The sequence below is a fragment of the Francisella sp. 19S2-4 genome (assembly GCF_036281795.1).
Classification (GTDB): Bacteria; Pseudomonadota; Gammaproteobacteria; order Francisellales; family Francisellaceae; genus Francisella.
Genome location: NZ_JAWUZH010000015.1, coordinates 1 through 47484, shown reverse-complemented (window position 1 = coordinate 47484; position 47484 = coordinate 1). Strand labels below are relative to the sequence as shown.

The window sequence follows — 47484 nt, the reverse complement described above, 5'->3', positions numbered from 1 at the left end:
CAAATTTATTATCACTACCAAGCGACTCTTCTAAGCCTAAAAAGAAAAAATCCATAAAAATTAAAATACTAATATCTATAACATCTGTATTTTACAAAATATATCTAACAATTTGGGATATTAATTCAACAGTCTTTTAAATATAGATAATTTAATAAAAAAATATTAAAAAAATTACCTAATTATATCTTACAGTAAGATTTTAGATCTCTTAAAGTGATTATAAAAAAGCAAAAAAATAGCTGTATAAAGCTATTTATCTAGCAAATATTATTGATAGACTGAACTCTGGTAGATTTATTTAAATCAAATTAAAAGAGGTAAGATAATTATGAAACAAACGAAAGGGTATGTATATATTATAATGATTCTTGGTGCTTTAGGAGGTATCTTGTATGGTTATGATATAGGTGTAATGAATGCAGCAGTAATTTTTATAAATAAAGAGATAATAATGTCTCATGCTCAAGAGTCTCTACTTCTAGGTTCTGTTCTTGGTGGAGGAGCTTTAGCTACTTTATTTGCAGGTAAGGTATCTGACTTTATTGGTAGAAAGGTCTCTATTTTAATATCGTGTGTGATCTTTATACTAAGTACATTTATTATTATGAATGCACATGGTTATGATAGTTTATTAATTGGAAGATTAGTGCAAGGAATAGCAGTAGGTATTGTTACTATAGTTATTCCTTTATATATTGTAGAAGTTATACCAGAAAACCTTAGAGGTAAGGGAATTGCCTTATTTCAGCTAATGCTTACACTTGGCATAGTTGGTGCTGGGTATGTAGGATATGAATTTACTAAATGGTTTCCTAGTAATGGCCATTGGAGAGATATGTTTGGGACATCTATGGTGCCTGCAATTATTCTTTTAATCGGCGGAGTAATATTTTTACCAACATCATCTAGATGGTTATTTATGAAAGGAAAAGCTGAAAAAGCAAAAATTAATCTTTGTAAAATATATAGTGAAAGTGTAGCTGAGCAAGAGTATGAGAAAATAAAGAAAAGTATCGGTGATGGAGCTACATTCCAAGATTTCTTAGCAAGTTTTAAGGATAAGAAAGTTGTAATACTTTTTGTATCAGTAGCGTTAATTGCTATGTTACAGCAGCTAACAGGAATTAATACATTTTTACAATATAGTGCAAGTCTACTAGTCCAATCTGGTTTGACAGCTTCAACAACCGCAGTATTTAGCTCTACAGCAATAATGTTAATTAACTTTATTGTAACTATTATTGCTTTATTTTTAATTGATTATGCTGGAAGAAGACCGTTAGTTTTATTTGGAACTTTTGTAGTATTTTTAGCATTAGCTTTAATGGCAATATGCTATTATGCTTTAGGTGCTAGTTCTTTAAAAGGCTATTGTATGTTAATACTTCTATGTCTATTTATAATAGGCTATGCTGTAGGTCCTGGTGTGTGTATTTGGGCTTTATTATCAGAGCCACTTCCAAATAAAATGAGAAGTGTGGGGATGTCGATTGCTCTTTTCTTGAATTCTGGAATGTCATTCTTATATGGTTCTTTATTTTTACCATTATCAGCACATATTGGTTTTGCAGGTTTATTTGTTATAAGTGCTATTTCTGCATTGATATACCATATTCTTGTTAGAAAAAATATTCCAGAAACTGGTAATTTATCTCTAGAAGATATTGAGAGTAACTTATATAAAGCATAAGAGGATAGTATAATGTTCATAACTGATGAAGATGTAATCAAATTTAAAGAAGAAGGTGTAGTAATAAAGAAGCTTTTTTCTGAAGAGCAAGTAGAGAAGCTTAAAAAAGCTGTTTATGATTCTTTTATTCCTGAGTATGTTAAGAAAGAAAAAAAAATGGCAAATATTCAATTTTTGCAACCAAGAAATAGAGTAGATGCTTTACAAGAAGTTGCTGCAAATAAAGATATTCTAGAGGCTTGCTCAAAATTACTAGAGGGTGGCGAGCCCGTGATTGGAGGAGCTTCACTTTTTTATGGAGAAAAAGGAATAGAATATATTCAGGGTTGGCATAGAGATTTACTCCATGTTCCTGAGGATGAAATAGATGATTTTTGGTTTACAAAAGATTATCATCATAATAATGTACAAATAAATATAGCTTTAAATCATGATGAAAATCTTTGGTTTATTAGAGGCTCTCATAATCGCAAATTTACTGAAGAAGAAAAGAAAATCTTTGGTGATTCAAAAGTAATGGCGGATGTTAAATATAAAGATTTACCAAATGCAGAAAAAGTAGTTTTAAAACCTGGAGAAGCAGCATTTTATAATAACAATGCTCTACATAAAGGTTATGCAGGAACTTTAAAATCTGATAGGATGGTTGTTCATTTAGGTTATCATTCGAATAAATATGATCCGACATTTAACTTTTGTGTGATAAATCATCATGAGTTTACACCAGAATATTTAAATAGTTTGTCAAAAGGTGTTGAAAAATTATTACAAAATCATATCCTTGATAAGGAGCAACATCCTGAAGTAGAAAGGTTTTACCAATTACATCAGCAATTTATAAATAGTGCATTTGAGACAAAGGAGAAATAGAGTAATGAAGGAAGTGCGGTGGGGAATTATCGGTTGCGGTAAAGTCACTGAGGTTAAAAGTGGACCAGCTTTTTATAAAGTAGAAGACTCTAAATTAGTCGCTGTGATGAGAAGAGATATTGAATTAGCTAAAGATTATGCTAAAAGACATAATGTACCTAAATATTATGATAATGCCGATGATTTAATCAACGATGATGAAATTAATGCTGTTTATATAGCAACACCACCTTCCTCTCACAAAGAGTATACTATAAAGGCAGCAAAAGCTGGCAAAGCAGTATATGTCGAAAAACCAATGGCAATGAACTATCAAGAATGCTTGGAAATGATAGCTGTTTGTAAAGAAAATAATGTACCATTATACGTGGCGTATTATAAAAGATCATTACCGAGGTACCAAAAAATAAAATCATTAATACATGATGAAAAAGTTATAGGTAATCCACGCTTTGTGAATTGTGTGCTTTATGATCCTTTTGAAAAAAGATACCAAGATCCAGAAAATTTACCATGGCATGTGATTAAAGAAATCTCAGGAGGAGGACTCTTTATGGATGTTGGTTGTCATACTTTAGATATTTTAGATTATCTCTTAGGTAAGATAGTTGGTATAGAATCACAAGTGACAAATCAAATTAATAAATATCCAGTTGAAGATAGCGTAGCTATTAGTTTTTCTTTTGAAAATGGTGTCGTAGGAACAGGTATTTGGAATTTTAGTAGTTATACCAGATACGATAATATAGAAATAATTGGAGATAAAGGTAAGATAAGTTTCTCAATGTTTGGAGAAGGACCTATAAAAATTGAGACAGAATCTCAAACACAAAGCGTTTCTTTAAAGCATCCAGAAAATGTTTCTATCGATATGATTGAAGATGTTGTTAATTCAATATTAGATAATAAAAACCATACACCATCTTCAGCAAAAATCTCTGCAAGAACAAATAAGTTAATTGATAAAGTTTATAGTTGTTAGTTTTTATATAAAAATATTCTAAAGAATTTTTATTTCTCCACACCAGCAACATAATATATCACAACCATCTGGGCCAGAGGTTACAGAGTGCTCTGATTTAATAGGATTAATAAAAAAATCTCCAGTATTGAAACTACCTCTTTCATCATTCATGGAGCCTTTTATAACATATACCCACTCTACATCTGGATGAAGATGTTTTGCTAATTTTGCATTAGGATCTAAGCGAATAAAATCTATTTGAAAATTTCTATTTTCATCTCTAGCTAAGAGCTTTTTTGAAACCCCTTCTTTAAAAGCCTCAACTGTTATATCTTTTACATTTATTTTCATGTTATTAACTTATTTCAAAATCATATTTAGATTATATGGAAATTATAAAATAGTATCTATAAAGTTTATCAGTGTTATGTTAATTAAGTTTTAGAGATAAAAAAGAATTAAAAAGTTACAAGAAATTTAAAAAATACTCATTGATTCACACATCATTACAAAGCAACAAATACAAATTATTAGAGTAATTATATTAAACTGATATTTTTTTGTCGCTAGAGAAATGACTAACCAACTTAACATTCCCCAAATAATACCTTGAGATATTGATAGAGTTAAAGGCATTAATGCAATAGTTAAAAATGCTGGAACTGTTTGTGAAATATCATCCCATTCTATAAATCTAACAGAGCAAAGCATATGACTACCAATAACAACTAATGCAGGAGCAACAACAAACATAGGTACCATCTCTACAAGAGGTGACAAAAATAGAAATGGAATGAATAGTATTCCAACAGTTATTGCCACTAAACCACTTCTTCCCCCTATAGAAATACCAACAGCAGATTCAACATAAACTGAGGATGGAGATGTTCCAAACAATCCTGAAAATAATGATGAGAATGAGTCAATAAGTAAAGATTCTCTCATTCTAATAGGGTTGCCATTTTTATCTAAAGTGTTAGCTGTACTAGCTAGTCCAACTAAAGTTCCAGTACTATCAAAAATATTTATAAATAAAAAAGAAAATATTGCAGGAATAGCAGCTAATTTTAAACTGCCAAGCCAATCTATTGAGAAAAATAAAGAAAAATCAGGCATAGAAAAGATATGGTTAGGAATTTCCATAACAGTAGCTGTATCTAATAATCTACCAAAAGGTAGAGATAGTAAGCATCCAACAAAAATCATAATTAGCATGGCAGTTTTAACTTTTCTGGCTGTTAGAATAATTAATAAAAATAGACAAATTATAAAAATTCCAGTTTGAATAGAAATAGGAGCAATGTCTAATAGTGATGATGGAGATTTTTCAATAAATCCTGCGTTATAAAAACCAACTAAAGCAATAAAAATGCCAATTCCTGCACCGATACCATTTTTTACTCCTGCTGGGATAGCATCTAATATTTTTGCGCGAATATTAAATACTGCAAGTAACACAAAAATTACTCCTGACCAAAATACAGTTCCTAAGGCTGTTTGCCAAGGTATATGCCAAATGTCCACGATTGTGTAAGTGAAAAAGACATTCATCCCCATTGCAGGAGCGACAGCATATGGATTTTTTGCATATAAACCCATAGCTATTGATGATAAAGCTGAGATAGCAACAGTACTTGTTACAATTGCACTAGCAGGCATGCCAGTTTGACTTAATATTTTTGTATTAACAATGATAATGTAAATCATCGTTAAGAAGGTTGATAAACCTGCTATGATTTCTGTTTTAAGAGAGATATATTCATTGCCAAATAGTTTTTTCATTAGGAGTTCCACGTTAAAATAATTGATAGCAAACGTAAGTTAGTATTTTGGTTATATATTACTCATTAAAATCTGGTGTAAGAGCAGATCTTCTTTTATGATGACTACGGTTATGCCAAAAGCTTATTCTTTCTAAAGCTTTTTCAGAGACCTTTTTACCATCTAAGAAGTCATCAATCTCTTTATATGTAACTCCCATTTCATCTTCATCTGTTTGACCTTGCCATAGTCCAGCTGATGGAGCTTTATTTAAAATGTTCTCAGGAACTTCTAAATATTTACCAAACTCGAAAACTTGAGATTTTTTTAAATTAACAAGTGGAAGAATATCTGCAGCACCATCTCCAAATTTTGTAAAATATCCCATATACCATTCACAAGCATTATCAGTACCTATAACTATACGATTATTTTGTTGTGCATATGCATATAAATACATCATTCTAAAACGTGCCTGAGCATTGCCTTTTATTACATGTTGACGATTGTTGTCAGAATTTGTGAAAGTTCCTGTGGATTCTAGAAATGTTTCATATACAGGCTGGATAGGGACTATGAAATAGGGGATATTTAGCTTGTCTATAAGCTCTATAGCATCATGCATATCTTGATCTTGATTATTCTTTGAAGGCATTATTAGAGCCGTTACAGGAAGATTTGTTCTGACAGCTAGTGAAGCAGCTACAGCTGAGTCTATTCCTCCACTGATTCCAATTACAAAACCCTCTGCAGGATAATCTAAACAGCTTTTTTTAAGCCAAGCTATCATTTTTTTTGAATAATTTTCTATATCAAAATTTTTTACAATGTTCATTTTATATCCTTTAATTAATTTACTAAAACTAGCCTATCAGAATTAATTTTTTTTCTACCTACTTTAGCTTGAGGAGTATTATTTAATTCAACGCAGTCACCAGTGAAACCAATATTTACTTTTAATAAAGAACTTCCAATACCATATATATCTACAGGAATATTTTCATCATTAAATTTTTTTACTTTATTATAATCAAAATTTCCAGATGCTATAATTTTTACGTGTTCAAAGCCTTGTTGATCAAAAGATTTTCTTAGAGCTTTTATTAGTTTTGGACTTACTCCTTTATTATTAGGATCATCTATTTGATCTTTATTTTTTAAAAAGTATTTATCAGTTATATTTGGAGATGTATCTACTCGTACTGCAAAAAGCTTATTACCAAATTTCTCAGCTACTGCAAGTGAGTCTGCGATCACATCATTATTATAATCGACTAAAGCAATCAGAGGCTCATCAGGAAAAGCATTTACATATGCTTGACAAGCATTTATTAGGTTACCATTGAAGCTTTGTATTAATGCATGAGGCATAGTTCCTACACCTGCTTGACCAGTCCATAGACCCATCGCATCAGTTGCAACTTTGGTAATTCCTCCTATATTTACAGCATATCCATCACCTGGTTGAGTCAGAAATATATCTTCTCGATCACCCATAAATATTATTTCTTGGTTTTGTTTAAGTAATTTTGTATATCTATATGCATTTGTAGCTAAGCTTGTTCTTCTCGCTAAAATACCATCAATTATTCCTTCGAGAAGTCCAAAATCTTTGTATTTTCCTTTTATTGTTAGTACAGGTTCAAAGGCAGAAATTTTATCACCATCATTTAAAGCTTTAATTTCTAGAGTATGATAGTTTGACGCGAATTTCTTAATTAAAGCTAAAGATTCATCAATACCACAAAGTATTACTTGATCATGACGTTGAAAAAATTGTATTAAAACAATATCAGATGAGTTTTGTAGGATCTTTTGAGTTTTAATAAAATATTTTGCCGAATAAATACCGGTTGATATCTTAGGGTCTAATTGAAATGTTTTATCAGTAAGTCTAGCTATTTTACCTGATTTTTTTAGTATAAATTCATGCTCTGTCATGATAAGTATTAAATATATTCTAGATATGAAATAATTATATCACTCTTTATATAGCCTGTTGATAAGATAAGTTTTTATTTAGAGAACGCAGGGTTATCCATATGAGGTTTATCATAATTATCAACATTGTATCCAGCTCCTAGAGACTGGTATAGGTTTGAGACACTAATCAAAGATTTTAATTTAGCTTGATTAGCTTGCATTTGTTGATTAAGAACATTGATGTAAATTCCTAAGTATTGAGCTTTACTAATTGCTCCTAATTGGTACTTTCTTAGAAGTATTTGTTCTTGTTTTCTTGTTGAATCTAAAGAGTTCATTTGCTTCTCATAATTTTTCTTATCAGCTACTCTTTGTGATAAATCATTATCAACATCTTCAAATGCTTTTTGTAAGGTATTAATATAATCATAATATGCTTGATAGAATTGCGATTTAGCTTTATCACTGTCTGCCATGATACTTAGGTTAAATATCGGTACTGCTGCAACAGCTTCAGCTGCCCAAGCCCAAGCATTCATTGTTGCAAGCTGTCCAATAGCTAGAGTAGCATTACCAAACGTACCAGTTAAATCAATACTTGGGAAGAATTGCGATCTTGCTAAACCAATATTTGCATTTGCTATTTTTAGTTTATATTCTGCAATAGCAATATCAGGTCTATTTTCTAATACTTGTGATGGCAGGTTTACAGGGTTTTCAACATTAGCATTTATCTGATCAAGAGTTCTCACTGTAGATATTTGGCCAGGGTTTCTACCAGTTAAAATCTTAAGGGTATTATTAAAGTGAGTAATATCATTCTTAATAGTAGCAACTTTACCTTTTTGAGCTTCTAATTGTTGTTTAATAAGCTCAGGAACTAAAGGTGAACTTGCTCCTAGTTGATGTTGGCGCTCAGCATAGTAATATAATATTTGCATCTTATCGACAAGTTGAGATTGAAGCTCTAGCTGTTCTTTAGCTGTTATTAGAGAGAAATAAGCTCCTGTAACTTGAGTAATTATTGCTAAGCGAGTAGCATTAAGAGCGATCTTTTGCGTTTTCTCAGTAAATCTTGATATTTTTCCTAATTGGAATTCTCTAACAATGTTAATAGTATAACTAGGAATAATCCCTGCTACAGATCCACCAAATAGATTCGAGCTTGGAGGATTTACATTTGGAATACTTACATTAGAGCTAGTATCAAATGTCTGAGCAATAAAACCTCCACCACCAACACTTGCTGTAGGTAACCAGCCATAGTCAGCTTTATTTACTTCAGCTTGAGCTTGTAAAACATTACCAATAGCAACTTGAACTTTATTATTATCTTTTAATGCTGTGGTTATTAGGTTATTTAATGATGGATCATTAAACTCACGCCACCATGCGATTTTTGTTAAATCCCAATCTTTATTAACTTCTCCAGCAGCTTTGCTTTGACTATTCCAAAGAGCAGGAGTTTTTACTTTAGGTTTCTCATACTTAGGATCAAAGAAGCTACAGCTAGAAGTTATCAATACAGTAGCAATTAAAGCTGTACGAAAAAAATTTTTTTTAATCATATTTTATTGTTGCCTATAGTGTATTTATTTTAACTGTTGCACTTGCACCGACTCTAAGTGGATAATTAGGATCATCTTTAATCGCTATTTTTACAGGGAAACGTTGTGTAACTTTCACCCAGTTTCCAGTAGCATTTTCTGGAGGAAGTAATGAAAATACCGAGCCTGTTGCATAGCTTAGGCTCTCAACTTTACCTTCATAAGTATGGTTATACATATCTAATTCAATTTTAACTTCTTGACCAGCTTTAATTCTATCAAGATCTGTTTCTTTAAAGTTAGCATCTATCCACCATTTTTTACTATCAATAAAACCAAACAGCGGTACACCTGGAGAAATTAGTTGTCCTTTGTAAGTTTTAAAATTAGAAATATAACCATCAGAAGGAGCTGTTAAAGTTGTATATCCAAGGTTTAAGTTAGCATTCTCATAGTTCATTTTTGCAGCGCCAACTTGGGCTTTTGCTATTTCTACTTGAATCAATGCTTGCTTTAAAGATGATGAGGCTTGATCTTGAGCTTTTTCTGCTTGGATCTTCTGATCTATGTATTTTTGAGCATCTTGTAATGAACCAGCATCAGCTTTATATAGTTTTATATATCTATCTGCCATTTTAATAGCTGTATCTAAAGAAGCTTGAGATTTTACTAAGTTAGATTTTGCAGAACTCACTTGTTCTTGAGCTACAAAAAGTTGTCCTTTTGCTTGTATTACTTTAGAGTTAGCTTCAGAAACTTGAAGTTTATAGTTTTCAGGATCTATTTGAATTAACTTGTCTCCTTTATGGACATATTGGTTATTTTTAATATATACTTTTTCAACATATCCACCTACTTTTGCTGAGATATTAATTAATTTTGCATTTACATATGCATCATCAGTATTAGGGAATATTTTATTATATTTATAATATCCATATATACCTAAACCTGTTGCAATAATTATGCCTAAGCCTATAGCTATCTTTTTAGGTGATACTTTTGAACCTTTTTTATTTTCTAAGTTTTCAGGTTGTTGTTTATTATCCGACATTCTTAATTCCTATTTCTTGTAAAATAATTTAATGCATCACAGCTGCGGGAGCATTTTTTGGAGGCTCTTTTAATAAAAATGGTACGACAGCTAATATTAAACTAAGCACACCTACAACATAAAATGAACCAATATAACTTAATAAACTCCCTTGATGTGTTACTTGTTGTTGAGCCATAGCAATAGCAGCTGTATCTGAGATTGGTAAACTATGAACCCAAGTTTGGAAATTCTGGTTTAAGTAGGAAACATTTTGCCCTAGTTCTTGGAAAGAAATTTGTTGATTTCTGGAAATAAAAGTTGCAACAAATGCTGTACCAACAGAACTGCCAAAATTTCTAAAAAAGTTAAATGATCCAGACATATCGCCCATATCTTCATCTGCTACACCTATAACAAGTACACTCATGAATGGTATGAAGAACATCATCATTCCTAAACCTTGAATAGCTGTTGTTGTTATAATGGCGAACTCATTAACTGAAGCCGCGAATTTAGCTTGCATTATGCATGAAATACCAAAAATAATCATTCCTAAGCTAATAGTTTTTCTAACACCTAACTTTTTCATTAAGACTGCTTGTGCTAGACCAGCACCAATAACCGCTGCTACGCCACGAGGAGCTGTGATATAACCTGCTAAATCAACAGGGTATCCATATACTTGTTGTAACATTGTTGGCAAATAAGCCATAGCAGCAGAGAATAAGAGTACAAACATAAAGCATAAAAAGCAGGCTATAACAAAATTCATATTTTTAAAGATTCTAAATTTAACAACAGATGAATAGATCAATCCTCGCCAAATAAAGAAACCTAATGAAACCATAGATATAGCAAATATGATAATTAATTTAATTGAACTAAACCAGCCGTCTGTATTACCGTTATCTATGAAGAACTCTAGGCAGCCCACCCCGATAGCTAGAAATCCAAAGCTAACGTAGTCTATTTTAATTTTTTTAATTTTTGTGGCTTCCATCATAAAGAAGATTATGATAAAAGATATGATACATAATGGTACATTTACATAAAAGATCCATTCCCAAGACATATTTTCACAGATAGCTCCTCCTAATACAGGACCAACAATAGGACCCATAACGATAACCATACTATAGACAGTCATCATCTTATTATATTCTTCATTTTTAAAATTAGTTGAGATATATGTCTGTGCAACTGATGGTAAAAAAGCACCACCTATACCTTGAAAAGCTCTAAATATAATCATTTCTGTAAGAGATGTTGATAAGCCACACATTATAGAAGATACACCAAATATTACAGATGAAACTAAAGCAACTCTTTTTATACCATATTTTTCAATTACTAAGCCTGATAATAATATAAAAATTGCTGCCATTACTATATACATAGTAGTAACATCAGCTATCGTTTGAACATTTGCACCAATAGCTCCCATGATTTGAGGTATTGCAACTGCTACAATAGTTAAATCAACAATTTCAGCTAGAGCAAGCAAGCTTATTGCTATTGCAACTATAGATCTTTTTTGACTCCAGAATCCTGTAGTATTATTTGTATTTGTTTGCATAGCTTTGGGAATATTACTTTTATTTTGTTACAAAAAACTTAGTTTTACTATTACCCTATTTAAATAGGGTATTAAAAAAATATTTAAGGTATTTAAATTAACTTAAAATTATTGCACAATTTATACTAGGTATTATAACATTATGGGGACAAAAAATATTGAAAAATGGCCAAAATTGTTCTGGTGTGGAAATTTCTTCTTTTGGTGACTGGTTAGATGGCCCATCAATTTTAGCAGTAAAGGGTGGAAATTCTCCAGAAAGTGAGAACCAAATAAACTCCAAAGAAAGCAATTGGCATCAACATTTACGTGGGAAAATATTTTGTGTGGAATCTGGACTTGTACACGTTAGTACTCCTAATGGTTCGTGGGTTTTACCTTCAAATAGAGCTGGTTGGGTGCCACCAAATATATCACATAAAATACGTGTAAGCGGTACGGTTAGTGGTTGGGTAATTTTTATATTGCCAAATATTTGTGAGACTTTACCAAGTACATCACGTGTAATAGCTATGAGCCAAGTACTTAGAGCATTGGCTTTAAGAGCTACAGAGTGGGATAAAAAAGATAAATTAACAGAAGAGCAAGAACATATAGCAACAATTATCTGTAATGAAATTAGAAGAGCTCCAGAAGAGGCATTACATTTACCAATGCCAAAATCACAACGCTTATTAAAAGTTGCAAATGCGATAATTGATAATCCTACTATTAATAAAAGCTTAGATGAGTGGGCATCTTTTGGAGCTATGTCATCTAGGACTTTGCGAAGAGTTTTTTTGACAGAAACTGGCTTAAGTTTTTCACGTTGGCGCCAACAAGCTCAGTTAGCTCATGGTTTAGATATGTTGGCGCAAGATATACCAGTAACAGAAGTGTCAGATTCATTAGGATATGCATCACCTAGTAACTTTATAGCAATGTTTCGCAGAGCATTTGGTAAAACACCTAAGCAGTATTTTTTAGGAGAGGGTAATTAGATTATAAAAAGTCGTTTTTAAGTTTTTTAATATCAATTTTACCGGTGTTGTTCTTAGGTAAAGCTTTGACAAAGATACAAGTTTTTGGAACCTTATAACTTGCTAGCTTTTCTTTACAATGATTGATTATATCTTTTTCAGTTAATTTAGAGCCTTCTTCTAGAGAAATAAATGCGATTGCTCTTTCTCCTGATGTTTTAGATTCTATTCCTGTTACAGCAACTTCTTTAATATCTTCTAGTTTGAGGATACATATTTCTATTTCGCGAGGATATACATTAAATCCAGATACAATAATTATATTCTTAAGTCTATCAGATATTGTTAAACGGCCTTTTCTATCAATATACCCTATATCTCCAGTTTTTAACCAACCATCTTCAGAAAAATATAGTTTATTATTATTTTCATCATTCCAGAATCCTTGGCATTTTTGAGGACCTTTAAGCCAGATCTCTCCTTCCTTGAAGCATTCATCTATTTCTTCTGAGGTTTCTATATCTCTAATACTTAGTTCAGTTCCTGGAATAGGGTAACCACATGTACCAAAGTAGTCATCTTCAGATATGCTAAACTTATTTAAAGATATAGCTGGAGACATTTCTGTCATACCATATCCTTCTTTTAGTTCCACTCCTGTTCTATCTAGCCATTGTAGATATACTTTACGTGAAATAGGCATTCCGCCACTTAAGGAATGTTTATATTTTGTTTTATTAATTTTTTCAAAGTCAGGATGCTCTAGCATAGCCATGTAGAGAGTATTTAATCCATTAAATATAGTAAACTCATTTTTTGACATTGTTTTTATTAAATCTTTAATATCGCGAGCATTTGGGATTAGAACATTTTTAGCCCCAGCAAAAAAGAAACAGAATAAGTTAGCACTTAGTGAAAATATATGATACAGAGGTAGTGCTGTAATAAGAACTTGCTCAAATATATTTACATCATGTTTGATCCAAGCCCAAACTTGCTGTACATTAGATGCAACATTATCATGTGTAAGAATAGCGCCCTTAGGTTTACCTGTTGTACCACTAGAGTATTGTAAACATAGGATGTTATCTTTACTAATATTTGGTTTTTTATATAGTTTTTTATCTGCTTTTAGAGCTCTTGTAAATTGTATAAAGGTGTTTTTATTATACTTAGGTTTATCTTTAATTATATGCTTAGAAACGAATCCTATAATTTGTCTTTTTGGAAAAGGATATAAGTCAGCAATATTTGTAACTATTATATTTTCTAAAGAGTTAATATTTATTCTTGCTTTTTCAATATGGTGAGCAAACATATCCATTACAATAGCAACTCTTACATTACAGTTGTTAAAAATATCCTCTAACTCATCTGACTTATAAAGTGGGTTAATATTAACGAATATGGCACCTATTTTTATACAGGCAAATAAGCAAGCAGTAAACTGTAAACAGTTTGGTAAAACTATTGCAACTCTATCGCCTTTTTCTATACCTAGATCATTTTGGAGAAAGCTAGCTATTTTTGTTGCTAAGTCATCTATTTGTGAAAAAGATAAATTAACATCATGACAAGATACTGCCTCTCGATAAGGATATTGAAGTATTGCCTTTTCATATAAATCTAAAAGAGTATAAGTATTTGGTTCTACATCTTTCGGGGTATGCTCTGGATAGTTAGATAGCCAGGTCTTCTTAGAAAATTTACTCATGATAAAAAATAAAATTAGTTATTAAGAGTTATTTTAGCAAAAAAATATGTTATTGAAATAAGTTTGAATTATATATCTTGAGAAATAGGTCTTAATAGACTAGTTATTAAAATTTAATTAATAACAAATTATTTTTATTTTTTTTCAGTAGTATATAGCTAATAGATGAAACATATTGGCCACTATTTCTAGAATAGAAATAGTATATTTAATCTTTAAGAAAATTAATTATGGAAATTATATTTATAGGTGCTGTCTCCGCTTTAAGTATTCTTTTGCCTAAATTTATCATAGAGAAGTTATTTTTTTCAAAATATTCCATTTCATTTTCACTAAAACCTCCTTCAGGTCCAATAAAAATATTAAATTCATGTGAATTTTTTATTTTGATTTCAAAATTATTTATAGTTTTAGAGTATGGACAAAGTGTTAAATTCAAAGATTCTGGATTTAGGTTTATATCTTGTAAATTTAAAGGAGCATGTATTTTAGGAACAAATACACGTCCACATTGTTCTGTTGCTGAGATCGCTATCTTATTCCATCTTTCTAATTTTTTATCAAATCCTTTTTTATCAAACTTATGGTTTGTATATTCTGTTATAATAGGGTAAATATTATTTACTCCTAGTTCAGTAGCTTTTTGAATTACAAGTTCAAAGTTTTCATTTTTAATTAGTGATTGATATAAGTTTATAGAATAAGAATTTTCATTTTTTATTTCTTTCGAAGATATTACTTCAAGGTCAATATTCTTATTATTTATATTTGATATTTTTGTTTTATATTGATTTCCATCTAAACTATTAAATAGTTCAACTAGATCATTTTTTTTAAGTCTAAGGACATTCTTAAAGTAATTATAATATTCTCCAGATATTGAGAGATTTTTTGTATCATTTGAAATTTCAGTAAAAAAGCCCCTAATAGTTCTCATATAATTAAAATTTGTTAAAATATTTATCCTTTATTATAAATTTTAAAATAATTTAAAAATAGGAAAATTATGAAAATATTTAATAAAAGTTTTATGACTAATTTAATTGCTTTACTTGTAGCATTAGTAGGGTGGTATTTAGCTGATAAACATATAGAAAATATAGGATTTTATGCTTTATCTGGAGCATTAACTAATTGGATTGCTATATATATGTTATTTGAGAAAATTCCATTTTTATATGGTTCTGGGATTATTCCAAATAAATTTGAAAGCTTTAAAAAAGCTATAAAAAAAATGATAATGGAACAATTTTTTTCTTCAGAGAATTTGAATAAATTTTTAGCTGGAGATGAAGTTAAGAAGTATATTAGCAATGTAATAACTTCAAAGATTAATTATGATAGACTTTTTGACAGCTTTGTAGAAATGCTTATGAGCAGTAAGTATGGCTCGATGATAGAAATGTTTCTAGGAGGTAAAGAAGCTTTAGAAGGTTTAAGAGAGCCTTTTATTAAAAAAATAGATACTAAGATTTTAGAGCTTGTTAGTGGGTTAAAGATAGATAATCATGAGGTTTCTAAAAAAGCTAGTGAGAAAATAGAGAAGCTTATAGATATTCGCTTGAATGAGCTTACTCCTCAAATGATCAAGGAAATAGTTCAAAAAATTATACGTGAACATTTGGGTTGGCTTGTTGTTTGGGGTGGAGTGTTTGGAGGGTTAATAGGCTTAGTAGCGAGTTTTATTGCTTAGTAGCTATATTAAATAGAGTAGGAGGATTAGATTTTAGTGCTTTGCTATTGCTTTCTTTTTGCTCTTTAAGATTTTTAATCAGCCAAGGTTTTAGCTCAGAAAAAATATGAGCTAGAGCATTGTTAGTTAACTCAGCATATTTATAAGCATTTACATCATTACTAGTAATTGCATGATTATATTTTATTGTTTTAATTACAGCTTTACCAGTTTTCTCATTTTTTAGATAAAAAGTTATATAAAAGAAGAATTGGTTATGATCTAAATCTAGTACTGGACCATATGGCGTAGTGCCAGATAATGTAAAGTCTTGACGGATATTAATATTTTGAAAAGCTAGACTACTTACAATATTATTGTCTAATATATACTCAAAAGCAGCTACAGTTAACATTTTAGATACTGGCATTGACCATGTACTGTTTTTGAAATCATGAAGCTGATCATCTTTGACATAAAACATCTGAGTCGATTTTGAGACCAGAGTTTGTATATTGTAGACAAGTAAGGTTGTATCAACGCTAGCATTCTCAGCATCAGGTAGAGAGCTTTGCTCAAGTTGCTTACTGTAAATTATATATTCTTTTTCATTAGGAACTTTTACAGGATCTCCAACTAATGAAAAAGCAAATATTTTCAAAGGTAAAATTATTACTAAGCTTGTTAGTAATAGGTTTCTAATATTTTTATTAATTATCATGTTCTACACCTCTAACAATAATTGAAGGATCATATTGAAGCAGTCTCATAACATCGTTTAATCGAGTAATGGTCTCTTGGCTTTCAGTCATTGTGTCATTAAAGTTCATAAGAGTTCTATTGAAATAGATAGATGAGTTACTTAAGTTGTAAAGTAGTATGTTTATACTATCTGTAAACTCATTGAATTTATCTAAGTTTTGTGGTGACATCATTTTATTAAACTTTGCAGATATCTGGTCTAAAGAATCTGCTATTGCACCAACTTTATTCATAATACTAGTAAGTTGAGAAGGCTTAGATTTAATAACGGTTACTTTATTCTTTTTATTATCCACTAGATCTAGACCTACATCATTTTTGCCGATATCTAATGAAAGTTCTATGACTGATTGACCTGTGATTCCGACTGTTTGTAATGTAGCAACAGTTTGTTTGTATATAGGGATATCGCTATTTATTTGCATGTATACACTAACGAGTTTAGGATTTTTCTTATTAATAGAGATATCACTAACCTTACCAACATTAAAACCTTTATATGAAACTGTTGAGCCAACATTTAAGCCAGAGATGCTAGAAAAATTTGTCATATATGTAGTTGTTGATTGATTCTTAAATCCTCCTGATAAGAAGAAACCTATAAATATCATTACAAATACCATGAAAATCACAAATAATCCTGCGATAAGGTTCTTTATACTATTTTCATTCATTATATAAGCTCCTAATATTTTCCATCATTATGTGGATCAAAAAATTTTCTTATACTTTCGTATTGGGTTTGTTGAGAAACAAACTTAACTGTATCGTGTAACATTATTCTTTTCTCATCCATATATATTATATCATCGACAATACGCCAAATAGTGTTTAGATCGTGAGTAATCATAACTACTGATATTTTAAGCTCTTCTTTTAAATATAAAATAAGTTCATCTATTGCCTTTATTGAAAATGGATCTAGTCCAGCATGAGGCTCATCTAAGAAAACAACTTTAGGATCTAGAGCTATAGTTCTCGCTAAAGCAACTCTTTTTAACATTCCTCCGCTTATTTCAGAAGGATATTTATTAAAAGCTTCTTCTTTGAGGCCTACCATTTTTAGTTTTATAATAGCTATGTCTGTAAGTATATCTGTGGGAAGTTTTGTATGCTGTTTTAAAGGGAATATAACATTTTGTAAGTTTGTTAAAGATGAGAAAAGAGCGCAATGCTGAAACATCATGCTCATATTGCTTGATATTTGTTTGCGTTTAATAGGGTTATCAATTAGTTTAGATATCTCTTGACCAAGTAGGAAAATTTTACCAGAGTAAATAGGTTGTAGCATGAGGATTTCTCTCATTAATGTAGTTTTACCACATCCACTAGCGCCAATGATACAACTTATTCTATCAGGAGGGATATCAAGGTTTAGATCTTTATGGATCCATTCTTTACCAAACTTTGTACAAAGGTTTCTTACTTGAATAAGATTTTCATTCATCATAATACTCCCTTATCCTACACCATTTAATGCTACTGCAAAGATAGCATCAACAAGAATTATTAAAAAAATTGAGTGAACAACACTTGTTGTTGTAGCTCTACCAACACTTTGAGAATCTCTTTTTACACTAATACCTTGATGACAGCCAATTCCTGCAATCACTAGTGCAAAAAAAGGTGTTTTAAGTAGTCCTATATAAAAGTGATCAACATTAACATGAGTAAATAGTCTTTCAATAAATTGTAAAGGAGCTATTCCTGCAATTACATCCATAATAATAATTCCACCAATTATATTAGCAATCATCGCTATAGTTGTAAGTACTGGTAGACTTATAATCAAGGCTGTAATTCTTGGTAAAACTAAACGTTGTATAGGATCTTCTCCGATTGTTTGAAGAGCATCTATTTCTTCATTAACTTTCATAATTCCTATTTCAGATGTAAAGGAAGAACCGCTTCTACCAGCAATAATAATAGCTGTAAATAAAGGAGCAAACTCTCTAAAAGATGAAACACCTAGCATATCAACAACAAATATTTGTGTTCCATACTGTTCCATTAAGCCGAGAGGTAAGTAGGTTAGAACTAATCCGACAATCAATGATAAAAGTATAACTATAGTTAAAGCTTTAATTGTAGAGTCATAAGCAATGTCTAGAACAATACTAAAAAAAGATTTATAAGGTTTGCGAATTAGATTAAGATAGCCAATAAATACAGCACCAAGAAATACTATACTGGCTTTAATTTCAGATAAAAGATTATTTGTATTTTTGCCTAGAGTATAGATACTATTAAAAACTACATTATTAGATTTGCCCACAAGCTCTTCATCAGACTTGGATGGAAAGTTTCTAAAAACGATGTTAATTAAGTTTTTATTCTTATCATTATTAGTTATTATTTGTTCTTTATTTAAACTTAGATTTTTAGCTATTTTAATTATAAAATAAGCCCCTGCAGTATCTAAACTTTTAACTTTTGAAATATCTAAATATTTTATATGATTTCCTATCTTCTTATAAATAGCTTTTGGTTTAACTTTTTTAAGTGTTAGGTCTCCTTCAAAATAAATAGTATCTTGATCTATTTTAAAATCCATTCGCTATATGAAGAGTAAAGTTTAATACTTTAAATATACTAAAAAAGGTAGATAATACCAATAGTTATAATGTTGTTTTAACAATATTTAATGGAATTATATTGTGTTAAATTATTTAGTTCAATTATGTTAAGAAGTCGCTCTCTATACTCTTTAGAACCTATTTCTGAATAATTTTCAAGAGTATCAAATAATGCTGTGTGAGGTAATAAATTATTATTTACCTTATATCTTATTATTCTAAAATCTTTAAAATTAGAGCCTGTATTTAATCTGTGATAATAACCAAGAACACTATCGCTAGCATTATTAAAAACCTCTAAGTATACATTTGCATCTAAAGCTTTTGCGCCACAGCCTGTAGAGTAGCAATGTAATCCAAAATAGTTATTATAATCTTTAGCAAATCTAGATGTTCCCCAGCCACTTTCTAATATTGCTTGAGCAAGAATAAAACTTGTTGGAACATTATCAACTTTTAGTTCTAAAGATTTAAGTTGATCTGAAATATTAGAATCTTTTTCTACCTTATAATATCTAAGATATTCATCTAATACATGTAGCTCTTTTTTATTTAAATTATGCTTTTTCTCATTAGCTTTTTTAAGATTTTCTATTTGTTTTTTTTCTAAACATATTTCTTTGTTTGCAATTTCTATGGCAGCTAACATATATTTTATAAAATTAGCTTTTCTTTCTTCAGAATCTTTAATATCAGAAAAGTTTGGTTTTTCTAATATTTTATGATGCTTTGATGCTATGAAAAAGTTTTCTGTAGGATATTTTATTTTTTGTTCAAAAGATAATACCAAAGCAAGTAGTATTAGACATAAAGAGACGCAAAAATATTTTAAAAAACATTTTCTATTAATCATATTCGTATTCATAGTCATCTTCCTCAAAATATTCTATAGTTTCTCTTAGCTGATCTCTCAAAATTAGCATATCTTCAGGTAGCTTACTTTTAAAGTTGACAACTTTTTCTGTAATAGGGTGAATAAAAGATAACTTATAAGCATGTAAAGCTTGTCTTTGTAAATCTTCAATACCTATTTTGTTTAATTTTACAGATGATTTATTATACGTTTGGTCGCCAACTAAAGGGTGTTTGATGCTTTTCATATGAACTCTTATCTGATGAGTTCTTCCAGTTTCAAGCTTACATTCAACTAACGTAAACCCATCATAGATTTCGATAGGTGTATAATGTGTAATAGCTTCTTTACCTTTATAGTTAATAGCCATTTTTGTACGATTGTTTGGATCTCTTCCTATTGGCTCATTGACCGTACCTTCGTAGTATATCTCACCTTCAACTATAGCTAGGTATCTACGCGATACTTTTCTACTAGATAGTTGTTGTACTAAACTATGATATGCAATGCTACTTTTAGCAGCAACCATTAACCCTGATGTATCTTTATCTAAACGGTGTACTATACCTGCTCGAGGTAATTTATCTTGGTTTTCATAACGATGTAGCAGAGCATTCGAAATAGTACCAGACATATTGCCAGCACCAGGATGCACAATCATATCAATAGGTTTATTTATTACTACAATATCATCATCTTCATATATTATATCTAAGTCAATATCTTCCGGATGCCATTCATTGGTCGGTAATAGTTCAATATTTATATCGATTTGTTCATCACCTAAAGCTATATACTTAGGTTTGGTAATTTGACCATTAATAGTTATTGATCCTTCTTTTATCCATTTTTGTATTTGAGAACGAGAAAATTGGTCAAATAAGTTGTTTATTACAACATCAATTCTTTTGCCAGCATCTTCTGGTTGTAGAATAATGTTTTGATGAAATTTACTAGATAGTGTATTATTTGGCATGTTAAATGTTTTGTATGTTTTTATAAAAAATAATAATTCTATTGAGAATTATATAAGAAAATTCTAAGGATAGTTAATTTAATGACCAGGTTTTTATATTTACTAGCAGTTATTTTGGCTGTTTTGACATTAAGCTCTTGCGGACCTAAAAAAGATAGTGAGTTACCCCAAGTTTATACAGGTTATACAGCAAGCTTTATTTATGCAAAAGCCCATCAGCAAATGCAGAATGAAGAATATTTCGATGCTATTCGATCATATAAATCTTTGGTTGCACAATATCCATTTACTCCATTAGCAGAAAAAGGCATGGTTGATTTAGTTTATGTATATTATATGGATGATGAGTCAACAATGGCCTTAGCATTAGGTAAGCAATTTATCAAAATGTATCCATACAGTAAGTATAAAGGTTATGTCTACTATATGATTGGTGTAGTAGGATTTGAAGATGGTAGAGGTATGTTACAAACTTATGCACCATACGATATGAATTATCATGATCCTACAGGTTATGAAGATGCATATACGAACTTTGAAAAAGCCATACAATTAGATCCTACGGGTAGTTTTGTACCAGATGCTAAACGTAGAATGGTTTTTACTAATAATATTATTGCGCAACATTATGATGATATAGCTCATTTTTATTATAAAAGAGGTGCTTATAATGCAGCTATTGATAGAGCTTCTCAAGTAATAAAGAGTTATCCACAAAGTATAGTAGTTCAAGATGCATTAATATTAACAATAAGATCTTATAATAAACTTGGATTATATGAGCAAGCTAAGGATAATATTAGAGTTCTTAAAAAGAATTATCCTAATAATAAATTCTTAAAAAATCTAAGACCAGATGGAACAGAAGAGCCTACTTGGTATGATCAGTGGTTTGGATGGTTATAGTTTTTGTTTTTTCCAGTTGATTTTAAAAATATATAATTACAAAAGTTTATAGGGCTTACTAATTCTTAATAATAAATAACATATAACTAAAAGACTTTTTTTTGAGTAGATAATAACTTATATTGTTTATATAGTTAATTTGATGACTCTATTTATATATGTACAAGAAATTACTAATATGCTCTTTACTAGTTTCTTCATTAACTTTTAATTATGCTAATGATAGTTCTTTAGATAAATCGAAAAAATTACAATCTGCTGGTTGCCGCTGCTTACCATTTCAATCTTGTTGGCCAAGTAAGCAACAATGGGATACTTTAGCAAAATCTTTAAAAGGTCGTTTAATACAGCCATCGACACCTTTAGATAGTTGTAAATTAAATGAGAATAGCAAAAATTGTAAGTTATCTATAACAAAAGTTAAAAATCCTTTTTATTTACAAGCAGAACCTGGTAGAAATGAATCTCAAGGTTGGTATGGGGCATGGGATAATAAAGCAAGTGTCTATGCTGTTGAAGCAGCAAATACAAATGATATTGTTAAAGCTGTTAATTTTGCGAGAGAACATAACTTGCGTCTAGTTATTAAAGGAGCAGGCCATGATTACTTAGGGAGGTCAAATGCACCAGATTCTTTATTAATTTGGACTCATAATATGCGAAATGTTAACTATGATAATCACTTCCATCCGCAAAACTGTCCGAAATCTAAAGAGTATTCTGCTATAACAGTCGGTGCTGGGACAAGATGGCTTGAAGCATATGATGTTGTTACAAATAAACATCATGAATATGTTCAAGGAGGAGGTTGTACAACGGTTGGTGCAGCTGGAGGTTTTCCTCAGGGCGGAGGTTTTGGAAGTTGGTCAAAAGAATTTGGTACGGGAGCTGCTGGAATTATACAGGCTGAAGTCGTTACAGCTGATGGTAAGGTAGTAATTGCTAATGAATGTCAAAATCAAGATTTATTCTGGGCTATTAAAGGAGGTGGCGGAGGAACTTTTGGAGTTGTAACTAATTTAACTCTAAGAACTCATAAACTCCCAGAACATTTTGGTTTAATGAGTGGTGAAATATCAGCAGATAGTGATGCAGAGTATAAATTATTAATTACAAAGTTTCTTTCGTTCTATTATTCAAATTTAAATAATAAAAACTGGGGAGAGCAATTTGCTTTTCGACCAAATAATAAATTAACGATTGCAATGGTAACTCAAGACTTAACTCAAAAACAAGTATTAAATGCCTGGGAATTTTTTAAATCTTGGGTAAAGAGTCAGCCAAATTTACATTATAAAGTTAAATATATAGATATACCTCCAACACAAATTTGGAGTTATGATTTTTGGCATAAGAATTACCCTAATATGGTTGTAAAAAATACTGGACCAGATGCTCGAAAAGGAGAGTTCTGGTGGGCATCAAATACTGGAGAGGTTTTTGCTTACTGGTATACTTATCAATCATGGTATTTGCCCGAATCATTATTTGATCCTAAAAATATTACAAAGACGGCAGATGTTTTTTATAAAGTATCTAGGTTAGCTCCAGTATCGATTCAAATAAATAAAGGCTTAGCTGGGGCATCTAAGCAGGCTATAGAACTAACTAAAAAAACATCTATGCATCCTGGCGTATTTGATGCGGGAGCTTTAGCTATTATGAGTTATAGTAGTGATGCGCCTCAAGTAGATAAGCCAAAGATGACTCCAGAAATTAAAAAAAGAGTTGATGATATATATAAGGCTATGTCTATGATTCAGAGTTTAGCTCCTAATGCAGGTACTTATACCAATGAGGCAGATTATTTTCAGAAAAATTGGCAGAAAGTCTTTTGGGGAGATAATTATTCACGCTTATTAAATATTAAAAATAAATATGATCCTCAAGGATTATTCTATTGCCATCATTGTGTTGGTAGTGAATATTGGCAAGAAGGGGGAATGTGTAAGAATTAAGAGTTTTGATTTTTTACATTAACAAATTTATTAAGATGTTCACTGTTAAGGTCTTTATTATCCATAAACTCTTGTAGATGTTGATTCATATATTTATTAGCTTCTTGAGAAATATGCTCATTTACTTTATCAGACTGTATGTCTTTAGCAGTTACACCAGGGATACCAAGGTCCTTATTAATACTGCTGATCATATCATTATAATGCTGCTGGCATCTTTCAGGTTCCGCAGTTGAGCTTTGTTTTGTTGCGGCATTAGCATCTTTTGCACAGTTATAAACTACTAAGTTTCCTCTATAGAGCTTTTCATATGTAAAAGCATCCTTACCTTTTAATGCAAGCAAGGCATTTTCTCCATTATCAGCAGCATACGCAGATAATGTAAAAACTGATAAAGACAGTAGTAAAATTATTTTTTTCATATGAGATCCTTTTGTATTTTAAATATCTATTTTTAATTAAGAAGTTTAATAAATATTTTTTAATATTTCTATTTATATACAGGGAATTTATTACAAAGCTCTAGAACTTTTGCTGCAGTTTCTTTTTCTGTTTGTTCATTACCACAGTTAAAAACAACATCCGCTAGTAAGTTTGCGATAAGCTCACATTCTTTTTCTTTGAATCCTCTAGTTGTAATAGCTGGACTTCCTATTCTTAGACCGCTAGTTACAAAAGGAGAGCGAGGATCATTAGGTATAGAGTTCTTATTAACAGTTATATTTGCTCTACCTAGAGCTGCTTCAGCTTCTTTCCCAGAGAATCCTGTATTGGTAATATCTAAAAGAAGTAGATGGTTATTAGTGCCACCAGATATGATGTTTATATTGCGTTCTTTTAACACTTTCTCAAGAGCTTTAGCATTTTTTAATACTTGTTTTTGATATTCAACAAAACTAGGTTCTAAAGCTTCTTTAAATGCTACTGCTTTAGCAGCTATTACATGCATTAAAGGGCCACCTTGAATTCCTGGGAAAATAGCTGATTGGAATTTTTTTGCTAATTCAGGATTATTATTACAAAGAATCAACCCACCTCTAGGGCCTCTTAATGTTTTATGCGTAGTTGTTGTAGCAACATCAACATATGGGAATGGATTTGGATATAGTCCTGTAGCAACTAGACCTGCAACATGGGCAATATCAGCCATTAAAACAGCATCGACAGAATCAGCAATTTCTCTGAATTTTTTCCAGTCAATAATTCCTGAAAATGCAGAGAACCCAGCAATAATCATTTTTGGCTTATGTTCTTGAGCTAGTTTAGCTACTTGTTCATAGTCAATATCACCATTTTCATCTAGGCCATACTGGATAGAGTGATATATCTTTCCTGAGAAATTAACTTTACTGCCGTGAGTTAAATGACCACCTGCACCTAAATCCATGCCTAGTACTGTTTCACCTGGCTTTAAAACAGCATTATATACAGCCGCATTTGCTTGAGAACCAGAATGAGGTTGTACATTTGCATAATCAACGCCAAATAGTTTTTGTGCTCTTTCAATAGCTAATCTTTCAGCGATATCAACAAATTCACAGCCTCCATAGTATCTTTTACCATGATAGCCTTCAGCATATTTGTTTGTAAGCTGAGATCCCTGAGCTTCCATAACAGCTGGGCTTGCATAGTTTTCTGATGCGATAAGTTCAACATGTTCATGTTGTCTTTTAACCTCAAGTTCTATAGCATCAAAAATTTCTTTATCTGTATTTTTTAAGCTATTTTTTTCAAAGCTAAACATATTTGGCGATCTCCTGATATTTTTTAGGTGGATAAAATAAATTAAACGTTTAAAATTATAACTTATATTATATGTATATAGAAACAAATTAAATAGAACCTATGAGCAAAGTTATTGATCTTGATGAAATAGAACGTTTAGAGAGAGAGGAAGAAAACTCTCATTATAAAGCTGTAAAAAGTAAAACAACAATAAAAAAAGATGCTTTGGAGTTGACAGACTTCGGTAGATCTCTTATAGAACTTAATAACCAACAGTTAGATAAACTACCAATATCAGATAGTTTGAAAGCTAATATTATCTCAGCAAAAAATCTACAAAAGATAGCTTTAAAAAGACAAATTCAGTTTATAGGTAAGCTTTTACGAAAAGCAGATAATGTTGATGAGATCCACAAGGCTTATGATATTCTTGTAAATAAAGATAAACAAGCGAATTTACAGTTTCAAAGATTAGAGAATATTAGAGATAATCTTTTAGATCCTGATAAAACAAATGAAACCATTGAAAAACTAATACAGGAGTTTCCTGAATTAGATATTCAAAAGTTAAGACAGTTGATTAGAAATCATCATAAAGAAGTAGAAAAAAACAAGCCGAGAAAGTCTTTTAAAGAGATTTTTAAGTTTTTGAAAGAATTATATGTTAGCTAAAAGTAGATTAAAACGAAAAAAGTATAAGTTTTATGTATAATGTTTTAAATATTATATACTGGTTTTTAATACATGAAAGTATCATCTGATGTTCTTATAAAATTAAATTTCATATTTATTATTTTTATGTTTGTAGGAGTCGCTGGACACTTGCAAGCATTTATATCTATTGGATGGGTTGGTGTAATAGCTACATATTTATTAAACAAAGATTTTTCCTTAATAGACTTTAAGAAAAATAAATTTTTTTGGCCATTGTTAGGAATGGGAATCCTTATTTGCTTCAATCTAATCTATTTGATGGTTGTAAATAAAACTGGTTTATATTTTAAAGATTTAATATATTTTGCTAATCCAATGATACTTCTAATATTCCTATATGGATCTAGTCATATGTTATCTAAGAATATTAGGTATGCTAATTATTTGCTATATACATTAGCCTTTATAGTAGTATCTATCGCTACATTTAGGTTTCTATTATTTTTTGTATATCTCTTAGATGGGCAAAATTACGTTATACAAAATATGGATGAAATTGCAGGCCAACAGTTCATATTTGCTATTTTATTACCTTTTTGTGCTTTTTTTTTAGCAGTAAAGGCTTTAGATGTTAGTAAAAATAAAATTGTTTTCAGAGTGATTGCTTTTATTATTGTATCTATTTTAATTTTTACAACTTTATTTATTAATACTAGCAAAATGGGGTACATAATAGGAGCAGTTGCATTTATCTATTATTTTATACTTCTGATAAAAAAGGTTGTTAAATATAATCAATTAAATATAAAAAAAGTTTTATTAATATTATTAATTAGTTTTGGCGTATTACTGACAGCATTTACAACTGTATACAAAGATTCAAACGTACTGCGCGATCGAATTACACCTATGGTTACTAATTTAAATGATTTTTTCTCTAATAATTATTCTACTAGCCAGCGTAATGAATTAGAAAATACATCTACAGGAATTAGGTTGCTATTTTATACGACTTCGGTAATAGTTTTAAAATCTGATTTGAAAGTTTTCTTGCTAGGTTGTCCTATAGCTGAGCATACTATTGATTTTGGGAAATGTGTAGAACAGGTTGTCCAAAAAAGTCCAAATATTCAAAAAAGTAATAGAGTTTTTTCAAATCTTTCGGATATGCCATATGATCATCCTCATGATGATTTCTTATATTACACTTTTAAAGCAGGTATATTAGCTGGCGCACTGGAAATATTGTTTTTCATATTTCTATTTTATGGGTCAAAAAAGCTTGATCAGTATGATAGCAGTTGTATGAGAGTACTACTACTAGGGTTTCTTGTGTTATGCTTGTTTGATAGAGGAATGTCATATCAATCATTTACGGCTACAATCTTCAGTATTTTATCTATATATATAGCCAAGATTCTTCATAATCAGAGGAAATAATTTTATAAGGAATTATAGTGTATGAAATATTTTAAATCTTACTTACCAAAAAACAACTCTGTAATAGAAGAGGGTAATATACCTAAGAAAATCTTCATGACATGGCGCTCGCATGAGTTAAGCGACACTATGTATAATAATATTCAACTATGGATAGAAAAAAACCCAGATTGGGAACTTCATTTATATGATGATCACGAATGTATAGAGTTTATAGAATCTAATTTTGATCAAGATGTAGTTGATACATATAATAATCTATTTCCTACTGCATATAAGGCAGATTTATTTAGATATTGTTTACTCTACATATATGGAGGGGTATACACAGATGTTAAAATGGTACCTTTAGAGCCACTTTCTGAAATTATTACAAAAGGTATTGATTTCTTATCAGCTAAAGATAGGCTGTTTGATAGATTTGAATTTGATGGCTATATATTTCAAGCTTTTCTCTGTGCTAAACCTAAACATCAGTTTTTTAAGCAAGCTATTAAAATGATAGTTGAAAATTCTCAAACTGGTTATTATGGTAATGATCCTTTATGTCCTACAGGCCCAGGTTTATTGGGTAGAGCTATAAATATTTGTTGTAATAGATCTAAAACTTCTAAGATTGGATTAGGTATACATTGTATTAATGATTTTAATTTTGAGTTGTTAAAACATGGTGATAGTGCTATTGTTGATAAGAATGACAAACAACTTATTTTGGATAGGTATAGTGACTATCGCAAAGAGTTACATAGTGGTTTTGAATTAGCGAGACGCTATAATGCATGTTGGTTTATTAATAGAGCTTATATTAAGTCACATAAAACTAAATCAAAGAAAAAGTACTTTTTAAAGAATAAATTTACATATACTTTGCGTTATGTATACTTTGTTAAGATAGTAAAGATATTAAAGAAAATTTTTAATAAAACTAAATAATCATTATCTAATAATAAATTATTATTGAGATAGAAAGGATGTAATAAATGAAACACTTCCAATCTTATTTGCCAAAATCGAACTTTAGCAATGATAGTTATATACCTAAAAAAATTTTTATGACATGGAACTCTCATCAACTAAGCAATGACATGTATGATAATATCCAGTTATGGATAGAAAAAAATCCGGAATGGGAGCTTAGGTTATATGATGATAAGGAATGTATAGAATTTATAGAATCTAACTTTGATCAAGAAGTAATTGATGCATATAACAATTTACTCCCTAAAGCATATAAAGCTGATTTGTTTAGATATTGTGCTCTTTATGTATACGGAGGTGTATATACAGATATAAAAATAGTACCTTTACAACCCCTTAATAATATTATTACTCAGGATACAGAATTTTTATCAATTAAAGATAAACATGATAAATATTACGAATTTAATGGCTATATATATCAAGCCTTTCTCTGTGCTAAACCTAAGCATCCATTTTTTAAACAAGTCATTGAAATGATAGTAAGTAATTCTCAAAAAGGATATTATGGGAATGATCCTCTATGTCTTACAGGCCCTGGTTTGCTAGGTAAAGCTATTAATATTTGTTGTAATAAACCTGCAACTTCTGAAATTAGATCAGGTATACATAATGTTAGTAACTTGAGTTTTGAGTTATTAGAATATCGTGATAAATCTATTATTGATCGAAATGATCAAGAGTTTGCTAAAAGTTCATATAAGGGCTATCGCAAAGAATTATATGCAGGTCGTGAGTTGGCCAAAAGCTATCCAATATGTTGGTTTAATGCCAGGTGTTATATAAAGAATAACAACTTACCTAAATCTAGATATTATTTACGCAAAAAAGAGTTTTTTATTGTAGATTATTTGTATCTTATTAAAGATGTTAAAAAAGCGAGGTTATTTGCTTTAAAGTCTTGTATTTTAAGACCTCTATTGGCAAGTAGAATAGTATCTAGAGTTATTGGTTATGAAAAATCAAAAAAATAATATAAATATATCAACCCAGCATTTATTACATATAACAATATCCAGTAAGTATGGGGTAATAAGAGAAAATATAGTAAATTAAGACTGTTAGCTTTTAGCTATATTCTACAATAGCTCTGAAAATAAATGAGAACTTGTAAATATTATTCGTTTGTTTTAGTATCATAGGTATAAAATCTTTTATTATAATTATATTGTGAAAACTAAAAATATTAAGAATATTGACGTTATAGCACTATCACTAGGGCGTCGTTTTTCTGGCATTAATGCTAGTATGCTGGCTGTTATGCCAGAGCAGAATAAGTTAGTTGATATTGCTGCGATGGGCTTTAATATTGAAGCTAAAGATATCAAGACTATTAGATTTAGAGATTTTCTATTTGGATGTTGGCGTGATAAATGGCGCATTTGGCATGCACGTAGAAATATTGATATGCTAGTTGGTATAATACTTAAGTATATTTTTGGTTATAAAATAATTTTAGTTTTTACTTCTGTGGCACAGCGTCATCATAAGAAGCTTACAAGATTTTATATAAATAGAATGAGTGCTGTTATTTGTCCATCTAAGATATCAGCATCATATCTTGAGAAAACTCCATATATTGTTCCTCATGGTGTTAATACTGAAGTTTTTTATCCAGCAAAAGATAAAAATCAAATTAGAAAGGAAAAAAATCTAGTAGGCCAATATAGTATAGGAATTTTTGGTCGAATTAGAAAATCAAAAGGTTCAAAAGAATTTATTGATGCTGTAACACAAGTTCTAAAAAAATATCCAAACTGGAGTGCTGTAGTTATTGGTGAGGCAACACCTAGCGATCAAGAGTTTAAAGAAAGTTTAGAGAAAAAAGTAAAAGAAGCTAGTTTAGAAGATAGAATAACTTTCACAGGTTTTATAAGTGATTCTAATGAAATTCCTGATTGGTATAGAGCTTTAGATGTGGTTGTTTGTGCTAGTCATAAAGAAGGTTTTGGATTACCTGCTTTAGAGGCTATGGCGTCAAAATGTGCAGTTATAGCTACAAAAGCAGGAGCTTGGCCTGAAATAATTACAGATGGTGAGAATGGTTATTTAGTAGATACTCAATCTAGCCAACAAATTGCAGAAAAACTTGAAGTACTTATAACCAATAATAATTTGAGAGAACAAATGTCTCAAAATGGTTATGAGCTAATAAATGCTAAATATAAAATTCAAAATGAAGCCCAAGGTATTCAGGAAGTCTATAATAAATTATTAGCAGAGAAAAAGTAGATTAATTATCGAACTTTATAGAGTTAGTTTTTATTTATTTCAACTAATTTATTTGTAATATCATTATTTGGGAAAGGAAGCTTTTCTAAGATTATATCAAAGCCTTTAGAATTGTCTTTATCTAAAGTATTTAGATCAACAACTACAGGATTATTAGGGTGATTATATGTTGAAATGTAAAGCTTATTGTCATTTAGATCTTTAATTACAACATAGGCAGTATGGTCAAACATTTTCTTACCTTGTAACTCATCAGCAACAACACCCTTAGGAATATCCACATTATGTAAAATATGAGTAACTTTTGATACTAAATCTGCATCATTTTCAGGAGCTTTATTATTTGCATAATATCCAATAGCTGCTACTCTAACGAATCTTGATGGAGGAGAGTAATCACCAGGAATTCCAAGTAATCCACCACCTAAGAAACCACTTATATCTTGGACAGTTCTTTGATGTTTATCAGTATTTATTGCATCACTAATTTTAAGGTTGGTTGGAGTTCTATTATCTAATGATAAATAATTTTTTAAATTAAGTAATTGCCAATCATAAGTTGGAGCGTTTGTCATTACTTTAACATTTGAATTAACATTATAGAATTTAGCTTTTCCATCTATATATTCTACTACTAATCCAGCACCATTTTTATCTGTGATTAGGAAGTGTACTTCTGGAGATATGCCATCAATCATTATGCTCTTATCAGACCATATTTTGTATTTTTCTAAAGCTTGTCTTACTTCATTTACATTAGAGTATTGACTTAATATCAGAGTTGTAGATTCAATTATAGAGGCATATTTGGGATCATTTTTATTTACTGTTTGGTACTTTGTAAATCCTGGTAAATAGTTAGCACTAAGGCTAAGTCCTTGGCTATTTTGACCATCTATTACAAGAGTTTGTCCGTCTTTTGATAATCCTGTTGCTAAGACAGAGTATTTAGATTTATATTCTTGTTTTGGAAGATCAATATTACTAGGAGCTGTAAGATAATGCTGGGTACCTTTAGGAATATAAATTAGTTGCCAGTTCCAATTTAATGCCCATTCCATAGTTCTTCCAGAGACAACATCTCCTTTTTTATTTACTAATGTTATAGCTGTGCAAGCTAAGGATTGGGATAAAAGTATTAAAGAGATTAGTATACCTGTAAATAGTTTTTTAGATAAACTTTTCATCAAAGACCTTTAAATTTAAATATATTTAATACTAATGGTAGCATAAATTTTCTTATCAGATACTAGTTATATTTTGATATTACTATATTATATTTGATAAGCAAAATGAATATTATAAGTAGTAAATGGTAGATATTTCAACGCAAAAACACCCTAAGGCGCTCTGGTATATTATTGCAATATATATATGGGAATATTTTAGTTTTTATGGAATGAGAACTTTGCTTATTTTATATCTAATTGATTTTCTTAAACTTGGAGATACAAAATCATATGCTATTGCAGGAGCATATGTTACTTTGGTTTATCTATCACCAATAGTAGGAGGCGTAGCTGCAGATAAAATTTTAGGTTATAAAAAAGCAGTAATTTATGGGGCAAGTCTTATGTCTATAGGCCACCTTATTTTAGGTTTTGGTGGGGATAGTATGCTTTTTTATGGTATGGCGTTTATTGTTTGTGGGTATGGGTTTTTTAAAAGTAATGTATCTTGTTTGTTAGGTCAGCAGTATACTGCAGATGATCCAAAAAAAGATTCTGCATTTACACTATTATATTTGGGTGGAAATCTTGGTGGAATAATAGCTCCAGCACTTTGTGGATTGGCAGCATATTATTATGGCTGGCATTATGGCTTTGGTATTGCTGGTATTGGAATGATTTTAGGTTTGATTATTTTTATATCAGGATCTAAACATATTCCAGATGTTATTCCTGAAAACTCTACATCAAAAACATTGCAATCATCGATTATAATTTTAAGCATTTTAGTTGTACTATTTGCTAGCTATTTTTCATTGAGTTTATTATGGGATGGCTATTTGTTAGCAGTTGTTACTGCTATTACAGTGGTCTACTTTATTGCAATTTTATTCAAAGTAGATTCTTCTACAAGAAAATCATTGCTTATTTTGGTACCATTTTTTATTTTTGGTATAGTGTTTTGGATGTTTGATGAGCAACTTTATACTTCAGTAGAAGTATTTATTCATAGAAATGTTGATACATATTTACTTGGTATAGATATACCAGCAAGTATGTTTACCTCAATGAACTCATTATCCATCTTATTTGGAGGTTTAGTTGTTGCGTGGATATGGAAGAGAGTGAAGTCGCTAGATAATGATTTTGGTAGAATGATTAAATTTTCTTTTGGTTTTATTTTCCAATTATTATGTTTTATTTTGTTCTTTATGGCAGCAAAAAATGCAAGTGTAGATGGTACAACTTCAGCATTGATTGTTATAATCGCATTAGCTTGTTTGGGAGTATCAGAATTATTTATCGATCCAATAGCATTATCTGAGATTACATCAATCAAAGATAAAAAGCATACTGGGTTTTTAGCAGCCACATATATGCTTTTTACAGGAAGTATAGCTGGATTTATCGGTGCTAAGGTTGCTGATTTTGCTTCACTTGGAAACAGTAGTTCAAAAACGCTTGATTTAATTAGTCAAGCAGAATTGTTTCAAGGACTATTTATGCATATTATATTTGTAATATTTGTAACAGTATTATTGTGGTTTGTTGTGGCATTTTTTATTAAAAAATTAAAATAATCTTATTATAAAAAAATAGTCGTAGCTTATAAGATTTAGATTATTTATATATTAATTAACAAGTATAAAATGCTAGGATTTAGATATGGTTTTTGAGTAAATAGTTTATACTTAGCTTGAAATTGAAAAGAGATTTTAATTTGGACGAGTTAATTATAAATATGGAATAATATTAATGGAAATACAGCAAAACCACACTAGAATTAATATACTAATAGCTGTTATTTTTGTTTTATTAGCACAGCTAGTTACAGGAATAAATATTACAGGTTCTAAATATATTATTGAAACTACTCCTATTTTAGTTCTAGTTGAGTCTAGGTTTATTATAGGAGCATTATTTCTTATAGTTGTATTTCTCTTTCTAAATAAGAAAAAGAAAAAAGCTGAGATAATAGCAATAAAATCTTTAAATAAAAAACAATGGCTAGTATTGGTTGGTCAAGCATTAGGTGGTGGCGCTTTATTTAACCTAATTATGTTAGCAGGTGTTCAGTTTACTTCTGCTAGTATGGCAGGAGTTATAACAAGTACATTACCGGCAATGATACTTGTGCTAATGTTTTTTATATTAGGCGTACGATTAACGCCTTTAAAAATTATTTGTGTTGGTTTAGCGATATTAGGTCTAATTATTATTAATATTAATGGAATGATTCAACCTAAGATTACAACATTAAATTTATTAGGGGATTTTATTATATTTGTTGCAATGGTGCCAGAAGCAATGTATTACGTACTTGTGAAAGTTATGCCATTAAATATTAAGCCATTAAGTAATGCTCTTTTGGTTAATATTATTAATGCGATTTTTGTTGCACCTTTTATGTTTTTTACTCATTACGATACTTTGCAAAACCTTACTAGTCTTCAATATTGGATTATCCTATTATTAGGTATAGTATCTGGTTTATTTTATTTATTTTGGACTAAAGGAAGTGAGTTTTTAGAGGCTTCAACAACAGGAATGATGACAGCACTGATGCCAATTTTTACCTTAGTTATATCTTGGTTATTCTTAAATGAAACTATCAATCTTACTCAGACATTAGCCATGCTTTTAATAATCGTGTCAATTATTATAGGTAACTGGAGAAGAAAAAGACGGTAATTGGATTAATTTTTAATCAGGACATATAAAAAAAGGGTACACAGCCACTATTTTTTCATTATATAAAATGATTTTAGTATTTGATCGCTCTAATGCAGGAATTTTAAGCTCTTGGAATAATACTTTTAGTTTGTTGGCTTTGTTTCTACCTGGATATTTACACTTATCATCAGATTGTCTATCTCTAATAGTTAGTTTATTTAAGTCGTAATCTTTATTAGTTTGAGTTTTTAACCATTTTAATATCTCAGTATGCTTTGCTGAAAATGTAGTAGGCTTTAATACATCCTTTATCAAAAGTTGATCATATTCAATTGATATATCATATAGCGGATTAATATTAATCTTCCAGCCAGTAGAAGCATTATTGACTCCTAAATAAATATCTTGCACTTGTTTATTTTTAAGACTTTGAGATGTAATTTTTTTAAACCAAAAATGAATAATACTTTTTTGTATATCATTATCTAGGCTGATAAGTTTAGATATGGTGATATTGTCATTTTGAGATATTTGATCTAGTTTTTCGGTTATTAACTTATTTAATATATTATTACTTTGTCCACATATATTAGCACTACGAGAGAGAGTTTCACTAATATTTGGATTTACTTGTTGTAGAATGGGAATCACTTCATTACGAATTAGATTGCGACGATATTTTATATCTAGATTACTATCATCATAAATATAGTCGATATTATTTTGCTGAGCAAATGCCTCAGTATCTGATTTTTTGTAATTAAGCAGTGGACGTAAAATCGCACCAATATTTAGCTTCTTATAATAGGGTATCCCAGCTAATCCAGCTAATCCGGAGCCGCGCATAGCCTGAATGAGAAATGTTTCTGCTTGATCATCTAGATGATGTCCTAGTAGTAGTAGAGGATTTGAATAGTTTTTCATTTCTTGTTGAAAAAAACTCATGCGCTGTTTACTTGCCCATGCTTCAAAACTTTCACCTTTTGGAACTTGCTCTAGAGAGTGGCTAATAAATTTAATATTATATTTATCACAAGTTTTTTGGCAGTGTGTTTGCCACTCTAAAGCATTTGGGTGAACATTATGATTTATATAAATAGCAATTATAGGGGTATTTAGGTCTTTAGCAATATTTAATAAAACACTTGAATCAATACCACCACTGTAACCAATAATTATATGTGAAGGCGAGAATTTTTTTATTTCATTTGAGACAAGAGTTTTATCTATAGACATTTAAGGGTACCTCTGAAAACTATGTGTATGTGGATTACCTAGATCAAATTTATCACAGCGAGGCAAAAATTGAGAGTAATAGTATGCCTATTGCTAAGGTTTACAACACAGGTGTGGTGAATTTGGGCATTAAGATGCATGCTCATTAGTTATTAGTGTTACCCTTATATTAAATAGCGAGTTTTGATTGTTGCTTTGATCTTTTTAAATTCTTCAACAAGATCTCTAGCTTCATCTGAAGATGAGCGAATATCCATAACTACATAACCAATATTCTCTAGAGTTCTTAAATATTGCCCCTCAACATTTATGTTTTTAGAGGCTAATATTTTGTTCAGTTCATTCATCATACCAGGTATATTTTCATGGATATGTAATATTCTATGTGTATCTGTATGTATTGGTAGGGATATTTCTGGGAAGTTTACTGCATTTAAAGTAGAGCCATTATCAGAATATTTAATAAGCTTTGCACTAACTTCATTAGCTATGTTTTCTTGAGCCTCAAGTGTACTTCCACCAATATGTGGAGTTAGAAAGACATTATCAAAATCTCTTAATGGACTCTCGAAAACTTCTCCTTTTGAAGATGGCTCTATTGGGAAAACATCTATAGCAGCACCTTTTAATTTACCATTTTCTAGCACTTTAACTAAAGCATCAATATCAACAACATTTCCACGCGAAGCATTTATTAAAACAGAGTTTTCTTTCATAGCATCAAACTGTTTAGTTGAGATCATGTTTGCAGTTGTTGGAAGTTGAGGTACATGTAAAGATACTACATCTGATTGTTTTAGAAGATGATCTAAGCTACTTACCTGTACTGCATTTCCTAATGGAAGCTTTTCTTCAATATCGTAAAATATTACATTAAAACCAATACTTTCAGCTAAAACACTAAGTTGCATGCCAATATGACCATAGCCAATAATTCCTAGAGTTTTACCTCTAATCTCATTAGCATTCTCAGCAGATTTTAGCCATTGTCCGCGGTGGGCTTTAGCATTTTTATCAATAACATTTCTAATTAGTAAAATAGCTTCAGCTAATACAAGCTCAGCAACACTACGAGTATTTGAAAAAGGAGCATTAAATACAGGGATACCTAAATCATGAGCTGTTTTTAGATCTACTTGGTTTGTACCGATGCAGAAGCACCCTATAGCAGTAAGGTGCTGTGACTGTTCAAGAACATCTTTAGTTAGTTGTGTACGTGAGCGTAACCCAACTATTTTAAAATCTTTAAGCTTATCTATAAGATCTTGACCTTCTAAAGCAGTGTTTAGCAGCTCGATGTTTTCATATCCCGCGGCTTTAAATGCTTCTAAAGCATTTAAGTGAATACCTTCAAGTAGAAGGATTGGAATTTTCTTTTTATTAAGAGATAATTGACTCATTTAGACTAGTCCTTTAAATTGATATTTTTGCCTTAATAGCAGGATGGTATTTGTAATTTTTAAATTCAAAATCTTCATACTTATAGTCAAAGATGGAATCTGGTTTTTTTAGTATTTTTAATTTAGGTAGTGCTAATGGCTCACGGCTAAGTTGTTCAATAACTTGATCAATATGATTGTTATAGATATGACAATCTCCACCAGACCAAATAAATTCACCTACATCTAGATTACATTGCTGAGCAATCATATGGGTAAGTAATGAGTAGCTTGCAATATTGAATGGTACGCCAAGAAAAGCATCAGCGCTTCTTTGAGTAAGCATGCAAGATAATTTGTTATCTGCAACATAAAACTGAAACATAGCATGACATGGAGGTAAGGCGGAATTACCTATTGCAACATTCTCTTGAGGAGATATTTTTTCAGATGGTACAACACAAGGATTCCATGCAGAAACCAAAATCCTACGAGAATTAGGATTTGTTTTAAGCATGTCGATAACTTCAGCTATTTGATCAATTCCTTGACTATTAAAATCACGCCATTGCTTACCATAGATAGGACCTAGTTCACCGTCTTCTGTAGCCCACTCATTCCAAATACGAACTTTATTCTCATTGAGATATTTTACATTAGTGCTACCACTTAAAAACCATAGTAACTCATGAACAACGCTAGGTAGATGGATTTTTTTCGTAGTAACTAGAGGGAATCCTTTTTGAAGGTCAAAACGCATTTGATAACCAAAAATACTTTTAGTACCTGTACCAGTTCTATCACCTTTAGTCGCGCCATTTTCTTTTATATATTTTAGAAAACTTAGATATTCTCGCATTTGTTTTTTCCTCTTGTCTTGATAAATAGAGCAATTAAAATTATTGCACCTAATATAATCATAGGTAGAGATAGGATTTGCCCCATAGTCATCCAGTTAAAAAAGATATAACCATATTGAGGGTCTGGTTGTCTAAAGAATTCACAAATAAATCTAGCACAACCATATAAAAGCATAAATAAGCCCAAGACTAAGTAACGAGGACGTTTTTTCATAGTTACAAACCATAATACTGTAAATAGAATAACTCCTTCAAAGAAGAATTCAAATAGCTGGGAAGGGTATCTTGGTAAGGGACCTCCTGTTGGAAAAACCATACCGATAGGAGAATCTGTAACACGTCCCCAAAGCTCACCATTTATAAAGTTACCTATTCTACCTGCTCCAAGGCCTATTGGTACTACTGGAGCTACAAACTCTCCTAGATCAAAGAAATTAGCACCGACTTTTCTTGCATATAAAGCAAATGCTATAAGTACACCAATAAATCCACCATGGAACGACATTCCACCATCCCATATGTAAAGCATCTGTAAAGGATTGTCGAAATAATATGGTAAGTTATAAAAGATGATATAACCAATTCTACCACCCAGTATAACGCCTAAAGCAACATAGAAGACCAGATCTCCAACCTGTTCTGGCTTTACAGGAGACCATGGTTTTCTTTTAGCTCTATATTTAAGCAGAGCCCAACCAGCGAAAATTCCAAATAGGTACATTAAGCCATACCAATGAATTTCGATAGGTCCTAGTTTTAAAGCAATTGGATTAAAGTGAGGATAATGTAACATTAGTAAGCCTTAGATTAGTGCTTGAGATTCAAAATCTATTGCTGGAGAATAGTTTATATACTCTGGTTGTTGAGTCGGTTGAGCTTTTTTCTCAGCTGATTTTTCTTTTCTTTCACTATCTTTTTTAGTGTTTTTCTCACTAGTTTTTTCTTTAGCAGATGATGCTTTAGTATCAGCAGGCTTTTTCTTAGCTTCTTTATTTTCTGCTTTAGAAGTTGGTTTTTCTATTTTTTGAACAACTACTTCTTCTGTTGCTTGTTCTTGCTCATCAATAGTAATTACTTTTTCTTCTACAGCAGCAGCTTTTTTCTCTTGCTCAGCTTTAGCTTTAATTTCTTGAGCTTCTTTTAGAGCTCTTTCTGCTTCTTTTTTAGCTTCAATAATAGCATTTATTTCATTATCAACGGATATAGTATTAAACTTTAAGTATTTTTGAGTTTTTACTTTCTCTTCAGTGTTGATTTTTGTCGCACCATCATCTTTTAAGCTATTATAATTTTCCAAGACATCTTTAACCATTACAGAGATAAATTCATCTGGGTTTTTAGAAATAACTTTTTTGATATTATCTACGCTGTTATTTGATATCTGATTACTGTATTTGACTTTTGTAATATCAATAACTTCTTCAGCATTATTAAGACTAATATTATTGCTTCGGTTGTTATTTTTAGTATTTGAATTTTTGTCAAATTTATCGTTGTTTCTTTTATTTTTATTACGATCATTTGATCTATTATCATTAGTATTATTACGATCGTTATGCTTATTATTATCTCTCTGTGGCTTATTGTTCGCCTGAGGTCTTTGAGAGTTATCTTGGCCTTTGTTGTTTTTATTATTACGATCGTTAGAGTTGTTATCACGATTATTACGTTGATTATTATCTCTTTGATCTCTTTGAGGCTTGTTGTTTGTTTGCTGCCTTTGAGAGTCATTAGCTTTATTTTTGTTGTTTGGCTTTGACTCTTGTTTAGGAGTTTCAGTATTTTTCTCAGAGCTACTTGAAAAAATGCTAACTAATTTAGAGAAAAATCCTTTTTTATTAGTTTGTTCTTTAGCTGTTATTGGAGTTAAGCTCTCTTCTTTTTGACTAGATTGTTGGTCTGTATTATGCTCAGTGTTTGTAGCTTTATTTTCTACTTTAGCAGAAACTTGTTGATCTATAGCTTTACTTAGATCTACTGCAGCAACATTCTTTTTTCCAGCTTTTGGAATCTCAACATTATAGACATCTTCAATTAGGTCAGAGCTTGAACGATTAGATTTGTAGCTAGATCCCCAAATTCTTTGCATTTGAAATTTAGGAGACTCCATATTGAAGTTAGGGATAATCATTATTCTAACTTCTGAAATTCTTTCGATATCAACTATACTATCTCTCTTTTCATTCAGTATATATGCTGCTATATCTACAGGAACTTGGACTCTAATTTCATTAGTGTCATCTTTCATCGCCTCAGCTCTAATTTTACGTAAGATTGTAAGAGCTGTTGCTTGAGTTGTTTTAATGAATCCATGACCTTCACAGCGAGGACATTTTTGCATTACACTTTCGTTTATAGAAGAGCTTAGACGTTGTCTTGATATCTCAACAAGTCCAAGTTTAGAAATACGAGACATTTGAATGCGAGCCTTATCTTGTTGTAAAGCCTCCATTAACTTCTCTTCTACTTGCTTTCTATTTGGATAGAAAGACATATCTATAAAGTCAACAATAACAAGACCACCTAAGTCTCTGATTCTAAGTTGTCTAGCTACTTCTTCAGCAGCTTCTAAGTTTGTTTTAAATGCTGTAGTTTCAACATCTTCAGCTTTATTTGCTCTAGATGAGTTTACATCTATTGCTACTAGTGCTTCTGTTGTATCAATTACTATAGATCCACCGGATGGTAAACGAATTTCTCTTTTATAAGCATTTTCAATTTGTTGATCTATACCAAATTGAGTAAATAAAGGTAACTCTTCATTATAGAACTTAACTTTATTTATATCAAAACTTTGTCTAAGTAGATTGAGCTGTCTTTTAACATCTTCAAAACACTCTTTAGAGTCAACAATAATTTCTTTGACATCTTCTTTTAAATGATCTCTAACTGTTCTTACAATGATGTCACTTTCTTTATGTAGAAGGGCAGGTTTCTTAATCTTGTGATAAGTTTGTGAAATAGAAGACCATAGCTCAACTAATGTATCAAAGTCATGTTTTAATTCTTCAAATGAGCATTCAACACAAGCTGTTCTTGCTATTACACTCATATTTTTAGGTATATTTAGATCTTTTAAGTATTTTTTTAACTTCTCTCTATCATCACCTTCAACACGACGAGAAATACCACCACCATTAGGGTTGTTTGGTAGTAATACCATGTATGAACCAGCTAATGTAATAAATGTAGTTAAAGCAGCTCCTTTATCGCCACGTTCTTCTTTGTCTATTTGAACGATTAATTCTTGACCTTCAGATAGTAAAGGCGCGATATTATCACCATTAGGAACATCTTTTAGATAATACTCAGAAACTTCTTTAAATGGTAAGAAACCATTTTTTTCTTCACCATAGTTTACAAAAATAGCATTTAAGCTAGGTTCGATTCTTGATATATATCCTTTATAAATATTGGCCTTTTTTTGTTCTCTGTCGACATTCTCAATATCTAAATCTATAAGTTTCCCGTTATCTAAAGTAGCAATCCTCGTTTCTTCGCTACTTTTGCTATTTATTAATATTCTTTTCATTCTTAATTCCTTCAATAAATGTAATTCACAGCTGACCTTTTAACGAGTCAACTCGCTTTTGACCTTATGTTATGGTCGTTTTTATTAAAATCGCTATATTTTAAGCAAATTTCTTATGATGAAACTGATTAGATTTACCATCTCTAACCATATGCCTAATATTAGTTGCGATTTTGTTAAAGTACTATGTACGCAATTATTTGATATAATAGCAATATTGACTATTAAATGAAAGAATAATTAAGTTTTAAATGAGTCTTATTTATTTGGATTACGCTGCTACAACTCCACTTAGTCCTAAAGTTAAGCAAGCTATGTTAAGTTCTATTAATGATGATAATGATTTTTTTAATTCAGGGTCATCAACATATGAAGCAGCAGAGCTTGTTAAGTCAAAGATTGAACAAGTAAGATTTGATATTGCAAAAACACTAGATGTTTTACCACGTGAAATAATTTTTACATCTGGGGCTACAGAATCTAATAATCTTGCGATAAAAGGAGTAGCTTTTGCTTATGGAAGTAAAGGTAATCATATAATAACCTCAAAAGCAGAACATAAAGCAGTATTAGATGTATGTGCTTTTCTCGAAACACAGGGGTTTAGTGTTACATATTTAGATGTTAATAAATTTGGAGAGATTGATCTTGATCAGTTAAAAAGATCAATAACACAGCAAACAATACTTATAAGCATAATGGCTGTTAATAATGAGCTTGGAACTAAAAATAATTTGTCAGAAATTGGCAAAATTGCTAGAGAAAAAGGAGTGATCTTTCATATTGATGCTGCTCAAGGTTATGGCAAGATTGATATCAATATAAAAAATATGAATATTGATTTGCTATCTGTTTCTGGACATAAATTATATGCTCCTAAGGGAGTTGGGTTCTTGTATGTTAGATCTAAACGACCTAAAGTTAAATTGGTTAAACAAATACACGGTGGCGCACAAGAGTTTAATCTTAGGGCTGGTACTTTAGCAAACTACCAGATATTTGCTTTAGGAACAGCTTGTAAAGAGATGTTTGCTAAAAAAGAGCAGAATATTAAGCATGTAAAAGAAGTGCAAGATCAATTTTTAAAAGTTATAAATAAAATAGGCAATGTTAAAATAAATACAAATCTTGATAATAGTTATCCAGGTATTTTGAGTATTTCATTCTTAGGTGTAAAAGGAGAGACTTTGTTAGCGATGTTAGAAGGGACTTGCTTATCTATGGGGTCTGCATGTAACTCCCAAGCAGTTGAACCATCACATGTTTTAACTGCAATAGGTTTAACTTCAGATGAGGCTGAATCAACTATTAGAGTTTCATTTGGCTTACAAACTACTCAAGAGCAAGTTATTCAAGCAGCATTAAATATCAAACAAAAAGTTGAGCTCTTAAGGGCATTATCTCCACAAGGTGAAGCAAATGTACAATAAATTAGTAAAAGATCTTTTATCTAAAATAAAAATCGAAGATGGTTATATATTAACTGAGCAACAAAAATATCAAGTTAAAGATAGTTTTTCGACAGTAGAGTTATATATTTCTGATGATATGATCTCATATAGAGTTTTTGGTGATGCTTATATTATGGCTATGGTTAAATTCTTGCAAATGAAGTTACAAGATAAACAAGATCTTAAAGATATATGTTTAGAAAAGTTAGTTGCAGACTTTGATTTACCTGAAGTTAAGTATAGAAATGCTTTACAGATAGTTGAGCTGGTAGAGAAAATTAATGAGAGATCAGTTATATAATTTCTATATCTTGCATCAGCGCAAGTATAAAGAAAATGCTCTACTAGTAAGTGTATTTACACAAGAGTTTGGTAAGCTATCGGCTATTATTAGAACTAGTAAGAAAACTCTTAATTTGTATCAACCTTTAGTTAAGCTTAGAGGACAAATTAGTTTTGCTAAAAAAGAAGAGGGGCTTAATAAGATATATAATATTGAGTTTATTGAATCTTTTTATCAAAACTCATATATTAATCTATTATCTTTACAGTACATTAATGAGTTGATCTATTTGTTGTTGAGCTATTCTCATGAGGAGAAGCTTTTATTTGATAAATATGCATTTATCTTAAAGAATATTGATGAAAATAATTACAGATACTTATTAAGGATGTTTGAACTAGAGCTTTTAGATACTTTAGGACAAGGAATATATGTCGACTGTGATGTTGAGAATTTACCCATTAAAGAAAATTATAATTACTATATCATTCCTCATGGCTTTAAAAGATCTTTCGATATCCTTTCAAATACTGTAATGGGAGCTAGTCTTTTGAAAATTAATCAGCCATTTAGTATGTGGAGTGAAAGCGATTTAAAGATTATTTCTAGAGTAACACGAATATGTATAGATAATGTTTTAGCAGGTAAAAAGCTTAAATCACGAGAGTTGCTTGTTGATTATCTAAATTTAAAAAGGAGATGAGTTTTTATTTAGTAATTTATTCTTAAGAGCTTTTATAAATGATATTGTCGGCGGTATCAAAGATACAATTATTATTAAGATTATAAATAAGCCAAAGTATTTTTTCACAAAAGCATTGTTACTAAAGAAAAATGCTATGTAAATAATTAGATAAACCCAAATAAAGGCTCCGATAATACCCATAATTACAAATTTAGAATATTTCATACGTGCCATACCTGCTGTGAAAGGCATAAATGTTCTAACAATAGGTGTAAATCTCGCAAGAATTATAGCTAGAGGACCATATTTATTGAAAAAATCTTCAGCTTTTTCTAAGTGAGCTGTTTTTAATATTTTTGCATCATCTTTAAAGATACGTTTACCAATTATTCTTCCTAGAAAATAGTTGCAAGAATCACCACATACAGCAGCAAGAACTAAGATAGGAGCTACTAGGTGTACATTAAGAGTAGTGGCAGCACCTGTAAGACCTAGAGCAAATAAAAGAGAGTCTCCTGGTAAAAAAGGTGTTATAACTAATCCTGTCTCACAAAAAATAACTACAAAAAGTAATAAGTAAGTCCAATCACCCAAGATATTTATATAAGTGCTTATAAATTGATCTAGGTGTAATACAATATGTAATAGTGCAGTAATAGTATCCATTCGGATGAGACCTTTCAATGAATTGTCGTTAGATTATAAAAAAATAATTTTAAAAGGTTAAGGCTTTTTTGCTTTAATTTTGTTTTTGAACGATTTAATAGCCATTTGTATTAAAACAAATGCGATTATAAGCATTATTATTAGGCTTAAGTATTTTTTCACAAAAGGGTTATCACTAAAGAAATAAACAGTATATGTTATCGAAAATGACCATATGATAGCTGAAATTGCACCAAAGGTAACAAATTTGAAATAGTTCATACGGCTAACACCTGCAATAAAAGGTGTTATAGTTCTAACAAACGCAATAAATCGTGAAAAGAGAATAGCTTTGTTGCCGTGTTTATTTAAGAAATCTTTTGTTTTAATTAAGTATGCAGTTTTAAAAATTTTCGCATGAGTTGAAAAAATTTTTTCACCAATAAATTTACCTGTAATGTAGTTACAGCTATCGCCAACCACTGCCCCTAAAAATATTGCTAATACAGCTAGATGAATATTTAATCCAGTTGCTGCAGCTGTCACACCAACTGTAAATAACAAAGAATCTCCAGGGAAGAAAATTCCTAAAACAGAACCAGTTTCACAAAAAATTATAAAAAATAATAAGATATAAAACCATATTCCAAGACTATTAACAAAATAATTAATATACTCATTAAAATGTAAAATAAAATCAAACATAGCCAAACTACTCCGGTTTGATCTTTATTGATAATGCATGGATATATGGCATAAGGTTATCAATAGCTTTAAAAATTTCTTTATGTGATGAGATTTTTCTCATAGCACTTAATTTTTGCGAAGAGATATTTAATACAAAATTATATTTACCTTCAGTATATCCTCTATGCTTTATATGCTTATGTGTTTCATTAATTATTTCTACGCTTGCTTGAGGATCTATTTTAGACAGTATTAACTCTTTAATTTGATTTGTTACAGTAATACTATCCATTTCATAAAATCCTTGTAGGTGTGATTATTGTATCAAGCTTGATGTCATATGTATTAATGATAATAGCATCATTTTGCTGTTCATCAAAGGCTATACCTATGGTTATAGGTGATTTTTCATTCTTTTTAAAACTTAATGAATAGTCATAAAAGCCTCCGCCCATGCCCATTCTGTACTTATCTTTTGTAAATCCAACTATGGGAACTATAATTATATCTAGCTCCCATGCTGCTACTATATCTTGAGGTTGATAGAAAGGTTCTTTGATTTTATATTTATTTAAATAATAATGTTTAGAGTCTTTGGTAAACCATAATCCATGTTTTATAAACGGATGAACTATTGGTAAATAAATGTTGTTAAAAGTATCATTTATAAGAGTAGTATTTATCTCATTTTTTAATGATAAAAAACTAGCTATTTTTGGATTTTGAAAAGTTTCTTGTATGTAATTAATAACTTTTTGATTTATCTCTTTAGATAAAGAGTCTTTATTTTCTAAGCTATTTCTAATATTTAGTAAATGTTTACGAATTTGAATTTTATCCATAGCAACATGTTTTAAATATAAATAATAGTTGTCCAGATTACCGTTTTAGCTCAATGTTCTTGATCCCTTTTGGTATCAAGTGGGTGTCATAGTTTCAACGTTGGGCTTCTTTGTCAGTGCAAAGCACCAAAGCTTGCTCTCTAGTTAAAACACCAAACTCCCTATTCTAAGTAGTATCGGCTCAAGATTGTAGCTAAACCACTAATAATCCAGACAACTAAACTTTTGAATTACATCGCTATTATAGATTACATAAGAGTTGGTTTGAATGGTTTATAGTAAAAAGTTTAGAGATATATTTCTTGACTTTCTTTAAATATCTACTGTTAGTGATAATTTATAATAAAAGGGCAATCTACATGCTCAGTATATTGGCAATTAAAGTTTTTTAAATAAGAGTTTTGTTCTTGATAAATATGTAAATTTTGCGTCGATTTCATAGTTGCAGTTATGAGATGTGCTTCAATATTCGAGTAGTAGAAACATTCTATATCACAGATCTTATCTTTACAGTTGACTATATCTGCGCCTTTAAATGTTAGTGGGTATTCAGAGAATTGCGTGGGTATTTGATCTTTAGCAACCCAGCTATATTTAAAATTATGGAAGTTAGTTTCCGCAGTTAGGCCTTTAATGGTGGTTTTAAAGTTTTGAGGTGAAGGGCAGTAGTAAATAGTAGTATTAGCTAAAGAATATAGAGGATAGATAAGAATAATGAGTAATAAAGCTTTTTTATAGTACATATTTTGATTTTGAAAAAGAGCAATTTTTTATTATGAAATTAATTATATATATTTTTATTTTATTTTTTTAATAAATAGATCTATCAAAAATAAATAAGGCGTATTAATTTTAAACGGTCGTCTTATTGGAAAATATTTACTCTGTAATGTATTTTAAATTTATAAAAACCTTTTAAAAATAGCCTAGCCATGAGGTTTCTATTTTTTATTTATTCCATTAGTCAGTTATTGTTGACTTATCGATTGGACATAGGTGTTTCACAAGTTTTAGATATAGTTTAATATAAGGAATAGTTAACTATGAACTCAGCGATATTTTCATTCTGCCAGATTGCTACATTTAATAGAGTTGCTATTGATGCTAAGCAGATTCAACACGAGTATGGCGACACAGATGGTAGAATAAGTGAAGTCAATTTACTAAGAGCAATCAAAGCTAATAATTTTAAAAAGACTGTTGAATAAATCTTTCAATTTCTATGAATAGGAATATTTTTGCTATTTTTAGTAAAAACTTAGCCTTA

The 47484-nt window shown here is 30.3% G+C and carries 45 protein-coding genes, 1 other RNA gene and 1 pseudogene; 18 read left to right on the top strand and 29 right to left on the bottom strand.

The features are described from left to right. Nucleotides 1-331: 331 nt before the first annotated feature. The 3 genes from R8535_RS04885 to R8535_RS04875 are packed head-to-tail and all read left to right on the top strand — an operon-like array spanning nucleotide 332 to nucleotide 3545. Nucleotides 332-1693 carry a sugar porter family MFS transporter gene (locus R8535_RS04885; RefSeq protein WP_329497030.1) on the top strand — a complete coding sequence of 454 codons (1362 nt, stop codon included), beginning with the start codon at nucleotides 332-334 and terminating at the stop codon, nucleotides 1691-1693. A 12-nt stretch (nucleotides 1694-1705) separates the two neighbouring features. After that, nucleotides 1706-2563, top strand: coding sequence for a phytanoyl-CoA dioxygenase family protein (locus R8535_RS04880; protein WP_329497028.1), 858 nt, complete (start codon nucleotides 1706-1708; stop codon nucleotides 2561-2563). A 4-nt stretch (nucleotides 2564-2567) separates the two neighbouring features. Continuing rightward, nucleotides 2568-3545, top strand: a complete 978-nt coding sequence (locus tag R8535_RS04875) for a Gfo/Idh/MocA family protein (RefSeq protein WP_329497026.1) — start codon at nucleotides 2568-2570, stop codon at nucleotides 3543-3545. Nucleotides 3546-3563: 18 nt separating this feature from the next. Here the strand turns inward: R8535_RS04875 and R8535_RS04870 are convergent, their stop codons facing one another. The 7 genes from R8535_RS04870 to R8535_RS04840 all read right to left on the bottom strand — a co-directional run bounded on the left by R8535_RS04870 (nucleotide 3564) and on the right by R8535_RS04840 (nucleotide 11370). After that, complete coding sequence (locus R8535_RS04870; RefSeq protein WP_329497024.1) at nucleotides 3564-3878, bottom strand: cupin domain-containing protein; 315 nt, start codon at nucleotides 3876-3878, stop codon at nucleotides 3564-3566. Between the two features lie 126 nt (nucleotides 3879-4004). Further along, on the bottom strand, nucleotides 4005-5309 hold the full coding sequence (locus R8535_RS04865; RefSeq protein WP_329497021.1) for an NCS2 family permease: 1305 nt from the start codon (nucleotides 5307-5309) through the stop codon (nucleotides 4005-4007). A gap of 58 nt (nucleotides 5310-5367) precedes the next feature. Then, complete coding sequence (gene nadE, locus R8535_RS04860) at nucleotides 5368-6123, bottom strand: NAD(+) synthase (protein ID WP_329497019.1); 756 nt, start codon at nucleotides 6121-6123, stop codon at nucleotides 5368-5370. A gap of 14 nt (nucleotides 6124-6137) precedes the next feature. Further along, nucleotides 6138-7229 (bottom strand): nicotinate phosphoribosyltransferase, encoded by a 1092-nt coding sequence (locus tag R8535_RS04855; protein ID WP_329497018.1) that lies wholly within the window; start codon nucleotides 7227-7229, stop codon nucleotides 6138-6140. Between the two features lie 74 nt (nucleotides 7230-7303). Next, nucleotides 7304-8779, bottom strand: a complete 1476-nt coding sequence (locus tag R8535_RS04850) for a TolC family protein (RefSeq protein ID WP_329497017.1) — start codon at nucleotides 8777-8779, stop codon at nucleotides 7304-7306. A gap of 13 nt (nucleotides 8780-8792) precedes the next feature. Continuing rightward, nucleotides 8793-9812, bottom strand: coding sequence for an HlyD family secretion protein (locus R8535_RS04845; RefSeq protein ID WP_329497015.1), 1020 nt, complete (start codon nucleotides 9810-9812; stop codon nucleotides 8793-8795). A gap of 28 nt (nucleotides 9813-9840) precedes the next feature. Further along, the gene (locus tag R8535_RS04840) at nucleotides 9841-11370 is read right to left on the bottom strand and encodes an MDR family MFS transporter (RefSeq protein WP_329497014.1); all 1530 of its coding nucleotides are present in this window, start codon (nucleotides 11368-11370) and stop codon (nucleotides 9841-9843) included. Nucleotides 11371-11528: 158 nt separating this feature from the next. Between R8535_RS04840 and R8535_RS04835 the strand changes: the two genes are divergently transcribed. Further along, the gene (locus R8535_RS04835) at nucleotides 11529-12350 is read left to right on the top strand and encodes an AraC family transcriptional regulator (protein WP_442902161.1); all 822 of its coding nucleotides are present in this window, start codon (nucleotides 11529-11531) and stop codon (nucleotides 12348-12350) included. Between the two features lies 1 nt (nucleotide 12351). Here the strand turns inward: R8535_RS04835 and R8535_RS04830 are convergent, their stop codons facing one another. Then, nucleotides 12352-14043: a long-chain-fatty-acid--CoA ligase gene (locus tag R8535_RS04830; protein ID WP_329497013.1), complete on the bottom strand. Its 1692-nt coding sequence runs from the start codon at nucleotides 14041-14043 to the stop codon at nucleotides 12352-12354. Nucleotides 14044-14251: 208 nt separating this feature from the next. Then, nucleotides 14252-14980, bottom strand: a complete 729-nt coding sequence (locus tag R8535_RS04825) for a 16S rRNA (uracil(1498)-N(3))-methyltransferase (protein ID WP_329497011.1) — start codon at nucleotides 14978-14980, stop codon at nucleotides 14252-14254. Nucleotides 14981-15049: 69 nt separating this feature from the next. On the opposite strand from R8535_RS04825, the gene R8535_RS04820 reads away from it, so the two are divergent. After that, complete coding sequence (locus R8535_RS04820; RefSeq protein WP_329497009.1) at nucleotides 15050-15736, top strand: DUF445 domain-containing protein; 687 nt, start codon at nucleotides 15050-15052, stop codon at nucleotides 15734-15736. Here R8535_RS04820 and R8535_RS04815 read toward each other — a convergent pair. The 6 genes from R8535_RS04815 to rluD all read right to left on the bottom strand — a co-directional run bounded on the left by R8535_RS04815 (nucleotide 15726) and on the right by rluD (nucleotide 20882). Next, on the bottom strand, nucleotides 15726-16436 hold the full coding sequence (locus R8535_RS04815) for a hypothetical protein (RefSeq protein ID WP_329497008.1): 711 nt from the start codon (nucleotides 16434-16436) through the stop codon (nucleotides 15726-15728). The two genes, R8535_RS04820 and R8535_RS04815, sit on opposite strands and share 11 nt — an antisense overlap. Then, the gene (locus tag R8535_RS04810) at nucleotides 16426-17151 is read right to left on the bottom strand and encodes an MlaD family protein (protein WP_329497006.1); all 726 of its coding nucleotides are present in this window, start codon (nucleotides 17149-17151) and stop codon (nucleotides 16426-16428) included. Before R8535_RS04810 ends, R8535_RS04815 begins: the two co-directional genes overlap by 11 nt. Before the next feature lie 11 nt (nucleotides 17152-17162). Next, nucleotides 17163-17924, bottom strand: coding sequence for an ABC transporter ATP-binding protein (locus R8535_RS04805; RefSeq protein ID WP_329497032.1), 762 nt, complete (start codon nucleotides 17922-17924; stop codon nucleotides 17163-17165). Nucleotides 17925-17936: 12 nt separating this feature from the next. Beyond that, entirely contained in the window at nucleotides 17937-19031 is a 1095-nt protein-coding gene (locus R8535_RS04800) for an MlaE family ABC transporter permease (RefSeq protein ID WP_329497004.1), read from the bottom strand. Nucleotides 19032-19108: 77 nt separating this feature from the next. After that, nucleotides 19109-19906 (bottom strand): glucosaminidase domain-containing protein, encoded by a 798-nt coding sequence (locus tag R8535_RS04795; protein WP_442902162.1) that lies wholly within the window; start codon nucleotides 19904-19906, stop codon nucleotides 19109-19111. Further along, nucleotides 19899-20882: a 23S rRNA pseudouridine(1911/1915/1917) synthase RluD gene (gene rluD, locus R8535_RS04790; RefSeq protein WP_329497001.1), complete on the bottom strand. Its 984-nt coding sequence runs from the start codon at nucleotides 20880-20882 to the stop codon at nucleotides 19899-19901. The genes R8535_RS04795 and rluD overlap by 8 nt, the downstream gene beginning before the upstream one ends. An 81-nt stretch (nucleotides 20883-20963) precedes the next feature. Here rluD and R8535_RS04785 point away from each other — a divergent pair, with 81 nt between their 5' ends. Together R8535_RS04785 and R8535_RS04780 are read left to right on the top strand one after the other, a co-directional pair. Then, the gene (locus R8535_RS04785) at nucleotides 20964-21788 is read left to right on the top strand and encodes an outer membrane protein assembly factor BamD (RefSeq protein WP_329496999.1); all 825 of its coding nucleotides are present in this window, start codon (nucleotides 20964-20966) and stop codon (nucleotides 21786-21788) included. 158 nt (nucleotides 21789-21946) lie between these two features. Beyond that, the gene (locus tag R8535_RS04780; protein WP_329496998.1) at nucleotides 21947-23746 is read left to right on the top strand and encodes an FAD-binding protein; all 1800 of its coding nucleotides are present in this window, start codon (nucleotides 21947-21949) and stop codon (nucleotides 23744-23746) included. Here the strand turns inward: R8535_RS04780 and R8535_RS04775 are convergent. Together R8535_RS04775 and glyA are read right to left on the bottom strand one after the other, a co-directional pair. Continuing rightward, on the bottom strand, nucleotides 23743-24168 hold the full coding sequence (locus R8535_RS04775) for a hypothetical protein (protein ID WP_329496996.1): 426 nt from the start codon (nucleotides 24166-24168) through the stop codon (nucleotides 23743-23745). The genes R8535_RS04780 and R8535_RS04775 overlap by 4 nt on opposite strands. Before the next feature lie 68 nt (nucleotides 24169-24236). Next, entirely contained in the window at nucleotides 24237-25490 is a 1254-nt protein-coding gene (gene glyA / locus R8535_RS04770; RefSeq protein ID WP_329496994.1) for a serine hydroxymethyltransferase, read from the bottom strand. 101 nt (nucleotides 25491-25591) lie between these two features. On the opposite strand from glyA, the gene yjgA reads away from it, so the two are divergent. The 5 genes from yjgA to R8535_RS04745 all read left to right on the top strand — a co-directional run bounded on the left by yjgA (nucleotide 25592) and on the right by R8535_RS04745 (nucleotide 30775). Then, nucleotides 25592-26143, top strand: a complete 552-nt coding sequence (yjgA, locus tag R8535_RS04765; protein ID WP_329496992.1) for a ribosome biogenesis factor YjgA — start codon at nucleotides 25592-25594, stop codon at nucleotides 26141-26143. A 72-nt stretch (nucleotides 26144-26215) separates the two neighbouring features. Next, nucleotides 26216-27565: an O-antigen ligase family protein gene (locus tag R8535_RS04760; protein ID WP_329496990.1), complete on the top strand. Its 1350-nt coding sequence runs from the start codon at nucleotides 26216-26218 to the stop codon at nucleotides 27563-27565. A gap of 21 nt (nucleotides 27566-27586) precedes the next feature. After that, entirely contained in the window at nucleotides 27587-28498 is a 912-nt protein-coding gene (locus tag R8535_RS04755) for a glycosyltransferase family 32 protein (RefSeq protein ID WP_329496989.1), read from the top strand. 47 nt (nucleotides 28499-28545) lie between these two features. Then, a complete protein-coding gene (locus R8535_RS04750; protein ID WP_329496987.1) occupies nucleotides 28546-29517 on the top strand; it encodes a glycosyltransferase family 32 protein in 972 nt (323 codons plus the stop codon). A 196-nt stretch (nucleotides 29518-29713) separates the two neighbouring features. Beyond that, the gene (locus tag R8535_RS04745) at nucleotides 29714-30775 is read left to right on the top strand and encodes a glycosyltransferase family 4 protein (RefSeq protein WP_329496985.1); all 1062 of its coding nucleotides are present in this window, start codon (nucleotides 29714-29716) and stop codon (nucleotides 30773-30775) included. Nucleotides 30776-30798: 23 nt separating this feature from the next. Here R8535_RS04745 and R8535_RS04740 read toward each other — a convergent pair whose 3' ends face one another. Beyond that, the gene (locus R8535_RS04740; RefSeq protein WP_329496983.1) at nucleotides 30799-31962 is read right to left on the bottom strand and encodes a linear amide C-N hydrolase; all 1164 of its coding nucleotides are present in this window, start codon (nucleotides 31960-31962) and stop codon (nucleotides 30799-30801) included. A 125-nt stretch (nucleotides 31963-32087) separates the two neighbouring features. Here R8535_RS04740 and R8535_RS04735 point away from each other — a divergent pair, with 125 nt between their 5' ends. Both R8535_RS04735 and R8535_RS04730 read left to right on the top strand, forming a co-directional pair. Next, nucleotides 32088-33524, top strand: a complete 1437-nt coding sequence (locus tag R8535_RS04735) for a peptide MFS transporter (RefSeq protein WP_329496981.1) — start codon at nucleotides 32088-32090, stop codon at nucleotides 33522-33524. Nucleotides 33525-33699: 175 nt separating this feature from the next. Beyond that, entirely contained in the window at nucleotides 33700-34635 is a 936-nt protein-coding gene (locus R8535_RS04730) for a DMT family transporter (RefSeq protein ID WP_329496980.1), read from the top strand. Nucleotides 34636-34647: 12 nt separating this feature from the next. Here the strand turns inward: R8535_RS04730 and tilS are convergent, their stop codons facing one another. The 5 genes and pseudogenes from tilS to R8535_RS04705 form a co-directional block, all read right to left on the bottom strand. After that, nucleotides 34648-35853: a tRNA lysidine(34) synthetase TilS gene (gene tilS / locus R8535_RS04725; RefSeq protein WP_329496978.1), complete on the bottom strand. Its 1206-nt coding sequence runs from the start codon at nucleotides 35851-35853 to the stop codon at nucleotides 34648-34650. Nucleotides 35854-36017: 164 nt separating this feature from the next. After that, nucleotides 36018-37253 carry a phosphoglycerate dehydrogenase gene (gene serA / locus R8535_RS04720; protein WP_329496976.1) on the bottom strand — a complete coding sequence of 412 codons (1236 nt, stop codon included), beginning with the start codon at nucleotides 37251-37253 and terminating at the stop codon, nucleotides 36018-36020. 13 nt (nucleotides 37254-37266) lie between these two features. Then, complete coding sequence (locus R8535_RS04715) at nucleotides 37267-38091, bottom strand: thymidylate synthase (protein WP_329496974.1); 825 nt, start codon at nucleotides 38089-38091, stop codon at nucleotides 37267-37269. After that, nucleotides 38076-38885 carry a prolipoprotein diacylglyceryl transferase gene (gene lgt / locus R8535_RS04710; RefSeq protein WP_329496972.1) on the bottom strand — a complete coding sequence of 270 codons (810 nt, stop codon included), beginning with the start codon at nucleotides 38883-38885 and terminating at the stop codon, nucleotides 38076-38078. The genes R8535_RS04715 and lgt overlap by 16 nt, the downstream gene beginning before the upstream one ends. Before the next feature lie 389 nt (nucleotides 38886-39274). Beyond that, a pseudogene (locus R8535_RS04705) lies at nucleotides 39275-41624 on the bottom strand (Rne/Rng family ribonuclease); the annotation flags it as partial. A 251-nt stretch (nucleotides 41625-41875) separates the two neighbouring features. Between R8535_RS04705 and R8535_RS04700 the strand changes: the two are divergent. From R8535_RS04700 to recO, 3 genes are read left to right on the top strand one after another with little or no spacing between them, the layout of a single operon-like run. Then, nucleotides 41876-43054, top strand: a complete 1179-nt coding sequence (locus R8535_RS04700) for a cysteine desulfurase family protein (protein ID WP_329496968.1) — start codon at nucleotides 41876-41878, stop codon at nucleotides 43052-43054. Continuing rightward, complete coding sequence (locus R8535_RS04695; protein WP_329496967.1) at nucleotides 43044-43376, top strand: hypothetical protein; 333 nt, start codon at nucleotides 43044-43046, stop codon at nucleotides 43374-43376. The genes R8535_RS04700 and R8535_RS04695 overlap by 11 nt, the downstream gene beginning before the upstream one ends. After that, nucleotides 43357-44061, top strand: coding sequence for a DNA repair protein RecO (recO, locus tag R8535_RS04690; protein WP_329496965.1), 705 nt, complete (start codon nucleotides 43357-43359; stop codon nucleotides 44059-44061). The genes R8535_RS04695 and recO overlap by 20 nt, the downstream gene beginning before the upstream one ends. On the opposite strand, the gene R8535_RS04685 is transcribed toward recO, so the two are convergent. The 6 genes from R8535_RS04685 to R8535_RS04660 all read right to left on the bottom strand — a co-directional run bounded on the left by R8535_RS04685 (nucleotide 44047) and on the right by R8535_RS04660 (nucleotide 46960). Then, entirely contained in the window at nucleotides 44047-44709 is a 663-nt protein-coding gene (locus tag R8535_RS04685; RefSeq protein ID WP_329496963.1) for a VTT domain-containing protein, read from the bottom strand. The two genes, recO and R8535_RS04685, sit on opposite strands and share 15 nt — an antisense overlap. A 57-nt stretch (nucleotides 44710-44766) precedes the next feature. Then, nucleotides 44767-45393 carry a VTT domain-containing protein gene (locus R8535_RS04680; protein ID WP_329496961.1) on the bottom strand — a complete coding sequence of 209 codons (627 nt, stop codon included), beginning with the start codon at nucleotides 45391-45393 and terminating at the stop codon, nucleotides 44767-44769. 7 nt (nucleotides 45394-45400) lie between these two features. Beyond that, a complete protein-coding gene (locus R8535_RS04675) occupies nucleotides 45401-45667 on the bottom strand; it encodes a BolA/IbaG family iron-sulfur metabolism protein (RefSeq protein ID WP_329496959.1) in 267 nt (88 codons plus the stop codon). A 1-nt stretch (nucleotide 45668) separates the two neighbouring features. Beyond that, on the bottom strand, nucleotides 45669-46217 hold the full coding sequence (locus R8535_RS04670) for a 5-formyltetrahydrofolate cyclo-ligase (RefSeq protein WP_329496957.1): 549 nt from the start codon (nucleotides 46215-46217) through the stop codon (nucleotides 45669-45671). Nucleotides 46218-46242: 25 nt separating this feature from the next. Further along, nucleotides 46243-46436, bottom strand: a non-coding RNA gene (gene ssrS, locus R8535_RS04665) — 6S RNA. Between the two features lie 107 nt (nucleotides 46437-46543). Next, nucleotides 46544-46960, bottom strand: a complete 417-nt coding sequence (locus R8535_RS04660) for a hypothetical protein (protein ID WP_329496955.1) — start codon at nucleotides 46958-46960, stop codon at nucleotides 46544-46546. A 300-nt stretch (nucleotides 46961-47260) separates the two neighbouring features. Here R8535_RS04660 and R8535_RS04655 point away from each other — a divergent pair, with 300 nt between their 5' ends. Next, a complete protein-coding gene (locus tag R8535_RS04655) occupies nucleotides 47261-47425 on the top strand; it encodes a hypothetical protein (RefSeq protein WP_329496953.1) in 165 nt (54 codons plus the stop codon). The last annotated feature ends 59 nt before the right edge of the window (nucleotides 47426-47484 follow it).

Bases quoted from the DNA above. Each gene is read 5' to 3' on its own strand.
- R8535_RS04885 (WP_329497030.1), top strand. From the start codon at position 332: ATGAAACAAACGAAAGGGTATGTATATATTATAATGATTCTTGGTGCT.
- R8535_RS04880 (WP_329497028.1), top strand. From the start codon at position 1,706: ATGTTCATAACTGATGAAGATGTAATCAAATTTAAAGAAGAAGGTGTA.
- R8535_RS04875 (WP_329497026.1), top strand. From the start codon at position 2,568: ATGAAGGAAGTGCGGTGGGGAATTATCGGTTGCGGTAAAGTCACTGAG.
- R8535_RS04870 (WP_329497024.1), bottom strand. From the start codon at position 3,878: ATGAAAATAAATGTAAAAGATATAACAGTTGAGGCTTTTAAAGAAGGG.
- R8535_RS04865 (WP_329497021.1), bottom strand. From the start codon at position 5,309: ATGAAAAAACTATTTGGCAATGAATATATCTCTCTTAAAACAGAAATC.
- nadE (WP_329497019.1), bottom strand. From the start codon at position 6,123: ATGAACATTGTAAAAAATTTTGATATAGAAAATTATTCAAAAAAAATG.
- R8535_RS04855 (WP_329497018.1), bottom strand. From the start codon at position 7,229: ATGACAGAGCATGAATTTATACTAAAAAAATCAGGTAAAATAGCTAGA.
- R8535_RS04850 (WP_329497017.1), bottom strand. From the start codon at position 8,779: ATGATTAAAAAAAATTTTTTTCGTACAGCTTTAATTGCTACTGTATTG.
- R8535_RS04845 (WP_329497015.1), bottom strand. From the start codon at position 9,812: ATGTCGGATAATAAACAACAACCTGAAAACTTAGAAAATAAAAAAGGT.
- R8535_RS04840 (WP_329497014.1), bottom strand. From the start codon at position 11,370: ATGCAAACAAATACAAATAATACTACAGGATTCTGGAGTCAAAAAAGA.
- R8535_RS04830 (WP_329497013.1), bottom strand. From the start codon at position 14,043: ATGAGTAAATTTTCTAAGAAGACCTGGCTATCTAACTATCCAGAGCAT.
- R8535_RS04825 (WP_329497011.1), bottom strand. From the start codon at position 14,980: ATGAGAACTATTAGGGGCTTTTTTACTGAAATTTCAAATGATACAAAA.
- R8535_RS04820 (WP_329497009.1), top strand. From the start codon at position 15,050: ATGAAAATATTTAATAAAAGTTTTATGACTAATTTAATTGCTTTACTT.
- R8535_RS04815 (WP_329497008.1), bottom strand. From the start codon at position 16,436: ATGATAATTAATAAAAATATTAGAAACCTATTACTAACAAGCTTAGTA.
- R8535_RS04810 (WP_329497006.1), bottom strand. From the start codon at position 17,151: ATGAATGAAAATAGTATAAAGAACCTTATCGCAGGATTATTTGTGATT.
- R8535_RS04805 (WP_329497032.1), bottom strand. From the start codon at position 17,924: ATGAATGAAAATCTTATTCAAGTAAGAAACCTTTGTACAAAGTTTGGT.
- R8535_RS04800 (WP_329497004.1), bottom strand. From the start codon at position 19,031: ATGGATTTTAAAATAGATCAAGATACTATTTATTTTGAAGGAGACCTA.
- R8535_RS04795 (WP_442902162.1), bottom strand. From the start codon at position 19,906: ATGATTAATAGAAAATGTTTTTTAAAATATTTTTGCGTCTCTTTATGT.
- rluD (WP_329497001.1), bottom strand. From the start codon at position 20,882: ATGCCAAATAATACACTATCTAGTAAATTTCATCAAAACATTATTCTA.
- R8535_RS04785 (WP_329496999.1), top strand. From the start codon at position 20,964: ATGACCAGGTTTTTATATTTACTAGCAGTTATTTTGGCTGTTTTGACA.
- R8535_RS04780 (WP_329496998.1), top strand. From the start codon at position 21,947: ATGTACAAGAAATTACTAATATGCTCTTTACTAGTTTCTTCATTAACT.
- R8535_RS04775 (WP_329496996.1), bottom strand. From the start codon at position 24,168: ATGAAAAAAATAATTTTACTACTGTCTTTATCAGTTTTTACATTATCT.
- glyA (WP_329496994.1), bottom strand. From the start codon at position 25,490: ATGTTTAGCTTTGAAAAAAATAGCTTAAAAAATACAGATAAAGAAATT.
- yjgA (WP_329496992.1), top strand. From the start codon at position 25,592: ATGAGCAAAGTTATTGATCTTGATGAAATAGAACGTTTAGAGAGAGAG.
- R8535_RS04760 (WP_329496990.1), top strand. From the start codon at position 26,216: ATGAAAGTATCATCTGATGTTCTTATAAAATTAAATTTCATATTTATT.
- R8535_RS04755 (WP_329496989.1), top strand. From the start codon at position 27,587: ATGAAATATTTTAAATCTTACTTACCAAAAAACAACTCTGTAATAGAA.
- R8535_RS04750 (WP_329496987.1), top strand. From the start codon at position 28,546: ATGAAACACTTCCAATCTTATTTGCCAAAATCGAACTTTAGCAATGAT.
- R8535_RS04740 (WP_329496983.1), bottom strand. From the start codon at position 31,962: ATGAAAAGTTTATCTAAAAAACTATTTACAGGTATACTAATCTCTTTA.
- R8535_RS04735 (WP_329496981.1), top strand. From the start codon at position 32,088: ATGGTAGATATTTCAACGCAAAAACACCCTAAGGCGCTCTGGTATATT.
- R8535_RS04730 (WP_329496980.1), top strand. From the start codon at position 33,700: ATGGAAATACAGCAAAACCACACTAGAATTAATATACTAATAGCTGTT.
- tilS (WP_329496978.1), bottom strand. From the start codon at position 35,853: ATGTCTATAGATAAAACTCTTGTCTCAAATGAAATAAAAAAATTCTCG.
- serA (WP_329496976.1), bottom strand. From the start codon at position 37,253: ATGAGTCAATTATCTCTTAATAAAAAGAAAATTCCAATCCTTCTACTT.
- R8535_RS04715 (WP_329496974.1), bottom strand. From the start codon at position 38,091: ATGCGAGAATATCTAAGTTTTCTAAAATATATAAAAGAAAATGGCGCG.
- lgt (WP_329496972.1), bottom strand. From the start codon at position 38,885: ATGTTACATTATCCTCACTTTAATCCAATTGCTTTAAAACTAGGACCT.
- R8535_RS04700 (WP_329496968.1), top strand. From the start codon at position 41,876: ATGAGTCTTATTTATTTGGATTACGCTGCTACAACTCCACTTAGTCCT.
- R8535_RS04695 (WP_329496967.1), top strand. From the start codon at position 43,044: ATGTACAATAAATTAGTAAAAGATCTTTTATCTAAAATAAAAATCGAA.
- recO (WP_329496965.1), top strand. From the start codon at position 43,357: ATGAGAGATCAGTTATATAATTTCTATATCTTGCATCAGCGCAAGTAT.
- R8535_RS04685 (WP_329496963.1), bottom strand. From the start codon at position 44,709: ATGGATACTATTACTGCACTATTACATATTGTATTACACCTAGATCAA.
- R8535_RS04680 (WP_329496961.1), bottom strand. From the start codon at position 45,393: ATGTTTGATTTTATTTTACATTTTAATGAGTATATTAATTATTTTGTT.
- R8535_RS04675 (WP_329496959.1), bottom strand. From the start codon at position 45,667: ATGGATAGTATTACTGTAACAAATCAAATTAAAGAGTTAATACTGTCT.
- R8535_RS04670 (WP_329496957.1), bottom strand. From the start codon at position 46,217: ATGGATAAAATTCAAATTCGTAAACATTTACTAAATATTAGAAATAGC.
- R8535_RS04660 (WP_329496955.1), bottom strand. From the start codon at position 46,960: ATGTACTATAAAAAAGCTTTATTACTCATTATTCTTATCTATCCTCTA.
- R8535_RS04655 (WP_329496953.1), top strand. From the start codon at position 47,261: ATGAACTCAGCGATATTTTCATTCTGCCAGATTGCTACATTTAATAGA.